Origin of the sequence: Pseudomonas sp. E6002 (assembly GCF_013385565.1) — a bacterium.
Classification (GTDB): domain Bacteria; phylum Pseudomonadota; class Gammaproteobacteria; order Pseudomonadales; family Pseudomonadaceae; genus Aquipseudomonas.
Window position 1 is genome coordinate 694740 of sequence record NZ_JACAPT010000009.1, and the last position, 54802, is coordinate 749541.

The 54802-nt window shown below is 61.2% G+C and carries 59 protein-coding genes (2 of these 59 only partly in view); 35 read left to right on the forward strand and 24 right to left on the reverse strand.

The window, feature by feature from the left end; genetic code table 11:
* Positions 1 to 610: the 3' portion of a DNA-processing protein DprA gene (gene dprA / locus HX815_RS09460; protein ID WP_177028111.1), read on the forward strand. The gene continues 485 nt to the left of window position 1, outside the view; the window shows 610 of its 1095 coding nt (coding positions 486-1095); the start codon falls outside the window, past its left edge; it ends in the stop codon at positions 608 to 610.
* Positions 611 to 664: 54 nt separating this feature from the next.
* Positions 665 to 1222, forward strand: coding sequence for an L-threonylcarbamoyladenylate synthase (locus tag HX815_RS09465; protein ID WP_003213622.1), 558 nt, complete (start codon positions 665 to 667; stop codon positions 1220 to 1222).
* 130 nt (positions 1223 to 1352) lie between these two features.
* On the opposite strand, the gene HX815_RS09470 is transcribed toward HX815_RS09465, so the two are convergent.
* Positions 1353 to 2330, reverse strand: a complete 978-nt coding sequence (locus HX815_RS09470; RefSeq protein ID WP_076013283.1) for an NADPH:quinone reductase — start codon at positions 2328 to 2330, stop codon at positions 1353 to 1355.
* A 158-nt stretch (positions 2331 to 2488) separates the two neighbouring features.
* Here HX815_RS09470 and hemF point away from each other — a divergent pair, with 158 nt between their 5' ends.
* Both hemF and aroE read left to right on the forward strand, forming a co-directional pair.
* Entirely contained in the window at positions 2489 to 3418 is a 930-nt protein-coding gene (gene hemF, locus HX815_RS09475; RefSeq protein WP_003213625.1) for an oxygen-dependent coproporphyrinogen oxidase, read from the forward strand.
* Entirely contained in the window at positions 3418 to 4236 is an 819-nt protein-coding gene (gene aroE / locus HX815_RS09480; RefSeq protein ID WP_003213626.1) for a shikimate dehydrogenase, read from the forward strand. The genes hemF and aroE overlap by 1 nt, the downstream gene beginning before the upstream one ends.
* A 114-nt stretch (positions 4237 to 4350) precedes the next feature.
* Here the strand turns inward: aroE and HX815_RS09485 are convergent, their stop codons facing one another.
* The 3 genes from HX815_RS09485 to betC all read right to left on the reverse strand — a co-directional run bounded on the left by HX815_RS09485 (position 4351) and on the right by betC (position 8536).
* On the reverse strand, positions 4351 to 5919 hold the full coding sequence (locus HX815_RS09485) for a SulP family inorganic anion transporter (protein WP_003213628.1): 1569 nt from the start codon (positions 5917 to 5919) through the stop codon (positions 4351 to 4353).
* A 165-nt stretch (positions 5920 to 6084) separates the two neighbouring features.
* Positions 6085 to 7005 (reverse strand): choline ABC transporter substrate-binding protein, encoded by a 921-nt coding sequence (choX, locus tag HX815_RS09490; protein WP_003213633.1) that lies wholly within the window; start codon positions 7003 to 7005, stop codon positions 6085 to 6087.
* A gap of 16 nt (positions 7006 to 7021) precedes the next feature.
* Positions 7022 to 8536 (reverse strand): choline-sulfatase, encoded by a 1515-nt coding sequence (gene betC / locus HX815_RS09495; RefSeq protein ID WP_008439571.1) that lies wholly within the window; start codon positions 8534 to 8536, stop codon positions 7022 to 7024.
* Between the two features lie 103 nt (positions 8537 to 8639).
* Here betC and HX815_RS09500 point away from each other — a divergent pair, with 103 nt between their 5' ends.
* The 6 genes from HX815_RS09500 (at position 8640) to HX815_RS09525 (ending at position 14320) form a co-directional block, all read left to right on the forward strand.
* Positions 8640 to 9590: a LysR family transcriptional regulator gene (locus HX815_RS09500; protein WP_177020344.1), complete on the forward strand. Its 951-nt coding sequence runs from the start codon at positions 8640 to 8642 to the stop codon at positions 9588 to 9590.
* Positions 9591 to 9621: 31 nt separating this feature from the next.
* The gene (locus HX815_RS09505) at positions 9622 to 9948 is read left to right on the forward strand and encodes a DOPA 4,5-dioxygenase family protein (RefSeq protein WP_177028112.1); all 327 of its coding nucleotides are present in this window, start codon (positions 9622 to 9624) and stop codon (positions 9946 to 9948) included.
* Between the two features lie 102 nt (positions 9949 to 10050).
* Positions 10051 to 11019 carry a 2-dehydro-3-deoxygalactonokinase gene (locus tag HX815_RS09510; RefSeq protein ID WP_177028113.1) on the forward strand — a complete coding sequence of 323 codons (969 nt, stop codon included), beginning with the start codon at positions 10051 to 10053 and terminating at the stop codon, positions 11017 to 11019.
* 13 nt (positions 11020 to 11032) lie between these two features.
* Positions 11033 to 11653, forward strand: coding sequence for a 2-dehydro-3-deoxy-6-phosphogalactonate aldolase (locus HX815_RS09515; RefSeq protein WP_177028114.1), 621 nt, complete (start codon positions 11033 to 11035; stop codon positions 11651 to 11653).
* A gap of 33 nt (positions 11654 to 11686) precedes the next feature.
* Positions 11687 to 12835, forward strand: coding sequence for a galactonate dehydratase (gene dgoD / locus HX815_RS09520; RefSeq protein WP_003213645.1), 1149 nt, complete (start codon positions 11687 to 11689; stop codon positions 12833 to 12835).
* A 180-nt stretch (positions 12836 to 13015) separates the two neighbouring features.
* Positions 13016 to 14320 carry an MFS transporter gene (locus tag HX815_RS09525; RefSeq protein WP_003213647.1) on the forward strand — a complete coding sequence of 435 codons (1305 nt, stop codon included), beginning with the start codon at positions 13016 to 13018 and terminating at the stop codon, positions 14318 to 14320.
* A gap of 134 nt (positions 14321 to 14454) precedes the next feature.
* Here the strand turns inward: HX815_RS09525 and HX815_RS09530 are convergent, their stop codons facing one another.
* The 3 genes from HX815_RS09530 to trpB all read right to left on the reverse strand — a co-directional run bounded on the left by HX815_RS09530 (position 14455) and on the right by trpB (position 17075).
* The gene (locus HX815_RS09530) at positions 14455 to 14898 is read right to left on the reverse strand and encodes an anti-virulence regulator CigR family protein (RefSeq protein WP_003214903.1); all 444 of its coding nucleotides are present in this window, start codon (positions 14896 to 14898) and stop codon (positions 14455 to 14457) included.
* Between the two features lie 140 nt (positions 14899 to 15038).
* Entirely contained in the window at positions 15039 to 15848 is an 810-nt protein-coding gene (gene trpA / locus HX815_RS09535; protein ID WP_003214901.1) for a tryptophan synthase subunit alpha, read from the reverse strand.
* Positions 15849 to 17075: a tryptophan synthase subunit beta gene (gene trpB, locus HX815_RS09540; RefSeq protein ID WP_003214899.1), complete on the reverse strand. Its 1227-nt coding sequence runs from the start codon at positions 17073 to 17075 to the stop codon at positions 15849 to 15851. It abuts the gene before it with no gap.
* Positions 17076 to 17184: 109 nt separating this feature from the next.
* Between trpB and HX815_RS09545 the strand changes: the two genes are divergently transcribed.
* A complete protein-coding gene (locus HX815_RS09545; RefSeq protein ID WP_102367816.1) occupies positions 17185 to 18081 on the forward strand; it encodes a LysR family transcriptional regulator in 897 nt (298 codons plus the stop codon).
* On the opposite strand, the gene HX815_RS09550 is transcribed toward HX815_RS09545, so the two are convergent.
* Entirely contained in the window at positions 18078 to 18404 is a 327-nt protein-coding gene (locus HX815_RS09550) for a YqjD family protein (protein ID WP_003170746.1), read from the reverse strand. The two genes, HX815_RS09545 and HX815_RS09550, sit on opposite strands and share 4 nt — an antisense overlap.
* Positions 18405 to 18560: 156 nt before the next feature.
* On the opposite strand from HX815_RS09550, the gene HX815_RS09555 reads away from it, so the two are divergent.
* A complete protein-coding gene (locus tag HX815_RS09555) occupies positions 18561 to 18776 on the forward strand; it encodes a dodecin (protein WP_008439585.1) in 216 nt (71 codons plus the stop codon).
* A 117-nt stretch (positions 18777 to 18893) separates the two neighbouring features.
* A complete protein-coding gene (locus HX815_RS09560; protein WP_003214893.1) occupies positions 18894 to 19121 on the forward strand; it encodes a DUF1161 domain-containing protein in 228 nt (75 codons plus the stop codon).
* A gap of 118 nt (positions 19122 to 19239) precedes the next feature.
* On the opposite strand, the gene HX815_RS09565 is transcribed toward HX815_RS09560, so the two are convergent.
* Positions 19240 to 20241 (reverse strand): LLM class flavin-dependent oxidoreductase, encoded by a 1002-nt coding sequence (locus HX815_RS09565; protein WP_008439586.1) that lies wholly within the window; start codon positions 20239 to 20241, stop codon positions 19240 to 19242.
* Between the two features lie 217 nt (positions 20242 to 20458).
* Here HX815_RS09565 and HX815_RS09570 point away from each other — a divergent pair, with 217 nt between their 5' ends.
* Entirely contained in the window at positions 20459 to 20890 is a 432-nt protein-coding gene (locus HX815_RS09570) for an OsmC family protein (protein WP_008439587.1), read from the forward strand.
* Between the two features lie 113 nt (positions 20891 to 21003).
* Entirely contained in the window at positions 21004 to 21243 is a 240-nt protein-coding gene (locus HX815_RS09575) for a DUF1161 domain-containing protein (RefSeq protein WP_003214887.1), read from the forward strand.
* Here HX815_RS09575 and HX815_RS09580 read toward each other — a convergent pair whose 3' ends face one another.
* The gene (locus tag HX815_RS09580) at positions 21244 to 21666 is read right to left on the reverse strand and encodes a hypothetical protein (protein WP_032899915.1); all 423 of its coding nucleotides are present in this window, start codon (positions 21664 to 21666) and stop codon (positions 21244 to 21246) included.
* 142 nt (positions 21667 to 21808) lie between these two features.
* Between HX815_RS09580 and HX815_RS09585 the strand changes: the two genes are divergently transcribed.
* Complete coding sequence (locus HX815_RS09585) at positions 21809 to 22864, forward strand: aminopeptidase (protein ID WP_177028115.1); 1056 nt, start codon at positions 21809 to 21811, stop codon at positions 22862 to 22864.
* A gap of 96 nt (positions 22865 to 22960) precedes the next feature.
* Here the strand turns inward: HX815_RS09585 and HX815_RS09590 are convergent, their stop codons facing one another.
* Both HX815_RS09590 and HX815_RS09595 read right to left on the reverse strand, forming a co-directional pair.
* Entirely contained in the window at positions 22961 to 23614 is a 654-nt protein-coding gene (locus HX815_RS09590) for an HAD family hydrolase (RefSeq protein WP_177028116.1), read from the reverse strand.
* A gap of 11 nt (positions 23615 to 23625) precedes the next feature.
* Positions 23626 to 24168, reverse strand: a complete 543-nt coding sequence (locus HX815_RS09595) for a gamma carbonic anhydrase family protein (protein ID WP_003214876.1) — start codon at positions 24166 to 24168, stop codon at positions 23626 to 23628.
* A 54-nt stretch (positions 24169 to 24222) separates the two neighbouring features.
* Here HX815_RS09595 and prlC point away from each other — a divergent pair, with 54 nt between their 5' ends.
* Positions 24223 to 26322, forward strand: a complete 2100-nt coding sequence (prlC, locus tag HX815_RS09600; RefSeq protein WP_174717768.1) for an oligopeptidase A — start codon at positions 24223 to 24225, stop codon at positions 26320 to 26322.
* On the forward strand, positions 26319 to 26591 hold the full coding sequence (locus HX815_RS09605) for a YheV family putative zinc ribbon protein (RefSeq protein WP_003214872.1): 273 nt from the start codon (positions 26319 to 26321) through the stop codon (positions 26589 to 26591). Before prlC ends, HX815_RS09605 begins: the two co-directional genes overlap by 4 nt.
* 27 nt (positions 26592 to 26618) lie before the next feature.
* Here the strand turns inward: HX815_RS09605 and HX815_RS09610 are convergent, their stop codons facing one another.
* Complete coding sequence (locus HX815_RS09610; RefSeq protein WP_177028117.1) at positions 26619 to 27305, reverse strand: tyrosine-protein phosphatase; 687 nt, start codon at positions 27303 to 27305, stop codon at positions 26619 to 26621.
* A 284-nt stretch (positions 27306 to 27589) separates the two neighbouring features.
* Here HX815_RS09610 and HX815_RS09615 point away from each other — a divergent pair, with 284 nt between their 5' ends.
* From HX815_RS09615 to HX815_RS09625, 3 genes are read left to right on the forward strand one after another with little or no spacing between them, the layout of a single operon-like run.
* Positions 27590 to 28330 (forward strand): gluconate 2-dehydrogenase subunit 3 family protein, encoded by a 741-nt coding sequence (locus HX815_RS09615; RefSeq protein WP_177028118.1) that lies wholly within the window; start codon positions 27590 to 27592, stop codon positions 28328 to 28330.
* Between the two features lie 2 nt (positions 28331 to 28332).
* A complete protein-coding gene (locus tag HX815_RS09620; protein ID WP_003214867.1) occupies positions 28333 to 30117 on the forward strand; it encodes a GMC family oxidoreductase in 1785 nt (594 codons plus the stop codon).
* Positions 30118 to 30129: 12 nt separating this feature from the next.
* Positions 30130 to 31413 carry a cytochrome c gene (locus HX815_RS09625; protein WP_177028119.1) on the forward strand — a complete coding sequence of 428 codons (1284 nt, stop codon included), beginning with the start codon at positions 30130 to 30132 and terminating at the stop codon, positions 31411 to 31413.
* Positions 31414 to 31467: 54 nt separating this feature from the next.
* Here HX815_RS09625 and HX815_RS09630 read toward each other — a convergent pair whose 3' ends face one another.
* Positions 31468 to 31653, reverse strand: a complete 186-nt coding sequence (locus HX815_RS09630) for a hypothetical protein (protein ID WP_173406106.1) — start codon at positions 31651 to 31653, stop codon at positions 31468 to 31470.
* Positions 31654 to 31940: 287 nt separating this feature from the next.
* Between HX815_RS09630 and HX815_RS09635 the strand changes: the two genes are divergently transcribed.
* From HX815_RS09635 to HX815_RS09645, 3 genes are all read left to right on the forward strand, one after another.
* Positions 31941 to 32999 (forward strand): PA0069 family radical SAM protein, encoded by a 1059-nt coding sequence (locus HX815_RS09635; protein WP_003214861.1) that lies wholly within the window; start codon positions 31941 to 31943, stop codon positions 32997 to 32999.
* 196 nt (positions 33000 to 33195) lie between these two features.
* The gene (locus HX815_RS09640) at positions 33196 to 33927 is read left to right on the forward strand and encodes a carbonic anhydrase (RefSeq protein WP_003214859.1); all 732 of its coding nucleotides are present in this window, start codon (positions 33196 to 33198) and stop codon (positions 33925 to 33927) included.
* Between the two features lie 85 nt (positions 33928 to 34012).
* Positions 34013 to 35560 (forward strand): SulP family inorganic anion transporter, encoded by a 1548-nt coding sequence (locus tag HX815_RS09645; RefSeq protein ID WP_008439613.1) that lies wholly within the window; start codon positions 34013 to 34015, stop codon positions 35558 to 35560.
* 129 nt (positions 35561 to 35689) lie between these two features.
* Here the strand turns inward: HX815_RS09645 and HX815_RS09650 are convergent, their stop codons facing one another.
* The gene (locus HX815_RS09650) at positions 35690 to 36337 is read right to left on the reverse strand and encodes a hypothetical protein (protein WP_003214855.1); all 648 of its coding nucleotides are present in this window, start codon (positions 36335 to 36337) and stop codon (positions 35690 to 35692) included.
* Between the two features lie 368 nt (positions 36338 to 36705).
* On the opposite strand from HX815_RS09650, the gene coxB reads away from it, so the two are divergent.
* The 4 genes from coxB (at position 36706) to HX815_RS09670 (ending at position 41097) form a co-directional block, all read left to right on the forward strand.
* Positions 36706 to 37833 carry a cytochrome c oxidase subunit II gene (coxB, locus tag HX815_RS09655; protein ID WP_003214854.1) on the forward strand — a complete coding sequence of 376 codons (1128 nt, stop codon included), beginning with the start codon at positions 36706 to 36708 and terminating at the stop codon, positions 37831 to 37833.
* A 58-nt stretch (positions 37834 to 37891) separates the two neighbouring features.
* A complete protein-coding gene (ctaD, locus tag HX815_RS09660) occupies positions 37892 to 39481 on the forward strand; it encodes a cytochrome c oxidase subunit I (RefSeq protein WP_003214853.1) in 1590 nt (529 codons plus the stop codon).
* 141 nt (positions 39482 to 39622) lie between these two features.
* Positions 39623 to 40174 carry a cytochrome c oxidase assembly protein gene (locus tag HX815_RS09665; RefSeq protein ID WP_008439615.1) on the forward strand — a complete coding sequence of 184 codons (552 nt, stop codon included), beginning with the start codon at positions 39623 to 39625 and terminating at the stop codon, positions 40172 to 40174.
* Between the two features lie 35 nt (positions 40175 to 40209).
* Complete coding sequence (locus tag HX815_RS09670) at positions 40210 to 41097, forward strand: cytochrome c oxidase subunit 3 (protein ID WP_003214849.1); 888 nt, start codon at positions 40210 to 40212, stop codon at positions 41095 to 41097.
* Positions 41098 to 41103: 6 nt separating this feature from the next.
* Here the strand turns inward: HX815_RS09670 and HX815_RS09675 are convergent, their stop codons facing one another.
* Entirely contained in the window at positions 41104 to 41307 is a 204-nt protein-coding gene (locus HX815_RS09675) for a twin transmembrane helix small protein (RefSeq protein WP_010168612.1), read from the reverse strand.
* A gap of 84 nt (positions 41308 to 41391) precedes the next feature.
* Here HX815_RS09675 and HX815_RS09680 point away from each other — a divergent pair, with 84 nt between their 5' ends.
* From HX815_RS09680 to HX815_RS09700, 5 genes are read left to right on the forward strand one after another with little or no spacing between them, the layout of a single operon-like run.
* Complete coding sequence (locus HX815_RS09680) at positions 41392 to 42135, forward strand: SURF1 family protein (RefSeq protein ID WP_023659275.1); 744 nt, start codon at positions 41392 to 41394, stop codon at positions 42133 to 42135.
* Positions 42101 to 42700: a hypothetical protein gene (locus HX815_RS09685; protein ID WP_023659276.1), complete on the forward strand. Its 600-nt coding sequence runs from the start codon at positions 42101 to 42103 to the stop codon at positions 42698 to 42700. Before HX815_RS09680 ends, HX815_RS09685 begins: the two co-directional genes overlap by 35 nt.
* A 10-nt stretch (positions 42701 to 42710) precedes the next feature.
* A complete protein-coding gene (locus HX815_RS09690) occupies positions 42711 to 43790 on the forward strand; it encodes a heme A synthase (RefSeq protein ID WP_177028120.1) in 1080 nt (359 codons plus the stop codon).
* Positions 43778 to 44677, forward strand: a complete 900-nt coding sequence (cyoE, locus tag HX815_RS09695; RefSeq protein ID WP_003214839.1) for a heme o synthase — start codon at positions 43778 to 43780, stop codon at positions 44675 to 44677. Before HX815_RS09690 ends, cyoE begins: the two co-directional genes overlap by 13 nt.
* Positions 44674 to 45309: an SCO family protein gene (locus tag HX815_RS09700; RefSeq protein ID WP_003214837.1), complete on the forward strand. Its 636-nt coding sequence runs from the start codon at positions 44674 to 44676 to the stop codon at positions 45307 to 45309. Before cyoE ends, HX815_RS09700 begins: the two co-directional genes overlap by 4 nt.
* Before the next feature lie 212 nt (positions 45310 to 45521).
* On the opposite strand, the gene HX815_RS09705 is transcribed toward HX815_RS09700, so the two are convergent.
* From HX815_RS09705 to HX815_RS09715, 3 genes are read right to left on the reverse strand one after another with little or no spacing between them, the layout of a single operon-like run.
* Positions 45522 to 46295 (reverse strand): MetQ/NlpA family ABC transporter substrate-binding protein, encoded by a 774-nt coding sequence (locus HX815_RS09705; protein WP_003214835.1) that lies wholly within the window; start codon positions 46293 to 46295, stop codon positions 45522 to 45524.
* 51 nt (positions 46296 to 46346) lie between these two features.
* The gene (locus tag HX815_RS09710) at positions 46347 to 47021 is read right to left on the reverse strand and encodes a methionine ABC transporter permease (protein WP_003214831.1); all 675 of its coding nucleotides are present in this window, start codon (positions 47019 to 47021) and stop codon (positions 46347 to 46349) included.
* The gene (locus tag HX815_RS09715) at positions 47021 to 48028 is read right to left on the reverse strand and encodes a methionine ABC transporter ATP-binding protein (RefSeq protein WP_003214829.1); all 1008 of its coding nucleotides are present in this window, start codon (positions 48026 to 48028) and stop codon (positions 47021 to 47023) included. Before HX815_RS09715 ends, HX815_RS09710 begins: the two co-directional genes overlap by 1 nt.
* Positions 48029 to 48296: 268 nt before the next feature.
* On the opposite strand from HX815_RS09715, the gene katE reads away from it, so the two are divergent.
* Positions 48297 to 50438, forward strand: a complete 2142-nt coding sequence (gene katE, locus HX815_RS09720) for a catalase HPII (protein WP_177028121.1) — start codon at positions 48297 to 48299, stop codon at positions 50436 to 50438.
* A gap of 112 nt (positions 50439 to 50550) precedes the next feature.
* Here katE and HX815_RS09725 read toward each other — a convergent pair whose 3' ends face one another.
* The 4 genes from HX815_RS09725 to HX815_RS09740 are packed head-to-tail and all read right to left on the reverse strand — an operon-like array spanning position 50551 to position 53356.
* Complete coding sequence (locus HX815_RS09725) at positions 50551 to 51270, reverse strand: PA5502 family lipoprotein (RefSeq protein WP_003214825.1); 720 nt, start codon at positions 51268 to 51270, stop codon at positions 50551 to 50553.
* A 37-nt stretch (positions 51271 to 51307) separates the two neighbouring features.
* On the reverse strand, positions 51308 to 52096 hold the full coding sequence (gene znuB / locus HX815_RS09730) for a zinc ABC transporter permease subunit ZnuB (protein WP_003214823.1): 789 nt from the start codon (positions 52094 to 52096) through the stop codon (positions 51308 to 51310).
* Positions 52089 to 52874 (reverse strand): zinc ABC transporter ATP-binding protein ZnuC, encoded by a 786-nt coding sequence (znuC, locus tag HX815_RS09735; protein ID WP_008439630.1) that lies wholly within the window; start codon positions 52872 to 52874, stop codon positions 52089 to 52091. Before znuC ends, znuB begins: the two co-directional genes overlap by 8 nt.
* The gene (locus tag HX815_RS09740; protein ID WP_003214819.1) at positions 52874 to 53356 is read right to left on the reverse strand and encodes a Fur family transcriptional regulator; all 483 of its coding nucleotides are present in this window, start codon (positions 53354 to 53356) and stop codon (positions 52874 to 52876) included. The genes znuC and HX815_RS09740 overlap by 1 nt, the downstream gene beginning before the upstream one ends.
* Before the next feature lie 58 nt (positions 53357 to 53414).
* On the opposite strand from HX815_RS09740, the gene HX815_RS09745 reads away from it, so the two are divergent.
* On the forward strand, positions 53415 to 54344 hold the full coding sequence (locus HX815_RS09745) for a zinc ABC transporter substrate-binding protein (RefSeq protein ID WP_008439631.1): 930 nt from the start codon (positions 53415 to 53417) through the stop codon (positions 54342 to 54344).
* A 127-nt stretch (positions 54345 to 54471) separates the two neighbouring features.
* Here HX815_RS09745 and HX815_RS09750 read toward each other — a convergent pair whose 3' ends face one another.
* On the reverse strand, positions 54472 to 54802 hold the 3' end of the coding sequence (locus tag HX815_RS09750; RefSeq protein WP_177028122.1) for a homoserine kinase. The gene runs 623 nt beyond the window's last position; only the last 331 of its 954 coding nucleotides appear in the window; its start codon lies off the right edge, out of view; the stop codon is at positions 54472 to 54474.

Sequence of the window (54802 nt, forward strand, 5' to 3'; positions counted from 1 at the left end):
CGACGGTGCTGCTCACCAGGCGGCTTTGGATGTTGGTGGACATACAATCGGCGTGCTGGGCACCGGGCTCGAAAATTTTTATCCACAGCGCCATCGACGCTTGGCCGAGGCGATGATTGCCCAAGGCAGCGCCGTGGTTTCCGAGTTTCCGTTGGACGCCGCGCCCCAGGCCGGCAACTTCCCGCGCCGCAACCGTATTATCAGTGGCCTGTCGCTTGGGGTACTGGTGGTGGAGGCCAGCATGGCCAGCGGTTCGCTGATCACCGCTCGGCTGGCGGCGGAGCAAGGGCGCGAGGTATACGCCATCCCCGGCTCCATCCATCACCCCGGGGCCAAAGGCTGCCATCAACTGATCCGCGATGGCGCGGTGCTGGTGGAAACCATCGAGCACATTCTCGAAAACCTGCGTGGCTGGCAGGCCCTCTCCCGCCCGGCGCCGATTGCGGTCAATCATCCGCTGGTGGCGCTGTTGCACGCGGCGCCCCACACCGGTGAAGCCCTGGCGATTGCCAGTGGCAGGGCCTTGTCCGAGGTGCTGGCCAGCCTGACGGAGCTGGAACTGGAAGGCCGGGTGATCTGCGAAAGCGGGCGCTGGCTTGCGCGCGGCTAGGTTTTGTAACGAAGATCGGTAAACTGCGCAGAGCTTTAGTCCGGAGAGTGAGTAATGGTCAACAGGTGGCGTGTGCGAGAAGCCGCACGAGAAATTCGCGCAGGCGCAGTGATTGCCTATCCAACCGAGGCGGTCTGGGGCCTGGGCTGTGACCCTTGGAACGAAGAAGCGGTGGATCGGTTGCTGGCGATCAAGGGCCGGTCTGTGGATAAGGGGCTGATCCTGATTGCCGACAATATCCGTCAGTTCGATTTTCTCTTCGAAGACTTTCCCGATGAGTGGATGGACCGCATGGCCAGTACCTGGCCTGGCCCGAATACGTGGCTGGTGCCCCATCAGGACTTGCTGCCCGAGTGGATTACCGGGGTGCATGACACGGTGGCGTTGCGGGTGACTGATCATCCGCAAGTGCGGGATCTGTGCTCGCTGGTCGGGCCACTGATTTCCACCTCGGCCAACCCGCAGGGCCGCCCGGCGGCGCGCACGCGGATTCGTGTGGAGCAGTACTTCCGCGGGCAGGTGGATCTGGTATTGGGGGGGAATCTGGGGGGGCGCAAGAACCCGAGTCTGATTCGGGATCTGGCGACGGGTGAGGTTGTGCGGCCTTCCTGAGACCGAGTCGCCTGCATTCGCGAGCAAGCCCGCTCCCACATTTGACCGAGTCCAACTTTTGGAACGCGGTCAAATGTGGGAGCGGGCTTGCTCGCGAAGAGGCCTTCAAATCCGCTGAAAATCCAACGCCTTATGGCAACAGAATGGTCGACCCAGTCGTCCGCCGCGCCGACAACTCAATTTGCGCCTTCGCCGCATCCCCCAACGAAAACCGTTGGTTAATATCAATCTGCAGCTTCCCGCTGATGATCATCGAAAACAGATCATCCGCCATCGCCTGCAGGTTTTCCGGGTTGTTGGCATAGGTCGCCAATGTCGGCCGGGTCACATACAGCGAGCCCTTGGCCGCCAGAATCCCCAGGTTGACCCCATCCACCGCCCCCGAAGCATTACCGAAACTCACCACCAGCCCGCGTGGCGCGACGCTGTCCAAGGATGTGAGCCAGGTGTCCTTGCCTACGCCGTCGTACACCACTGGGCACTTCTTGCCGTCAGTCAGTTCCAGCACGCGTTGTGCGACATTTTCCTTGCTGTAGTCGATGGTTTCCCAGGCGCCGAGGGATTTGGCCAGCGCCGCTTTTTCCGGCGAACTCACGGTACCGATCAGCTTCACGCCCAAGGCCTTGGCCCATTGGCAAGCCAGGGAGCCGACGCCACCGGCAGCGGCGTGGAACAGAATGGTTTCGCCGCCCTTCAACTCATAGGTCTGGCGCAACAGGTACTGCACCGTCAGGCCCTTGAGCATCGCGCCGGCGGCCTGTTCGAAGCTGATGTCGTCCGGCAGGTGCACCAGGTTGGCAGCCGGCAACACATGCAATTCGCTGTAGGCGCCCAGCGGGCCGCTGCCGTAGGCCACGCGATCGCCGACCTTGAATTGAGTGACTTCGCTGCCCACCGCATCAACCACGCCAGCACCTTCTGCGCCCAGGCCCGACGGCAAGGCCGGTGGTGCATACAGACCGCTGCGGAAATAGGTGTCGATGAAGTTCAGGCCAATGGCCTTGTTCTGCACGCGAACCTGCTGCGGGCCGGGTTCTGCCGGGGTGTAGTCCACATACTCAAGCACTTCGGGGCCGCCATGGGCACGGAACTGGATACGTTTGGCCATCTGCACTCTCCTTAAGTCATTTCGCGTAGCCCCCTATCGGACTCCTAAGCTTGATCTTCGTCAACTGTGGCAGCAGTGGGTGCAGTGGTATCCTGTGCGCCCATTTGCCGCCGATGCCCAATGGCCTCGTGTAGCGTTGCCCGATTCAAGGTGATGTCATGACTACCCGCACCGAGGCTGTCAAAGCCTACCTGCTTGACCTGCAAGACCGCATTTGCAGCGCCCTGGAAACCTTCGAGACGGACACTCGCTTCATCGAAGACGCCTGGACCCGGCCTGCCGGCGGCGGCGGTCGCACCCGTGTGATCGAAAACGGTTCGGTAATCGAGAAAGGCGGCGTTAACTTTTCCCACGTGTTTGGCAGCGGCCTCCCACCGTCCGCCAGTGCCCATCGCCCGGAATTGGCCGGTCGCGGTTTTGAGGCCCTCGGCGTGTCGCTGGTGATCCACCCGCACAACCCGCATGTGCCGACTTCCCACGCCAATGTGCGTTTTTTCATCGCTGAAAAAGAAGGCGAAGAGCCGGTGTGGTGGTTTGGCGGCGGCTTCGACCTGACGCCCTACTACGGCAACGAAGAAGACTGCATCCACTGGCACCGCGTCGCCGAACAGGCCTGCGCGCCGTTTGGCCCGGACGTTTATTCACGCTACAAGGCCTGGTGCGACACCTACTTCCACATCAAGCACCGCAACGAACCGCGTGGCATCGGCGGTTTGTTCTTCGATGATTTGAACGAGTGGGACTTCGACACCAGCTTCGCCTTCATGCGCGCCATCGGCGACGCCTACATCGACGCCTACCTGCCGATCGTCCAGCGCCGCAAGGCCATGGCCTATACCGAGCAGCAGCGCGAATTCCAGGAATTCCGCCGTGGCCGCTACGTCGAGTTCAACCTGGTCTACGACCGTGGCACTTTGTTTGGCCTGCAATCGGGCGGGCGTACCGAGTCGATCCTGATGTCGCTGCCACCGCAAGTGCGCTGGAGCTATGACTGGAAAGCCGCCCCCGACAGCGAAGAAGCGCGCCTAACCGACTACTTCCTGCAAGACCGCGACTGGCTGGGTGTGCTGCCCAAGGCGGCGGTCTGATGGATCGTTATGTCGTCTTCGGCAACCCCATCGGCCACAGCAAGTCGCCGCTGATTCACCGTCTGTTCGCCGAACAGACCGGCGAGCAACTGGACTACAGCACCTTGCTCGCGCCGTTGGAGGATTTCACCGGCTGTGCAAAAGCATTTTTCGCACAAGGCCGTGGCGCCAACGTCACCGTACCGTTCAAGGAAGAGGCCTATCGCCTGGCCAATACCCTGACCGAACGCGCCCAACGGGCCGGCGCGGTGAATACCCTGAGCAAGCTCGGCGATGGCAGCCTGTTGGGAGACAACACCGACGGCGCCGGCCTGGTGCGGGATTTGACGGTGAATGCCGGGTTCAGCCTGCAAGGCAAACGCATCCTGCTGCTGGGCGCCGGTGGTGCGGTGCGCGGCGCGTTGGAGCCATTGCTGGCTGAGCAGCCGGCTTCGCTGATCATTGCCAATCGCACCGTGGAAAAAGCCGAATTGCTCGCCGAGCTGTTCGACGATCTCGGCCCGGTGTCCGCCAGCGGTTTCGACTGGCTGCGTGAACCGGTGGATCTGATCATCAATGCCACGTCCGCCAGCCTGTCAGGCGATGTACCGCCGATTGCCGGCAGCCTGATCGAACCCGGAAAGACTTTTTGCTACGACATGATGTACGGCAAAGAGCCTACGGCTTTCTGCCGCTGGGCCGGTGAGCAGGGCGCGGCGGTGGCAATGGATGGCCTGGGGATGCTGGTGGAACAGGCCGCGGAAGCGTTCTTCCTGTGGCGCGGCGTTCGACCGGACTCCGCGCCGGTGCTGGCTGAATTGCGTAGCCAACTGGCCTGACGCAATCCAAATGTGGGAGCGGGCTTGCTCGCGAATGCGGTGGATCAGTCGATACATACGGCGACTGTCACACCGCATTCGCGAGCAAGCCCGCTCCCACAGTTTTAACCGCATTCAGTCTTCGAAATGGATGGGGCATTGGTCGGCCCCTTCCAGTTTCTTCAGCTCTTCCACCACCTGCGGCCGGGCCTTGCGCAACGCCAGGCTGCGCCCCACTCCATTCAATCGGCGCGCTTCCTGGTGCAGCATCTCCACCCCGGAATAGTCGATGAAGTTGATCTGCTGCGCCTCGATCACCACCCGCTGGCCGTGCAGGCTTTGCAGCCGCACCTGCAGGTAATGGCTGGCGCCGAAAAAGATCGACCCGCCGACCCGCAGCACATCGTCCTCTCCGTCACGCCATTGCTGGACCCGCGGCTGTGAGGTGCGCTTGAGGTAGAAAAACAGCGACGCCAGCACCCCGGCGTAAATGGCCGTTTGCAACTCCAGCAACAGCGTGGCGATGCAAGTCAGGCTCATCACCACGAACTCTGCGCGGCTGACCCGGAACAGCGCCCGAATACCGCGATGGTCGACCAACCCCCAGCAAATCAGCAGGATGCTGGCGGCCATGCTCGGGATCGGGATATGCGCGATCAATGCCGCACCGAACAGCGCGAACAACGCCACCCACAATGCGGAAAACACCCCCGCCAGCGGCGAACAGGCGCCTGCCTCATAACTCAGGCCCGACCGTGTGAAGGAACCTGCCGACAAGTACCCCGAGAAAAATCCGCCGACAATGTTGGATAAACCCTGGGCGCGCACTTCCTGATTTGCATCGAGCAATTGTTGGGAGCGCGCCGACAGTGAGCGCGCAATCGACAGGCTGGTCACCAGCCCCAGCATGCCCACCGCCACGGCACTCGGCAGCAGGCGCAGGACCATGTCCAGGTCCATCGGCAGCGGGCTGAACGGTGGCAGCTTGCCGACAAATGAACTGACCCGCGCCACCTCCCCGAACATCGTCGGCCACAGCCACGGGATGAGGCTGCCCAGGGCCAGCGCGATCAACAGGGTTGGCCAGCGCGGTACCCAGAGTTTCAGCAGCACCCCCACCAGCAAGGTGCCGAGCCCGAGCACCAGTGAAGGACGATTCCACTCCCCGGCATGGTTGATCAGCGCCAGCAGACTGTTGATCGCCGTGGCCTGGCTGGGCAGGTCCAGCCCCAGCAGGTTGGGCAGTTGGCCCAGGGCGATCACCACCGCAGCGCCGAGGGTGAAGCCGAGCACCACTGAATGCGAGACGAAATTCACCAGGGCGCCGAAGCGCAGCATGCCCAACAGCCATTGGAAGACGCCGGCCAGGAATGTCAGCAACAGGATGAGTGTGATGTAGTCCTGGGAGCCGGGCACGGCCAACGGGCTGACGCTGGCGTAGAGCACGATAGAGATGGCTGCCGTGGGGCCGCAGATCAGGTGCCAGGAAGAGCCCCACAAGCAGGCGATCAATACCGGGATGATCGCGGCGTACAGGCCATACTCCGGTGGGAGACCGGCGATCAGCGCGTAGGCAATGGACTGGGGTAATGCCAGGACTGCACCGCTCAGGCCGACGACCGCGTCCCTTCCGACGCTGGCGCGGGTTTGGCGCGGGAGCCAGCTGAGGAAGGGAAAGAGTGTATGGCGGTTGGGCCAGGGCATTGGAAACTCGGTTGAAGAGGTTTGAATCAGAGTATCAGGCTCATGATGATCGTTCCCACGCTCTGCGTGGGAATGCCGTCTTGGACGCTCTGCGTCCGCTCTTGAGTCTTGACGCGCAGCGTCACCGGATGCGTTCCCACGCAGAGCGTGGGAACGATCAGTGCATCAGAGTTTGGCTTTTACAGCGGCCAGTGCATCCTGGCCGTCCACGGTTTTAACCCCGTCCAGCCACTTGTCCAGCACCGCCGGGTTCGCCTTGATCCACGCCTTCGCCGCGTCCGCATTACTGAGCTTCTTGTTCACCACCTCAGCCATGATGGCGTTCTCCATCTCCTGGGTGAAACTCAGGTTGGTCAGCAATTTCCCCACATTCGGGCACGCCTGTGCATAGCCCTTGCGGGTCAACGTATACACGCTGCCGGTGTCACCAAAGTACTTCTCCCCACCCTTGAGGTAATGCATCTTCAACTGCACGTTCATCGGGTGCGGCGTCCAGCCGAGGAAGGTCACGAACTTCTGCTTTTTCACCGCCCGGGACACTTCGGCCAGCATCGCCTGTTCACTGGACTCGATCAGCTTCCACTGGCCCAGGTCAAAGTCGTTCTTCTTGATGATTTCCTGCAACGAGAGATTCGCCGGCGCACCCGAACCGATGCCGTAGATCTTCTTGTCGAACTTGTCGGCAAACTTGTTCAGGTCGGCAAAGTCATGCACCCCGGCGTCCCAGACATAGTCCGGCACGGCCAGGGTGAACTCGGTGCCGTCGAGGTTCTTCGCCAGTTGCACCACATCGCCATTGGCCACGAACTTGTCGTAGAAGCCTTGCTGCGCCGGCATCCAGTTACCCAGGAACACGTCCACCTGGCCGTCCTTGAGCCCGCCAAAGGTGATCGGCACCGCAAGGGTGTCGACCTTGGCCTTGTAGCCCATGCCGTTCAACAGGAAACCGGTAATGGCATTGGTGGCGGCGATATCGCTCCAGCCCGGATCGGCCATCTTCACGGTGTCGCAGCTGGTGTCCGCGTAGGCGCCGGCACTGCTCAATGCCAGCAGCGCAACGCTCAACACGGTGGATAACTTTTGCATGGCCTTCCCCTCAGTTTTATTGGTTTTGGCAGGGTTGTGGAAAACGTGCCTTGCGCTCCAGATCGTCGAGGTCGATGTGGTTGCGCATGTATTGCTGACTGGCGTCTACCAGTGGCTGGTGGTCCCAGCTCTTCAGCTTGCCCTGGGTCAGCGCCTCGAACACCAGGCGGCGACGGCGTTGGCTGGCGAGCACCTGCTGGTGGATCGCAGGGATGTCCCATTTGGCCCGCGCTTCATGCAAAAACGCCTCGAACAGTGGCCGGTGTTCCGGTGACTGGCTGAGGTCCTCCCGCTCGTGCGGGTCGTTGTGCACATCGAACAATAGGCAAGGATCGTCCTCGCTGTAGATGAACTTGTAGGCGCCACGGCGAATCATCATCAGCGGGCTGATGGTGCCCTCGGCCATGTACTCACCGAACACTTCGTCGTGCCCGCCCTGCCCTTGCAGGTGAGACACCAGCGAGCGGCCGTCCAGCGCCAGCCTCGGGTCCAGCTCGCCGCCGGCCAGTTCCACCAGGGTAGGCAGCAGGTCGGCGGTGGACACGGCGGCGGTCACCCGGCCGGCGGCAAACTGCCCCGGCGCGCTGATCAGCAGCGGCACCCGGGCGGCCATTTCAAACCAGTGCATTTTGTACCAGAGCCCGCGTTCGCCGAGCATGTCGCCGTGGTCGCCGGAGAAGATGATGATGGTGTCATCGGCCAGGCCCGTGTCTTCCAGGGTTTGCAGGAGCTTGCCGACGTTGCTGTCAATGTAGCTGCACGCGCCGAAGTAGGCGCGGCGTGCATCGCGGATCTTGTTCAGCGGCAGTGGCTTGTCCCACAGGTCATAGACCTTGAGCAGGCGCTGGGAGTGAGGGTCGAGGTCAGCCTGTGGCGGTGTTGCAGGCAGCGGGATGTCGTTGTCGTCGTACAGGTCCCAGAACGGTTTGGGAATGGTGTAAGGGTCGTGTGGGTGAGTCATCGACACGGTCAGGCAGAACGGCTGGTCGCCATCCTCGCGGATATGGTCGAACAGGTACTGCTGGGCCTTGAACACCACCTCTTCGTCGAAATCCAGCTGGTTGGTGCGCACGCACGGCCCGGCCTGCAGCACCGACGCCATGTTGTGGTACCAGGAGGGGCGCACGTCCGGCTCATCCCAGTTCACGGCCCAGCCATAGTCGGCCGGGTAGATGTCACTGGTCAGGCGTTCTTCATAGCCGTGGAGCTGGTCGGGGCCGCAAAAATGCATCTTGCCCGACAGCGCGGTGCGGTAGCCGAGGCGGCGCAGGTAGTGGGCATAGGTCGGCACGTCGGCGGGGAAATCGGCCGCGTTGTCGTAGGCGCCGATCTTGCTCGGCAACTGCCCACTCACCAGGGTAAAGCGCGATGGCGCACACAGCGGACTGTTGCAGTAAGCGGCGTCGAACACCACGCCCTCAGCGGCGAGGCGACTCAAGTTTGGCAGTTTGATAGGCGAAGGACCGTAGAACGGAAGCATCGGCGCGGCCATTTGATCGGCCATGATAAAAAGAATGTTCTTGCGCTTCATGGTTTCGCGGCATTCCATAGTCGATGTTTATGCGAATGAGCATGCAGGCCATGGAAATCGTGGTAAAGCCCATGAGAAGCAATGTCTAGGATAAGCCCAGCTTATGTATGAATCCCTCGGTCACCTGTCACTCGACCTGCTGCGTGCCTTTGAATCCGCAGCGCGCCAACGCAGCTTTACGGCAGCGGCGATGGAGTTGGGCACCACCCAGCCGGCCATCAGCCAGCAGATCAAGCGCCTGGAAGAACAGCTGAAGGTGCGCCTGTTTGATCGCATCTACCGTGGCATCGAGCTGACCGACGCGGGCGCCTTGTTATTTGAGCAGGTACAGGCCGGTTTGCAGAGCATCAACCAGGGCCTGAGCGCGATTGCCGAGCAGGACCAGCATGAAGTCCTGCAGGTGGCGACCGACTTTGCCTTCGCCGCGTATTGGCTGATGCCACGCCTGCATCGTTTCCATGAAGCCAACCCGCAGGTGGACGTGAGCCTGGTCACCAGCGAGCGTAACCACGCCACGTTGCGCAGCGATATCGATGTAGCGGTGCTGTTCGGTGACGGCCGCTTCAAACAGGGCGACAGCCTGTGGCTGTTCAACGAGGAAGTGTTCCCGGTGTGCAGCCCGCAGCTACTCCAGGACCGAGTCGCGCCACTGTCGGTGCAGAGCCTGCTGGAGTTCCCCTTGCTGCACCTGCGCCAGCAAAACAACAACCAGTGGTTCGACTGGAGCGGGGTGTTTCGCGAACTGGGCCTCACCACCGCGCCCACCCCGGGCCAACTGCGTTTCGACAATTACACGCTGTTGATCCAGGCCGCGATCGCGGGCCAGGGCGTGGCCATCGGCTGGCGTCACCTTGTGGATAACCTGCTGGAGCAAAAATGGCTGTGCCGGCCGATTGGCGACACGGTGATCTCGCGCTTCGGCTATTACGTGGTGCTGCCCCAGCGCAAACGCCGCAGCCAGTTGATCGAGCGTTTCGTCGACTGGCTGATGACCGAGCAGGCCAGCAGCGCACAATCGCTGACCGGTCTGGCCCTGCCGTCCATTGCGGTCTAGGATTTGCCGATCAATGAGCCCGGAGCCTGTCATGCAACGTATCAAGGGCTACCACGCCCACATCTATTTCGACGCCAACACCATCGACCAGGCGCGCAAACTCTGCGAAGACGGCGCGCAATTGTTTCCGCTGCGCATGGGCCGCGTGCATGAACGCCCGGTGGGCCCGCACCCGGACTGGAGCTGCCAGTTGGCGTTCGAGCCTGAATACATCGGCGTCGTATTGCCGTGGCTGGCCCTCAACCGCAACGGCCTGGTGGTGTTCCTGCACCCGACCACCGGTGATGACCTCAAGGACCACACCGAACACGCGATCTGGATGGGGGCGATGCGCACGCTGGATCTGTCAATATTTTAAGGCTTTAATTTCCCTATATATGGGACTGATATTTATATATTGAGACTTTGCCGGTCTTGGGTTTATATTCGCCTCATCCGCTCAGAACACTCAGGTGAAGCGATGCAGGCGCAATTGATCGCGCTCGATTGGGGAACCAGTTCCCTTCGTGCTTACAAGCTCGGCCCGGCAGGCGTCGTGATCGAACGGCGCACCTTGGCGTCGGGGATCATGCACCTGCCCACTGAAGCCCGGGAAATAGCCGGTGTTCGCTGCCGCAACGGGTTCGAGCTGGCATTCGACGCAGCCTGCGGTGACTGGCTCGACACCCAGCCCGACCTTCCCGTTATCGCTTGCGGCATGGTCGGCAGCGCCCAGGGCTGGAGCGAAGCGGCTTACCGCGACACCCCGGCCGACGTTTCTACCCTCGGCCAGGCGCTGCATGTGGTGCGCAGCCTGCGGGGCGCAGCGGTGCACATCGTGCCCGGCGTGATTCAACGCGGCGCGTTGCCCAATGTGATGCGCGGTGAAGAAACCCAGGTGCTCGGCGTGCTGCAAAGCCTGGCTGCCCATACCGGGCGCGACGTATTGATCGGCCTGCCGGGCAGCCATTCCAAGTGGGTGGAGGTGGTGGAAGGCTGCATCACTCACTTCGATACTTTCATGACCGGCGAGTTGTTCGCCGTGCTCAGTCAACACAGCATTCTGGGGCGCACCCAGCGCCCTTCCGAACAGTTCCAGGTGGCCGCTTTTGATCGCGGTGTTCAGGTTGCGCTGTCGGCAGACGGCCAAACGGGGCTGTTGTCGAACTTGTTCAGCGCACGCTCCCTGGGATTGACCGGCGAGCTGGCGCCTGACGAGCAACCGGACTATCTGTCCGGGCTGTTGATCGGCCACGAACTGACCGGCCTGCGCACTCGCAAGCCCAGCCAGCAGCGCGACATCGTCCTGGTCGGCACACCCCAACTCTGCACCCGCTACCAGCGTGCACTCCAACTCTGTGGCTTCCCCCACGTGACCCTGGCGCAGGAGGCTACCGAGCGTGGCCTTTGGCAGCTGGCCATGGCGGCGGGGCTGCTGCCTGCAACCTGACGAGAGGCCCGACATGCTCAAGCAAGCACTGACACACAACGGTTTGATCGCGATCCTGCGCGGCCTGCGACCGGAGGAGGCGCTGGCGATCGGCGAGGTGTTGTACACGGCGGGCTTCAGGGTGATCGAAGTGCCGCTGAACTCGCCGGATCCTTATTCCAGCATCCGCATCCTGCGGGACAGCCTGCCCGCCGATTGTTTGATCGGCGCCGGCACCGTGCTGACCCCGGAACAGGTCGATCAAGTCAAAGCCGCCGGCGGCCAGGTGATCGTCATGCCCCATAGCGATGCCAAGGTGCTGCGGTCCGCCAAGGCCGCGGGCCTGTATCTGTCGCCGGGTGTGGCCACGCCCACCGAAGCGTTTGCCGCGCTGGCCGAAGGTGCCGACGTGCTGAAGCTGTTCCCGGCCGAGCAAATGGGCCCGGCGGTGGTCAAGGCCTGGCTCGCGGTACTGCCCGCGGGCACGGTGTTACTGCCGGTGGGCGGCATCACTCCGGACAACATGCAGGTATTTTTCGACGCGGGCGTCAAGGGCTTCGGCCTGGGCTCCGGGTTATTCAAGCCGGGCATGAGCGTCGCCCAAGTGGCGAGCAACGCCCAGGCCTACGTCGCCGCCTGGCATGCCTTGGGCTGATCAGCGTTCTCCATCTACAAGAGAGATAAGAAGATGAAAATCACCAAACTGACCACCTTCATCGTCCCGCCGCGCTGGTGCTTCCTCAAGGTTGAAACCGACCAGGGCGTGACTGGTTGGGGCGAGCCCGTTGTCGAGGGCCGCGCCCATACCGTGGCTGCCGCCGTCGAGGAATTGTCCGACTACTTGATCGGCAAGGACCCACGCAATATCGAAGACATCTGGACCGTGCTCTATCGCGGCGGTTTCTACCGTGGCGGCGCGATCCATATGAGCGCCCTCGCCGGTATCGACCAGGCGCTGTGGGACATCAAGGGCAAGGCCCTCGGCGTGTCGGTCAGCGACCTGCTGGGTGGCCAGGTGCGCGACAAGATCCGCGTGTATTCGTGGATCGGTGGCGACCGCCCGGCCGACACTGCCCGCGCCGCCAAGGAAGCCGTGGCCCGTGGTTTTACCGCGGTGAAAATGAACGGCACCGAAGAGCTGCAATTTCTCGACAGCTTCGAAAAAGTCGACCAGGCCCTGGCCAACGTCGCCGCCGTGCGGGATGCGGTCGGTCCGAACGTCGGCATCGGCGTCGACTTCCATGGCCGGGTGCACAAACCCATGGCCAAGGTGCTGATGAAGGAACTCGACCCCTACAAACTGATGTTTATCGAAGAGCCGGTGCTCAGCGAAAACTACGAAGCGCTGAAAGAGCTGGCGCCGCTCACCAGCACCCCGATTGCCCTCGGCGAGCGCCTGTTCTCGCGCTGGGACTTCAAGCGCGTGCTCAGCGAAGGCTACGTCGACATCATCCAGCCGGATGCTTCCCACGCCGGCGGTATCACCGAAACCCGCAAGATTGCCAACATGGCCGAAGCCTACGACGTGGCCCTCGCCCTGCACTGCCCGCTCGGCCCGATTGCCCTGGCAGCGTGCCTGCAGCTGGATGCGGTTTGCTACAACGCGTTCATCCAGGAACAGAGCCTGGGCATTCACTACAACGAGAGCAATGACCTGCTGGATTACGTGCGCGATCCGGGTGTTTTCGACTACGACCAGGGCTTTGTGAAAATCCCCAACGGGCCAGGCCTGGGCATCGAGATCAACGAGGAATACGTGATCGAACGCGCGGCCATCGGGCATCGCTGGCGCAATCCGATCTGGCGGCATGCCGATGGCAGCTTCGCGGAGTGGTAAACACCGCGAATTTGAGGTGAAAACCCGGTCAATGTGGGAGCGGGCTTGCTCGCGAAGGCGGAGTGTCAGTCAACACCTCCGCTGCTGGTAGACCGCTTTCGCGAGCAAGCCCGCTCCCACATTTGATTCGGTTTCTTCAGTAAGACCTGTCCTCAATAACCATAAGAAGAGGCAACCCCCATGCAATCCGAGTCCTTCACCGGGCAGGCTTCTTTAGTCACGCCCAGCCGAAAGCGTTTCTTCATCATGGTGCTGCTGTTCATCACCGTGGTGATCAACTACCTGGACCGCAGCAACCTGTCGATTGCCGCTCCGGCCCTGACCAGCGAGCTGGGGATCGACCCGGTGCATGTCGGGCTGATCTTCTCCGCGTTCGGCTGGACCTACGCGGCCATGCAGATTCCCGGCGGCTGGCTGGTGGACCGGGTGCCGCCGCGCATTCTCTACAGCGTCGCCCTGCTGCTGTGGTCGGTGGCCACGGTGATGCTCGGTTTCGCCGCCAGCTTCATCGCGCTGTTCGTGTTGCGCATGGCGGTCGGTGCCCTGGAAGCCCCGGCTTACCCGATCAACAGCCGCGTGGTGACCACCTGGTTCCCTGAGCGTGAGCGGGCCACGGCGATTGGTGTTTATACCTCCGGGCAGTTTGTCGGGCTGGCGTTTCTCACGCCGGTGTTGGCCTGGCTGCAACACACCTTTGGCTGGCACATGGTGTTTGTCGCCACCGGCGGCGTGGGCATTGTGTGGGCGTTGATCTGGTACGCGGTGTACCGCGAGCCACGGGATTTCAAAGGCGCGAATGCGGCGGAAATCGAGCTGATCCGCGAAGGCGGCGGGTTGGTGGACATCCAGGCGCAGGCGGCCAAGGCGCCGTTCAGCTGGGTCGACCTCGGCATCGTGTTGAGCAAGCGCAAACTGTGGGGGATCTACCTGGGGCAGTTCTGCCTGAATTCCACGTTGTGGTTTTTCCTGACGTGGTTTCCGACCTACCTGGTGAAATATCGCGGCATGGACTTCATCAAGTCCGGCCTGCTGGCGTCGCTGCCGTTTCTGGCGGCGTTTGTCGGGGTGCTGTGTTCGGGGCTGTTTTCCGATTGGCTGATTCGCCGGGGAGCGTCCGTGGGGTTTGCGCGCAAGTTGCCGATCATTGGCGGGCTGTTGATTTCCACGGCGATCATCGGCGCCAACTTTGTTGATTCCACGGCGTGGGTGATTGCGTTTCTGGCGGTGGCGTTTTTCGGCAATGGCCTGGCGTCGATCACCTGGTCGCTGGTGTCGACCCTGGCGCCGGCAAGGCTGCTGGGGCTGACCGGAGGGGTGTTCAACTTCATCGGCAATCTGTCGGCGATTACCACGCCGATCGTGATTGGCTTTCTGGCGACAGGAGATTCGTTTGCACCGGCGATTACGTACATTGCGGTGCTGGCGTTGTTGGGGGCGTTGTCCTACATCTTGCTGGTCGGCAAGGTCGAGCGTATCGAGATTTAGGCGACTACTGCGGCGAGGGAGCTTGCTGTGGCGAGGGAGCTTGCTCCCGCTGGAGTGCGCAGCGCTCCCAGGATTTTGGGGCCGCTGCGCAGCCCAGCGGGAGCAAGCTCCCTCACCAAAAAAGCAGTGCGGCTCTAGTACAGCGCGCCATCCAGAATCTGATACACGATGCTGGTGCCAACGGCGATCAAGACGATGTCCCCACCCGAACGGCGCCATTCATAACCAGGGTATTGCGGCAGATGGCCCAGCGCCCGTGGGTCCAGACGCTCACCATAGTAGTTTGGCGGCAGGCGCTGGCCGCGCACCAGGTGGATGCCGGGAGGCGGCGGCGCGCCACGGCGGAAGTCGCCATGGTTGTCGCGGATGACCTGTCTCACAGGACCAAAGTCCTGAGGCGGCCCACCACGGTGGTTGTCCTGCGGCCCGCGATGGTCATCGCCACGTTGATCGTGCTGGCCCTGTGGGCCACCACGGTCAGGTCCGCCACCCTGATCATAGGGCGCAGCTTGGACCAGGGCGCTGGCGCCAAGCACCAGCACGCCTACACCTGCAATCAAACGTTTGGGGATTTTCATGGGGCTGTTTCCTCAGTACTGCACGAACAAAAAAGGGATTTCGAACCGAGTTCGAAATCCCTTGGTCTTGTTAGCTTAGGTGCTGATTTGCCAGCATGATTCCTCTGTATCAGGAACTTTACCTACCGCTTACGAGCCGCTTACTTACGGGCGTTGCGTACACCTTCCGACAGCGCCGAGCACAGGGTCAATACACCGTCGATGGCCTGTTGATCATTGCTGGCGTTGGCGATGTGGTCGATCAGTGCCGACCCCACCACCACACCGTCTGCCAGGCGGGCGATTGCAGCGGCCTGCTCCGGGGTGCGGATGCCGAAACCGATGCTGATCGGCAGGTCGGTATGCCGACGCAGACGGGTCACGGCCTCTTCGACGTGTTCCAGGGTCGCGGCACCGGCACCGGTCACACCGGCCACCGACACGTAGTACACAAACCCTGAGCTGCCGTTGAGCACGGTCGGCAGGCGCGCGTCGTCGGTGGTCGGCGTGGTCAGGCGGATAAAGTCGATACCGGCAGCCTGGGCCGGGTCGCACAGCTCGCCGTTATGTTCCGGCGGCATGTCGACCACGATCAGGCCGTCGACGCCGGCTTCTTTCGCATCGCTGATGAAGCGTGGCACGCCGTACATGTGGATCGGGTTGAAGTAGCCCATCAGCACCAGCGGCGTGTCGCTGTTGCCCTCGCGGAACTCGCGAACCATTTGCAGGGTTTTCGTGAGGTTCTGCTTGGCGGTCAGCGCGCGGATGTTGGCCAGTTGAATGGCCGGGCCGTCAGCCATCGGGTCAGTGAACGGCATGCCCAGTTCGATCACATCGGCGCCGGCCGCCGGCAAGCCCTTGAGGATCGCCAGCGAGGTGTCATAGCCCGGGTCGCCAGCGGTGACGAAGGTCACCAGGGCGGCGCGGTTTTGTTCTTTCAGTTGCGCAAAACGTGTTTGCAGGCGGCTCATTTAGTGTTTCTCCTGCTTGGACTGTTCCATGTGGTGCATCACGGTTTGCATGTCTTTGTCGCCACGGCCGGACAGGTTGACCACCATCAGGTGATCTTTCGGCAAGGTCGGCGCGCGCTTGAACACTTCGGCCAAGGCGTGGGCGCTTTCCAGTGCAGGAATAATCCCTTCCAGGCGGCAGCATTTGTGAAAGGCGTCGAGGGCTTCGTCGTCGGTCACCGAGGTGTACTGGACGCGGCCGATGTCGTGCAACCAGGCGTGTTCAGGGCCGATGCCCGGGTAGTCGAGGCCCGCGGAGATCGAGTGGGCGTCGATGATCTGGCCATCGTCGTCCTGCAACAGGAAGGTACGGTTGCCGTGGAGCACACCCGGTACGCCGCCGTTGAGGCTGGCCGCGTGTTTGCCGGTCTCGATGCCGTAGCCGGCCGCTTCAACGCCGATGATTTCGACGCTGGTGTCATCCAGGAACGGATGGAACAGGCCCATGGCATTGGAACCGCCGCCGATGCACGCCACCAGGCTGTCGGGCAGACGGCCTTCCTGGGCCTGCAGCTGGGTACGGGTTTCCTTGCCGATCACGGCCTGGAAGTCGCGAACCATCGCCGGGTACGGGTGCGGGCCGGCCACGGTGCCGATCAGGTAGAAGGTGCTGTCGACGTTGGTGACCCAGTCACGCAGCGCTTCGTTCATCGCGTCTTTCAGGGTGCCGGTACCGGCGACTACCGGGATCACTTCAGCGCCCAGCAGCTTCATGCGAAATACGTTGGCCTGCTGGCGCTCGATGTCGGTGGTGCCCATGTAGATCACGCATTGCAGGCCGAAACGCGCGGCGACGGTGGCCGTGGCCACACCGTGCATGCCGGCGCCGGTCTCGGCGATGATGCGTTTTTTACCCATGCGCCGCGCCAGCAGGATCTGGCCGATGCAGTTATTGATCTTGTGGGCGCCGGTGTGGTTCAGCTCTTCGCGCTTGAGGTAGATCTTGGCGCCACCGCAGAACTCGGTCAGGCGCTCGGCGAAGTACAGCGGGCTTGGGCGTCCGACGTAGTCGCGCTGGAAGTAGGCCAGTTCTTCGTTGAAGGCCGGATCGATCTTGGCCGCTTCGTATTCGCGGGCCAGGTCAAGGATCAACGGCATCAGGGTTTCCGCCACGTAGCGGCCGCCGAACGAACCAAACAGGCCATTGGCATCCGGGCCGTTGCGTAAATCGGTCTGGGTCTGAGTCATGGGACGCTCCAGGTAGAAAATGTGTAAGAGGCAATGACGGTCACTCTACCCCTGACGCTTCCCCGTGAAAACCGATAAGATCGCCACAACCTGTCAGGAAAACTCACAGATGAGCCGAGACCTCCCACCGCTGAATGCCTTGCGCGCTTTTGAGGCGACTGCGCGCCTGAACAGCGTTAGCCAGGCCGCTGAGCAACTGCACGTGACCCATGGTGCGGTCAGCCGGCAGCTCAAGGTGTTGGAAGAACACCTCGGCGTCAGCCTGTTCGCCAAGGACGGGCGCGGCCTCAAACTCACAGATGCCGGCATTCGTCTGCGGGATGCGAGTTTCGAGGCCTTCGAGCGACTGAGGGACACCTGCGCCGAGCTCACGCAAAGCAGTGCCGATGCGCCGTTTGTGCTCGGCTGCTCCGGCAGCCTGCTGGCGCGCTGGTTTATTCCGCGTCTGGGGCGCCTGAACGCCGAGTTGCCGGATTTGCGCCTGCATCTGTCGGCGGGTGAAGGCGATCTTGACCCACGCCGCCCCGGCCTGGACGCGCTGCTGGTGTTCGCCGAACCTCCATGGCCGGCGGATATGCAGGTGTACGAATTGGCCAGCGAACGCATCGGCCCGGTCATGAGCCCGCGTTTTGCCCATTACGAGCGATTGCGCCAGGCGCCTCCCGAGGCGCTGCTGAATGAGGCCCTGTTGCACACTACCTCACGCCCGCAAGCCTGGCCCAGCTGGGCGCAGCACCATGGGATCGACGCTGGCGCGTTGAAGTACGGTCAGGGGTTTGAGCATTTGTATTATTTGCTGGAGGCGGCGGTGGCCGGGCTGGGGGTAGCAATTGCGCCTGAGCCGCTGGTGGCAGAGGACCTGCGAGCGGGTCGCCTGGTTGCGCCGTGGGGTTTCAGTGAAACCCCGGCGCAACTGGCGTTGTGGCTACCCAAGCGCGCCGCAGATGGGCGCGCCGGGCAACTGGCGCAGTGGCTCAAGGCTGAGCTTGCGCGCCAGGACGTTTAATCGCCGCGTTTGCACAGCAAGTAGGCCGCCAGCAGACCCAGCGCGCCGACGGCAACACCGGCGGTAGTCCATGGATGCTCTTGCGCGTAGTCCCGTGTTGCAACACCGGTTTCGCGGATTTTGACTTTGCTTTCTTCATAGGCATCGCTGATCAGGTGGCGAGAATGCTTGAGGGCGTTCTCGGCATTGCTTTTCAGGGCCTTCAGGGTTTTGCGCGACTCGTCAGACGCATCGTCCTTGAGGCTTTCCAAAGATTTGAGCAGGCTCGAAATCTCGGCTTCCATGCTTTCCAATGACGCTTTGCGTAAAGAGGTGTTGGCCATGTGGGCTCTCCTGGAGTGATTGAGTGGCGTGTGTTGTTTCCGACTGCGGCGGTTTCAGAAAGTGCAGTAAATCTGAACTTTCACATCGCAATAGCCGCCAGAAGCAGTACGAGAATTCACTGCTAGTCTTGATTAACGACCCCAGGAGAAAAACTTATGAGTGATCATCACACCTACAAGAAAGTCGAACTGGTGGGCTCTTCCGCGACCAGCATCGAGGAGGCCATCAACAATGCCCTGGCTGAAGCCAGCAAGAGCATCAAGCACTTGGAGTGGTTTGAAGTGACCGAAACCCGTGGCCACATCAAGGACGGCAAGGCAGCGCATTTCCAGGTCACCCTCAAGGTGGGGTTCCGAATTGCCAGTAGTTGATTGAGCCGGTTGAACTTGCGCGCTGGCCGATTGCCATAAACTCCGCTACAACCTTTAGGCACGTCGACGTGACGAGCGTCGGCGTGCTTCCTTTCGATCAACCCAAGGAAGTGACGGATGAAGAACTTTTTGTTGGCGGTAGGTTTGTTGAGCATTGCGGGCACGGCCCTGGCGGCGGGCAAGCCTTGTGAAGAGCTGAAAAGCGAGATTGCGGCGAAAATCGACGCGAAAGGCGCTTCGGGCTACTCCCTGGAAATCGTGGACAAAGGTGCTGCACCTAGTGACCACACGGTTGTCGGCAGCTGTGAAGCCGGTACCAAGGAAATCGCCTACAAGCGCGGGTGATCCCGTGTTGCAGACGTAAAAAACCGACGCAAGTGCGTCGGTTTTTTTATGCCTGCGATCCCTCGCTCCGCGTGGGAATGAAGCCTGGGATGCTCTGCGTCCCGCCTCACTCCTGGATTCAGCCTTTCATGATCTGGGCCAGCAGCTCGTAGGAATGAATCCGGTCGGCATGCTCGTACAGGTCACAGGTGAAGATCAGCTCATCCGCGCCGGTCTGCTCCACCAGCACTTCCAGCTTGGCGCGGATCTTCTGTGGGCTGCCCACCATGGCCAGGCCAAGGAAACTGCCTACAGCGTCTTTCTCATGGGGCAGCCACAGGCCGTCCATGGTCTTGACCGGCGGGCGCTGCACCAGGCTTTGCCCACGCATCAGCGCGAGAATTCGCTGGTACACCGAGGTGGCCAGGTAATCGGCTTGCTCATCGGTGTCGGCGGCCACCAGCGGGATACCGAGCATCACGTAGGGCTTGTCCAGCACGGCCGAAGGCTTGAAGTGGTTGCGATAGACGCGAATCGCTTCATGCATCAGGCGCGGTGCGAAATGCGAGGCAAAGGCGTAAGGCAAACCGCGCTCGCCCGCCAGTTGTGCACTGAACAGGCTTGAGCCCAGCAGCCACACAGGCACATTGGTGCCCGTGCCGGGTACAGCGATCACGCGCTGGTCCGGGGTGCGCGGGCCAAGGTAGGCCATCAGTTCTGCCACGTCTTCCGGGAAATCATCGGCACTGCCGGAGCGTTCACGGCGCAGCGCGCGGGCGGTCATCTGGTCGGAGCCTGGTGCGCGGCCAAGGCCCAGGTCGATGCGGCCCGGGTACAGGCTTTCCAGGGTGCCGAACTGCTCGGCGATCACCAACGGTGCGTGGTTGGGCAGCATCACGCCACCGGAACCGACACGGATCGTCGAGGTGCCGCCGGCCAGGTAACCCAGCAATACCGAGGTCGCCGAGCTGGCGATGCCGTCCATATTGTGGTGTTCGGCGACCCAGAAACGGTTGTAGCCGAATTTTTCCACGTGCTGGGCCAGGTCCAGGGAATTGCGCAGCGACTGCGCCGGGCTGCCGTTGGCGCGCACGGGCACGAGGTCGAGGGTCGAGAACTTTACGTCGGACAGCGATTTCATAAGCCTGCTTCTCCAATGGGGGCGCAGGCTTCTTAGACGAACCAAAACCTGCCGCTTCATGTGCATGTCCTATGCAATGAGGGCATATACCCGAGATTCAATAGCGATGGTGAAATTTCCTACTTAATCGCTAGGTTTCTCCGACAAGATGAACTTTGCCGTGGCGTCTATCCTCAGAACCCTTACTGACGCAAAACCACCGTTCGAGGAGACCGCTATGAGTATTGTTAAAAAAGCATCCGCGCATTGGGAAGGCGACCTGAAGACTGGCCTGGGTTCCATTTCCACCGAAACCGGCGTTCTGCGTGAAGCGCCTTACGGCTTCAAGGCCCGTTTCGAAGGTGGCAAGGGCACCAACCCTGAAGAACTGATCGGCGCAGCCCATGCCGGTTGTTTCTCCATGGCGTTTTCCATGATTCTCGGCGATGCCGGGCTCAAGGCCGACAGCATCGACACCCAGGCCGAAGTGACCCTGGACCAAGTGGACGGTGGCTTTGCGATTACTGCCGTGCACCTGACCCTCAAGGCGAAGATCCCGGGCGCCAGCCAGGCGCAGTTCGATGAGCTGAGCAAAAAGGCCAAGGAAGGATGCCCCGTGTCCAAGGTACTGAATGCAACCATTACCCTGGATGGCACGCTGGTTAGTTGATGCAACCCCCTTGCAGGGGTGAGCTTGCTCGCCCCTGCAGGTGCAAATGTGGTCGAATAGCCGATTGCAGACTCAGCGCACACCCGTGCGCGTGCATTCAGGGAGCTTCACACATGAAACGTATTGCCTTGGCGGTTATCTGCTGTGCACTGGCCACGTCGGCGCTGGCGGCGCCAAAAGATTGTGAAGAGCTCAGGAAGGAGATCGAGGTCAAAATCCAGGCGAATGCCGTTCCGTCCTACACCCTCGAAATCGTCACCAAGGAAGAAGCTGACAAGCACGACAGCGCCATGGTTGTCGGCAGCTGTGAGAATGGCACCAAAGCCATCGTCTACCAGAAGAACAACGACTGATCAGATGCAGTTGACGCTACGTTCTTCGGCCAGCAATTGACCCGCTTTGTTGTACAGCCGGATATTCGGGTTGTAGCCCAGTGAGCGCCCTTCCAGGCGATAGCGCTGGCCCGCCTCGAAACGGTCGTATTGCAGGGTCATGAAGCAGGTACGGTCAGTGGTTTGGCCAAACCCGCCGAAACTGCCGCCGGTAGGCACCTCGAAATCAAAACGTACCATCAGCTCATGGCTGCCAGGCGGCACCTGGAAGAAGCGCCCGTCGTTCAGGTTTTTCCCGTCCAGGCGTTGCGCCATTACCAGCTTGGCGCCGGGTGTCGGGGTAGCGAAGTCGACCCAGGCCTGGTGTGGATCAACCGGCGGTAGTGGCGTCGACGCACAGGCACTGAGAAAAATCGCGGCGACGGGAAGCAGTAGCTGACGCATGTTAAGCACTCAACTGTAGGAATGGTTTTTTGAACGGCTGCGTTCGGCAGCACGCTCCCTATGAGTATAAACACGCCACGCCATGGAAAAATTCCCCACAGGCGAGATAGTCTGGCGGGATGGTTACCGGCGAGAGGTTTTAATGGTCAGGCGTTTGCTTCCCGGCTTGATGCTGCTGTTGCTCAGTGGCTGTTCCAGCGTCAGTTATTACAGCCAACTGGCAGACGGCCAATGGCAATTGCTGCGTGCCCGGGAGCCAGTCTCCGCGGTCGTCGCCGACCCGTCCCGGCCACAGGTGCTGCGCGAGCACTTGGCGCAATCGCAGAAAGCCCGCACCTTCGCCAGCGAACACCTGCACCTGCCGGATAACCAGAGTTACCGGCTGTATGCCGATATCGGCCGTCCTTACGTGGTCTGGAACGTGTTCGCCACGCCTGAATTTTCCCTGTCCCCGCAAACCCACTGCTTCCCGATTGCCGGTTGCGTGGCCTATCGCGGCTACTACAACCAGGGCGCCGCACGCGGCCAGGCGGCTTTGTTGAAGCAGCAAGGGATGGATGTGTCGATTGGCGGCGTGGAGGCCTATTCCACCCTCGGCTGGTTCAACGATCCGATCATGAGTTCGATGATGAGCTGGGGGGACGAGCGCCTGGCCACGCTGATTTTTCATGAGCTGGCGCACCAGCGGTTTTATGTGAAGGACGACACCGAGTTCAACGAGTCGTACGCCACCTTCGTCGAGCAGGAAGGTACCCGGCAATGGCGCGCCGCCCAAGGCTTGCCGCCTGCCAGCGAGTCGGCGCTGAAACAGCGCGACCAGTTCACCCGGCTGGTGCTCGATACCCGCAAACGCCTGGAGCAGTTGTATGCGCAGCCGCTGGCGGCAGATGCCATGCGCCAGGCCAAGGCCGCTGAATTCGAGCGCCTGCGCAGTGACTACCGGCACATGCGCGATAGCCAGTGGGGTGGCGACAAGCGTTATGACGCCTGGGTCAACCTGCCGATGAACAACGCAAGGTTGCTGCCGTTTGGGCTGTATGACCAGTGGGTGCCGGCGTTCGTCGCGTTGTTCCGGCAGGAAGGCGGGGATTGGCCGAAGTTCTTTGCGGCGGTGGAGAAGCTGGGCGGGTTGCCGGTGGATCAGCGCAAGGCGGCCCTGAGGGCGTTGGAGGGATCCGGGCAAGTGGTTGGCCGGTAGGGCCTCATCGCGGGCAAGCCCGGCTCCCACATTTGACTGAGTTGTCTTGGCCGACCGTGATCAAATGTGGGAGCTGGCTTGCCTGCGATAGCGCATTCAAGGCCGTTGCAAAAACGCCTGATGCAGCTCGGCCAATGTTTCAAAATGCCAGGTCGGCGCCTCGGCACTCAGCTCTTCATGGCTGCCAAACCCATAACCCACCGCCGCCGAATCCAGCCCATTGCTGCGGGCCCCGATCAGGTCGTGCTTGCGGTCGCCAATCATCAAGGTGCTGGCCGAGTCCAGGCTTTCTTGCGCCATCAGGTGGGCGATCAGCTCGACCTTGTTGGTGCGGGTGCCGTCCAGCTCGCTGCCGTAGATCACCTTGAAGTGCTTGGCGAAATCAAAATGCCGGGCGATTTCCCGGGCAAATACCCAAGGCTTGGACGTGGCTACATACAGCTGGCGGCCCTGGCCATTCAATTCCTCAAGCAGCGGCATCACGCCGTCGAACACGCGGTTTTCGTACAGGCCGGTGACCTTGAAGCGCTCGCGGTAGAAATTCACCGCTTCCCAGGCCTTGGCTTCGTCGAAACCATAAAACTGCATGAACGCTTGCAGCAGCGGCGGGCCGATGAAGTGCTCGAGTTTGGTCAGGTCCGGCTCATCGATCCCCAGTTTGGCGAGGGCGTACTGGATCGAGCGGGTGATGCCTTCGCGGGGGTCGGTGAGGGTGCCATCGAGGTCGAACAAAACGGTCTGGTAATGCATGGGTGTCCTTGTCATTGGTCGAAGCCTTCGGCCAGGTGCAGGTCTTTGAGCTTTACGTAGTTCGCGGCGCTGTAGGTGAAAAATGCCCGTTCCTTGTCAGTCAGCGGGCGGATTTGTTTAACCGGGCTGCCAACATACAAAAAACCGCTCTCAAGTTTCTTGCCCGGCGGCACCAGGCTGCCGGCGCCGATGATCACCTCGTCTTCCACCACGGCGCCGTCCATCACAATGCTGCCCATGCCGATCAGGATCCGGCTGCCTACCGTGCAGCCATGCAGCATGACCTTGTGGGCAATGGTCACATCGTCGCCGATCAGCAGCGGGAAACCATCAGGATTGAAGGGGCCTGCGTGGGTAATGTGCAGCACGCAGCCGTCCTGCACGCTGGTGCGCGCACCGATGCGGATGCGGTGCATGTCGCCGCGGATCACCGTCAGCGGCCATACCGAGCTGTCGGTGCCGATTTCGACGTCGCCGATCACCACCGCCGATGCATCGACGAAAGCCCCGGCGGCCAGGGCCGGCGTGTGATTCTGGTAGGTGCGAAGGGTCACGATAGGCTCTCTCTCTTCTGCTGATAGCTGCGGTGGGCGTTGATTGTAATTAAGATGGCCCCATCTTTGTTCTTACATGTTTCTTCAGCCAAGGTGCCAACCGTGAGCGCGAACAACCCTCTTCTGCAGTCCTACGACCTGCCGCCGTTCTCGGCGATCCGTGCCGAGCACGTGCAGCCGGCCATTGAACAGATCCTCGCCGACAACCGCGTCGCCATCGAAGGGATCCTGCAAAGCCAGGGTAAAAATCCGACCTGGGCCGGGCTGGTCCTGGCCATGGACGAACTCAATGACCGCCTGGGCGCCGCCTGGAGCCCGGTCAGCCACCTGAATGCCGTGTGCAACAGCGCCGAACTGCGGGAAGCCTACGAGGCGTGCCTGCCGGCACTGAGCGCCTACTCCACAGAGATGGGCCAGAACCGCGAGTTGTTCCAGGCCTTCGACGCCCTGGCCAACAGCCCGGAAGCCGCCGGCTTCGACGTGGCGCAAAAAACGATTCTGGAACACTCCCTGCGGGACTTCCGTCTGTCGGGTATCGATTTGCCGCCTGAGCAGCAAAAGCGTTATGCCGAAGTGCAGAGCAAGCTCTCCGAACTGGGCAGCAAGTTCTCCAACCAATTGCTCGATGCCACCCAGGCCTGGACCAAGCACGTCACTGACGAAGCAACCCTCGCCGGCCTGACCGATTCCTCCAAGGCGCAAATGGCTGCGGCTGCCCAGGCCAAGGGCCTCGACGGCTGGCTGATCACCCTGGAATTCCCAAGCTACTACGCGGTGATGACCTACGCCCACGACCGCGCCCTGCGTGAAAAAATCTACGCAGCCTACTGCACCCGCGCGTCGGACCAAGGCCCGAATGCCGGTCAGAATGATAATGGCCCGGTCATGGAACAGATCCTCGACCTGCGTCAGGAGCTGGCGCAACTGCTGGGCTTCGCCTCGTTCTCCGAGCTGAGCCTGGCCACCAAAATGGCCGAGTCCAGCGACCAGGTGCTGAGCTTCCTGCGTGACCTGGCCAAGCGCAGCAAGCCGTTTGCCACCCAGGACCTGCAACAGCTCAAGGCCTATGCCGCCGAACAAGGCTGCGCGGACCTGCAAAGCTGGGACAGCGGTTTCTACGGCGAAAAACTGCGGGAGCAGCGTTACAGCGTTTCCCAGGAAGCCCTGCGCGCCTACTTCCCGATCGACAAGGTACTCAGCGGCCTGTTCGCCATCGTGCAACGCCTGTATGGCATCGAGATCGCCGAGCAGAAAGGCTTCGACACCTGGCACCCGGATGTTCGCCTGTTCGAAATCAAGGAAAACGGCCAGCACGTCGGCCGCTTCTTTTTCGACCTGTACGCCCGCGCCAACAAGCGTGGGGGTGCCTGGATGGACGGCGCCCGTGACCGTCGCCGCACGGTTGATGGCGTGCTGCAAAGCCCGGTGGCCAACCTGGTGTGCAACTTCACCCCGGCCGACAGCGGCAAGCCTGCCCTGCTGACCCACAATGAAGTGACCACGCTGTTCCACGAATTCGGCCACGGCCTGCACCACCTGCTGACCCGTGTAGAGCACGCCGGCGTGTCCGGCATCAACGGCGTGGCCTGGGATGCGGTGGAGTTGCCGAGCCAGTTCATGGAGAACTGGTGCTGGGAGCCGGAAGGCCTGGCGCTGATTTCCGGTCACTATGAAACCGGTGAGCCGCTGCCTCAGGACCTGCTGGAAAAAATGCTCGCGGCGAAGAACTTCCAGTCCGGCCTGATGATGGTTCGCCAGTTGGAGTTCTCGCTGTTCGACTTCGAGCTGCACGCTACCCACGGCGATGGCCGCAGTGTGCTGCAGGTGCTGGAAGGCGTGCGTGATGAGGTGTCGGTGATGCGTCCGCCCGCCTACAACCGCTTCCCCAACAGCTTCGCGCATATCTTCGCTGGCGGTTACGCCGCGGGTTACTACAGCTACAAGTGGGCGGAAGTGCTGTCGGCCGATGCCTTTTCCAAGTTCGAAGAAGATGGCGTACTCAATGCCGAGACTGGCCGAGCGTTCCGCGAGGCGATCCTGGCCCGTGGCGGTTCCCAGGCACCGATGGTGCTGTTCGTCGATTTCCGCGGACGGGCGCCGTCGATTGACGCACTCTTGCGCCACAGCGGCCTGAGTGAGGACGCGGCAGCATGAGTGAAGCACCTGTGAAAACCAAAAAACGCTTTATCGCCGGGGCAGTCTGCCCGGCGTGCAGCGAGCCGGACAAGTTGATGATGTGGAGCGAGGACGATGTTCCGCACCGCGAATGCGTGGCTTGCGGCTATTCCGACACGCTGAATGAACAAGGTCTGTCAGTGCCCAAGGAATTGGGTACGCGGGTCAATACGTCGGCGTTGAAAGCACCGGACCCCAAGGTGCAAGCGGTGCAGTTCTTCCCTAATCCGAAGTTGAAGAAAGACTGATCGTGAAGCGCTCCCTGGGTTGATGGCTCAGGGAGCGACCACCCAGGCGGTTTTTTCCTCGGCCGGGTCTTTGGCGTTGTCCGCGGTATTCAGCCAGCTTTTCATCGAGCACAGTGCAAAGGCGCTGGTGCTGCATTCGCCGTTGGCCAGTGCGGTGCGTAACTTGTCGACATCGGCCCTCATCATGTAGCGAACGCCGTCCTTGAAGCCGCTACTGGCGCCAAAGCCGCCCAAGGTCATTTCGTTCAGCGCATCTTCCTTGCTCCATCCCTGAATCACCACCCGATACATCGCCGCCATCAGGCCCGTGCGGTCGGAGCCGTGTTTGCAGTGCATCAGCACCGGGCCGTTGGCTTCGGCATCCTGAATCGCGCGCAACGCTGCGAGCACATCGGCGTCATCGACATGGTTGGTGCGATAGGACAATTGCACCTGGTTGATGCCGGGTGATTTCAGCCAGTTGGCATCTGACTCGGGCAGAAAGTTGATCACCGTTCCGATCTTGAGTTTTTCCAATACAGGAACAGCACCGCTATCCGGCAGCGCGCTGCGATAGAGCGTGGGCGTCATCTGATACAGGTTGTATTGATTGCCCACCGGCTGGGCCCATTCCAACGAACGAATGGGCGTGAGCTCTTCGGCCTGGGACGGTGCGGTGGTGAACAGCGCCATGAACACGAGGCTGACGGCAGGCAGCAATTGATTCTTGAACATGCGCGATGTAACCGAATAGGGAAGGGGCTGATGGGGCCCAGATTCGCCTACAGGGGGTCAATGCCGTGTGAGGTACTCGTCAAAGAATCGTGAATAAGCCGGCTCCGGGCAGATTTTTTCGCGCTGAAACGATTTTCCCCAATCCTTAGCCTGCTATCCTTTGTAACTATTGATTGCTGCTGTGTTCTATCCCCTTGGGTCCTTTGGATCCCATTTACTGCCAAAACTATAAGTCGTTCCTCGAAGCGGCTGATAAATCCGTGACCACATGATGAGGTGCCACCATGTCTGATCAAGATCAAGACAACCCCCGGCGTGAGTTTTTACGCAAATCCTTGACCTTGATCCCCGTGGTCACTGTCGCCAGCACGGGCCTGGGCGGTTCGATGCTGATGGCGGTTCCCGAACCGGCTCAAGCCAGCCCGGAGAAGGCGCCCGTCAGCAGCAAGGCCTATGAGCCGAGCTATTTCACTGGCGAGGAATGGGCCTTTATCAACGCGGCCGTTGCGCGCCTGATCCCGGCGGACGACCAGGGCCCAGGCGCCCTGGAAGCCGGTGCGCCGGAATACATCGACCGTCAGATGAACACGCCGTACGCGGCTGGCGCCCTGTGGTTCATGCAAGGCCCGTTCAATGCCGACGCGCCGCCTGAAATGGGCTGGCAGAGCAAATTGGTGCCCAAGGAGATCTATCGCCTGGGCATTGCTGCCACGGATGCCTGGTCGAAAGCGATGAACGGTAAGCTATTTGCCGAGCAAGACAGCGCTACCCAGGAAAAGTTGTTGCAGCGCCTGGAGGCCGGCGACGCGCAATTCGACAGCGTCCCGCCGAAGATTTTCTTCAATCTGTTGCTGCAAAACACCAAGGAAGGGTTCTTTTGCGACCCGGTCCACGGTGGCAACAAAGGCATGGTCGGCTGGACCATGATCGGCTTCCCCGGCGCCCGCGCCGATTTCATGGATTGGGTTGAACGCAACGAGCAATACCCCTTCCCGGCTGTTTCGATCCGTGGCGAGAGGGCGTAAACGTGGCGACCATCATGAAGAAAGTGGATGCAGTGATTGTCGGCTTTGGCTGGACCGGCGCGATCATGGCCAAGGAGCTGACGGAAGCTGGCCTCAACGTGGTAGCGCTGGAGCGCGGCCCGATGCAGGACACCTACCCGGACGGCAACTATCCCCAGGTCATCGACGAACTGACCTACAGCGTGCGTAAAAAGCTCTTCCAGGACATCTCCAAGGAAACCGTGACCATTCGCCATAGCGTGAATGACGTGGCGATGCCCAACCGCCAACTGGGCGCTTTCCTGCCTGGCAACGGTGTCGGCGGTGCAGGCCTGCACTGGTCCGGCGTGCACTTTCGGGTGGACCCGATCGAGTTGCGCATGCGTAGCCATTACGAAGAGCGCTACGGGAAAAACTTCATTCCCAAGGACATGACCATCCAGGATTTCGGCGTCAGCTATGAAGAGCTGGAACCATTCTTCGACTATGCCGAGAAAGTCTTCGGCACCTCCGGGCAAGCCTGGACGGTGAAAGGCCAGTTGGTGGGCGAAGGCAAGGGCGGCAACCCTTACGCACCGGATCGCTCCAATCACTTCCCGCTGGAATCGCAGAAGAACACCGTCTCTGCACAGCTGTTCCAGAAGGCCGCCACGGCCGTGGGGTACAAGCCCTACAACCTGCCTTCCGCGAATACATCGGGGCCGTACACCAACCCTTACGGCGCCCAGATGGGCCCGTGCAACTTCTGCGGCTTCTGCAGCGGTTATGTCTGCTACATGTATTCCAAGGCTTCGCCGAACGTGAACATCCTGCCGGCCTTGCGCCAGGAACCCAAGTTCGAACTGCGGCCCAATTCCCACGTGCTGAAGGTCAATCTCGACAGCACCAGGAGCAAGGCGACCGGCGTGACGTATGTCGACGCCCAGGGGCGAGAATGCGAGCAGCCGGCGGACCTGGTGATCCTCGGTTCCTTCCAGTTCAACAACGTGCGCCTGATGCTGCTGTCGGGCATCGGCAAACCCTACGACCCGATCTCCGGTGAGGGCGTGGTGGGCCGCAACTTCGCCTACCAGAACATGGCCACCATCAAGGCGTTCTTCGACAAGGACGTGCACACCAACAACTTTATCGGTGCCGGCGGCAATGGCGTGGCGGTCGATGACTTCAACGCCGACAACTTCGACCATGGGCCTCACGGCTTTGTGGGCGGCTCGCCGATGTGGGTCAACCAGGCGGGCAGCCGGCCGATTGCCGGTACCTCCAACCCGCCGGGCACGCCGGCCTGGGGCAGCGCGTGGAAGCGCGCCACGGCTGATTACTACACCCATCAGGTGTCGATGGATGCCCATGGCGCCCACCAATCCTACCGTGGCAACTACCTCGACCTGGACCCGGTTTACCGCGATGCCTACGGCCTGCCGCTGCTGCGCATGACCTTCGACTGGCAGGAAAACGACATCAAGATGAACCGCTTCATGGTCGAAAAAATGAGCAAGATCGCCGAAGCGATGAACCCCAAGGCGATTGCCTTGCTGGGCAAAAAGGTGGGCGAGCACTTCAACACCGCGTCTTACCAGACCACCCACCTCAACGGTGGCGCGATCATGGGCACCGACCCGAAAACCAGTGCCTTGAACCGCTACCTGCAGTGCTGGGACGTACACAACGTGTTTGTCCCGGGCGCTTCCGCGTTCCCACAAGGCTTGGGCTACAACCCTACGGGCCTGGTGGCGGCATTGACCTACTGGTCGGCGCGGGCAATTCGCGAGCAGTACCTGAAAAACCCCGGCCCACTGGTTCAGGCATAAGGAGCGATGACCATGAAAGCATTTGTTATCGCGTCCCTCGCTTTGTTCAGCAGCTGCTCGGTGAGTGCGGCTGAAACCGACCTGGTCAAACAGGGTGAATACCTGGCTCGCGCCGGTGACTGCGTGGCCTGCCACACCGCCAAGGGTGGCAAGCCGTTCGCCGGCGGCCTGCCGATGGAAACCCCGATCGGCACCCTCTACTCCACCAACATCACCCCGGACAAAACCGGCCTGGGCGACTACAGCTTCGAAGACTTCGACCAGGCTGTGCGCCATGGCGTCGCCAAGGACGGTAGTACGCTTTACCCGGCGATGCCCTACCCGTCTTACGCGCGGGTCAGCGAAAGCGACATGCAGGCGCTGTACGCGTACTTCATGAAGGGCGTGGAGCCGGTGGCGCAGGTGAACAAGGACAGCGACATTCCCTGGCCGTTGAGCATGCGTTGGCCGTTGGCCGGGTGGCGCTGGATGTTCGCCCCCAAGGTTGAGGACTACCAGGCCCAGGCGGGCGCCGACCCGGTGATCAGCCGTGGCGCTTATCTGGTAGAGGGCCTTGGCCACTGCGGTGCCTGCCATACGCCACGGGCCCTGACCATGCAGGAAAAATCCCTGAGTGCATCCGACGGTACCGCTTTCCTTTCCGGCAGCGCACCGCTGGAAGGCTGGATTGCCAAGAGCCTGCGGGGCGACCACAAGGACGGCCTGGGTAGCTGGAGCGAGGACCAACTGGTGCAATTCCTCAAGACCGGGCGCAGTGATCGCAGCGCGGTGTTTGGCGGCATGAGCGACGTTGTGGTCCACAGCATGCAGTACATGTCGGAAGAGGATCTGACGGCTATCGCCCGTTACCTCAAGAGCTTGCCGGCGGTGGATCCCAAGGATCAGCCGCACCAGTACGACAAGCAGGTCGCCGACGCGCTGTGGAAGGGTGATGACAGCAAGCCGGGTGCCTCGGTGTACATCGACAACTGCGCGGCGTGCCACCGTACCGACGGCCACGGCTACACCCGCGTGTTCCCGGCGCTGGCGGGCAACCCGGTATTGCAGACGGCGGATGCGACGTCGCTGATCAACATCGTGTTGAACGGCGGCACGTTGCCGGCGACGCATACGGCACCTTCGACCTTCACCATGCCGGCGTTTGCCTGGCGGCTGTCGGATCAGGAAGTGGCGGATGTCGTCAGTTTCGTTCGGGACAGTTGGGGTAATAAGGGAGAGCCTGTAAAGGCTTCGCAAGTGAAAGACTTGCGAAAAGATGCAGTAACTACCGAAGCTGATCAAACTTCAGAGAAGTAGTGTCAGTTGCCAGGTTTATAGTTTTATATATAAGCCTGGCAACTAGCCGATCAATTATCGAGGGGCGCAGGTTTTTACAAAGCTATTCGCCATGTTCAGGAAGATGGTCTTGTCCTGTTCATCGAAGTCGCCGTCGTTATCCAGGTCGGTGGTGGTGGAGGTGGTGTCGTAGTGCCCGTCCCTGTTGGAGGAAGAGGCATACATGGCGTAGGACAGTTTACCGTCGGTAAAGCGCTCCATTAATACTTCCGGGCTGTTATCTTTTTCAAAGTCTTCGCATGTAAAGCGTAGTTCATCCTGAGACATAAATATCCTGTAGGTGGTAATGAGTTAAGTTGTGATCATAGCGATGTGTTAATAACTTTATCCATGTCACATATGTCGCGATTTATTTCTTGTTTGGTTACATGTAGGAAGGTGTCATTCCGTTCGTGCGAAGGTCGATGCTAGACCGCGCCGCCCAGTGGTGCTGGTGAAAAGCGATCTTCTCGAATACTGTATATGGATACAGTTTATGAGGTCTGACTATGAATGTCCCTTTGCCGCCTCGCGGGCGCGGCACGGCCACCAACCTGCACAACCGTTTTGCGCCCACCGTCAGCGTGGCGGAAGACGACGGTTGGTATCAGGAAGTGCCACAGACCCAGGGCACCGAAGTCCGTATCGAAACCGCGAAAACCATCATTACCCGCAACAGCTCGCCGGATATCCCGTTTGACCGGGCGATCAACCCGTATCGCGGCTGCGAGCATGGTTGTATCTACTGCTATGCGCGGCCCAGCCACGCGTATTGGGACCTGTCGCCGGGGCTGGACTTCGAAACCAAGCTGATCGCCAAGACCAACGCCGCCGACGTGCTTGAGCAGCAACTGTCGAAACCGGGCTACACCTGCGCGCCGATCAACCTGGGCTCCAACACCGACCCGTACCAGCCCATCGAGCGCGAGTACAAGATCACCCGGCAAACCCTCGAAGTGCTGCTGCGCTACCGTCATCCGGTGACGATCATTACCAAGGGCTCGCTGATCCTGCGGGACCTCGACCTGCTGACCGAGCTGGCGCAGCAGCGGCTGGTGGCGGTGATGATCAGCCTCACCAGCCTGGACGATGAACTCAAGCGCATCCTCGAACCGCGCACGGCTGCACCCAAGGCCCGGCTGCGGGCGATCCGGGTGATGCGTGAGGCGGGGATCCCGGTGGGCGTGCTGTGTTCGCCGATGATCCCGATGATCAACGACAGCGAGCTGGAAAGCCTGCTGGCCGAAGCTCATGCCGCGGGGGCACAGAGCGCGGCGTACATGATGCTGCGTTTGCCTCTGGAGGTGGCGCCGCTGTTTGAGGAATGGCTGGCGGCCCATTACCCGCAGCGCGCGGCCCATGTGATGAGCCTGGTGCGGCAGGTGCGCGGCGGTGAGGTCTACGACAGCCGCTTCGGTGTACGCATGCGTGGCGAAGGGCCGTTTGCCGATTTGCTGGCGCAACGTTTCGCCAAGGCGATCAAACGATTGGGGCTCAACCGGCGGGAAGGGTTTAATCTGGATTGCACGGCGTTTTGTCCGCCGGGCAGACAGATGGCATTATTGTAAACTGCTGGATAAGTGTACTTTTCTGTAGCAATAGTCGCGTTTTGATATCACTGAAAGCCCCGATCTAGAGCGGCTCATTCAGTTTGAGTTAAGTTTCGGCGGGTACCTTGTTCATCGAGTGACTAATGAGTCGGCGTTTCAGTTCGGGCGCCGGCCGCACTGGAAAACTCCCCTGCTCCAACCAAGAGGATGAATTATGAGTGACAAGGATAAACAGCCGTTGGCTGCGTCGGCTTCAGCCCCTCACGAGGCGGAATCCGCCGATGCAGCGCTGCAGCACATCGTTGAAGGCTTTTTGCATTTCCATAACGAGATCTTCCCCCAGCAGGAAGAGCTCTTCAAAAAACTCGCCACGGCCCAGAGCCCGCGGGCGATGTTCATTACCTGCGCCGACTCGCGCATCGTTCCCGAACTGATCACCCATAGCTCCCCTGGGGATTTGTTCGTGACCCGTAACGTCGGTAACGTCGTGCCGCCTTATGGGCAGATGAACGGCGGTGTTTCAACGGCTATCGAGTACGCGGTACTGGCCCTTGGTGTGCAGCACATCATCATTTGCGGCCACTCCGACTGCGGCGCCATGCGCGCGGTGCTCAACCCCCAAAGCCTGGAAAAAATGCCCACGGTAAAGGCCTGGCTGCGCCACGCCGAAGTCGCCAAGACCATGGTCCAGGACAACTGCGATTGCGCCAACGAACACGAAAGCATGCACGTGCTGACCGAAGAAAACGTGATCGCCCAACTGCAGCACCTGCGCACTCATCCCTCCGTGGCCTCGCGCATGGCCAACGGGCATTTGTTTATCCATGGCTGGGTCTACGACATCGAGACCAGCGAAATCAGGGCCTACGATGCGGATCAGGCAGCGTTCCTGCCCTTGAACGGTACCCAGCCGATTCCATCCGCGACGCCTAAAGCGCGCTTCTAAAACAATCCCCTGTCGGGTAACGCGATGGCTGCCATTCGAGCAGCCAGGCCTTGCCACGCCCGGCGAATGCCTCGGGAGAGTCATTATGCGTGCTGCTCAATTGAAAGCTGTGCTGCCACGGGAGCTGCTGGCTTCCGTGGTTGTGTTTCTGGTCGCCCTGCCGCTGTGCATGGGGATCGCCATCGCGTCCGGAATGCCTCCGGCCAAAGGCTTGATCACCGGGATCATCGGTGGCCTGGTGGTCGGTTGGCTGGCGGGGTCGCCGTTGCAAGTCAGCGGTCCGGCGGCAGGTTTGGCGGTGTTGGTGTTTGAACTGGTTCGCCAGCATGGCATGGCCATGCTCGGGCCGATCCTGTTGCTGGCGGGCTTCCTGCAATTGGTGGCCGGGCGTTTGCGCCTGGGCTGCTGGTTCCGCGTGACTGCGCCTGCAGTGGTGTACGGGATGCTGGCAGGGATCGGGGTGCTGATTGTCCTGTCGCAAGTACACGTGATGCTCGACGGTGTGCCAAAGCCCTCGGGGCTGGATAACCTCGCCGGCTTCCCTGCGGCACTGATCCAGGCGATCCCCACATTGGGCGGCGGGCTCGGCTGGCAGGCCGGTTTGCTCGGGCTGTCGACGATTATGGTGATGTGGCTGTGGGACAAGTTCCGCCCGCAAAAGCTGCGCTTCGTCCCCGGCGCCCTGCTCGGCGTGGGTTTGGCGACAGTCACCAGCCTGGTGCTGGCGTTGCAGGTCAAGCGGGTGGAGGTGCCGGAAAACCTCGCGGATGCCATCGATTGGCTGCGCCCCAGCGACCTGTTGAACCTGGCGGATCCCAATCTGTTGATCGCGGCCTTCGCCGTGGCATTTATCGCCAGCGCTGAAACGCTGCTTTCGGCGGCGGCAGTCGACCGTATGCACAGTGGCCAGCGTTCCGACTTCGACAAGGAATTGTCGGCACAAGGCGTGGGCAACATGCTGTGTGGCCTGGTCGGCGCCCTGCCGATGACCGGTGTGATCGTGCGCAGTTCGGCCAACGTCCAGGCCGGCGCTACCACGCGTTTGTCGGCGATGTTCCACGGCTTGTGGCTGCTGGCGTTCGTGCTGTTGCTGTCCAGTGTGCTGCAAAGCATTCCGGTGGCAAGCCTGGCGGGTGTGCTGGTGTACACCGGGATCAAGCTGGTGGACATGAAGGCGTTTCGTGGCCTGGCGCGCTACGGGCGAATGCCGATGTTTACCTACGCGGCGACGGCGCTGGCGATCATCTTTACCGACCTGCTGACGGGTGTGTTGGTGGGCTTCGGGTTGACGCTGGTGAAGCTGGCGTTCAAGGCCTCACGCTTGAAGATAAGCCTGATCGACCTGCCGCAGGAGGGCGAGATGGAGCTGCGATTGACGGGGGCCGGGACCTTTCTCAAGGTGCCTGCATTGACCCAGGTGCTGTCGACGGTACCCGCCGGGACCACCTTGCATGTGCCGCTCAGTAACCTGAGTTATATCGACCACTCCTGCCTTGAGCTATTGGAGGAATGGGGTCGGGCCAATGCGGCCAAGGGCTCGAAGCTGATGATCGAGGCGCGGGGGTTGAAGCGCAGGTTGGAAGGACGGGTAAGAACGACGACCGGAATAGGCTCGGCGCCGTCTGTTGGCTGACGAAACCGGATCAAAATGTGGGAGCGGGCTTGCTCGCGAAGGCGCAGTGTCAGTCACTGAATGTGTTTCTGATACACCGCTTTCGCGAGCAAGCCCGCTCCCACATTGGATCTTTGCAAGCCGGCAAATCTAAGCTGGCTGGTCCAGCTCAAGACCCACGCCCAACTGCCGCGACAGGCACGGCCAGCGCTTCCAAGCCGCTTCCGTGTCCGGGCTCTTGAGCTTGTCGCGGTAGGCTTCGACCGACTCCAGCGCAAAACTCTCCTCGTTAAGCATCTCATCCACCGCGTGGTGCACCGCCTCATCCAGCTGATTGGCAAACGCCTCGCCGATCAATTGGTGGGCAATCACGTTCGCCACAGTGGTATCCAGCGGAATCAACGGCTGGCCGAAGTGCTTGATATACAGATCGTTGACCTCTTCCACCAGGCGATGCGCCAGGTAAGCCTCATCCAGCAAACCGTCCAGGCCTTCATGCCCGGCCAGGATCGCCGGCGGCTGCAGGAAGAAATGCTCGGCGATTTTCAGCACCGGTTTGATCTGGCTTTCAATACCGGCTTCGCGGGCGACATCGTTGGCCGCGTCCAGCAGATCGGGGACCTGGTCGATGTAGGCGCTTACAAAACGCGTCATCACGCCCTTGGCGTCGACGTCAGGCACGGAAATCGCCGGGTGCAGGTGCGGTAACTGGACTTCCAGCTGCTGAGCAAGCTGGCCAGTGCTGGATTCGTGTTGATGGGCACGGGAAATCTGCTCGCGCAATGCGGCGGTGTTCATGAAAGCTCCAGTGATGCAGGCGTAGGAAATAGGGAGAGCATAAGGTAGCTCGTTTATACGAGAGCCTAAGACGCATTTGTCATAATTATTTCATGGTTATGCGCTGGCGTTATATCAAATTGCCATCGTTCGTCGGATAACGCGCGCCACCGGTCCTGTTGTGTGGTCCGTTTCCTCATTTTCGTTCATTTGCCCGTTCACATTGCGGGGTGGCGGTCGCTGTCTATACTCGATTTTGTACGCAATTAGCTGATGACGCCCGACTGCATGAGCAGGCAAGGCCTGGCGGTTGTAAGCAGTATGGAAGCCGCTCCCTTGGCCGCAGGTGCAAACCGGCGGGATAACAAGAATGATAAGGGGAACCCGCAATGACGCGACATCCACATGTTTGGATGGGCCTCCTGTTGTGGTCAGTATTCGGCCAGGCGCAAGCCGCCTGGACAACGAATATGGCGCCAGGGGCCACTGAAGTCAGTCACGCCGTGTTTGACCTGCACATGACCATTTTCTGGATTTGTGTGGCGATTGGCATCGTCGTGTTTGGCGCGATGTTCTGGTCGATGATCGTTCACCGGCGCTCCACGGGACAGGTGGCAGCCAAGTTCCACGAGAGTACGACGGTGGAGATTCTCTGGACCGTGGTGCCCTTGCTGATCCTGGTGGCGATGGCCATTCCGGCCACCAAGACGCTGATCAACATCTACGACAGCACTGAGTCGGATATCGATATCCAGGTCACCGGCTACCAGTGGAAGTGGCATTACAAATACCTGGGCCAGGATGTCGAGTTCTTCAGCAACCTGGCCACGCCCGCCGAGCAGATCCATAACCAGGCCGTCAAAGGCGAGCATTACCTGTTGGAAGTCGACCAGCCGCTGGTGCTGCCGGTGGGTGCCAAGGTGCGTTTCCTGGTGACCGCTGCGGACGTGATTCACTCCTGGTGGGTGCCGGCGTTTGCGGTGAAGCGTGATGCGATTCCCGGCTTCGTCAACGAGGCCTGGACCCGCATCGAAAAGCCCGGCATCTATCGCGGCCAGTGCGCCGAACTGTGCGGCAAGGACCACGGCTTCATGCCGATCGTGGTGGAGGTCAAATCCAAGGCCGACTACGACACCTGGCTCGGCGAGCGTAAGGAAGAGGCCGCCAAGCTCAAGGAGCTGACCTCCAAGGAATGGACCCTGGATGAGCTGGTGGCCCGTGGCGACAAGATCTACCACACCACCTGCGTCGCCTGTCACCAGGCCGAAGGCCAGGGCCTGCCGCCGATGTTCCCGGCGCTCAAGGGCTCACCGATTGCCACCGGGCCCAAGGAAGACCACCTGCACCGCGTGTACTTCGGCAAGCCCGGCACCGCCATGGCGGCGTTCGGCAAGCAACTGTCGGAAGTCGATATCGCGGCGGTCGTGACCTATGAACGTAACGCCTGGGGCAACAACAAAGGCGACATGGTCACGCCTAAAGACGTGCTGGCTCTGAAACAGGCGGAAAGCAAATGACTTCCTTCATTGCATATTCCCTGAACCGTCCCGCCCACCCGTTCGCAGGAGAAAGGCCATGAGCGCTGTGATCGATGACCACGGTCATGCCGGTGACCACGCTCACGGCCCCGCCAAGGGCCTGATGCGTTGGGTACTGACCACCAACCACAAAGACATCGGCACGATGTACCTGTGGTTCAGCTTCTGCATGTTCCTGCTTGGTGGCTCGTTCGCCATGGTGATCCGTGCCGAGCTGTTCCAGCCGGGTTTGCAGATCGTCGAGCCGGCGTTCTTCAATCAGATGACCACCATGCACGGCCTGGTGATGGTGTTCGGTGCGGTGATGCCAGCGTTTGTCGGCCTGGCCAACTGGATGATCCCGTTGATGATCGGCGCGCCCGACATGGCCCTGCCGCGCATGAACAACTTCAGTTTCTGGCTGTTGCCGGCGGCGTTCCTGATGCTGGTTTCCACCCTGTTCATGCCCGGCGGCGGGCCGAACTTCGGCTGGACCTTCTACGCCCCACTCTCCACCACTTACGCGCCGGAAAGCGTGACGTTCTTCATCTTCGCCATCCACTTGATGGGCATCAGTTCGATCATGGGCGCGATCAACGTCATCGCCACCATCCTCAACCTGCGCGCTCCCGGCATGACGTTGATGAAAATGCCGCTGTTCGTCTGGACCTGGCTGATCACAGCCTTCCTGCTGATCGCGGTGATGCCGGTGCTGGCGGGCTGCGTGACCATGATGCTGATGGACATCCACTTCGGCACCAGCTTCTTCAGTGCCGCCGGTGGCGGTGACCCGGTGTTGTTCCAGCATGTGTTCTGGTTCTTCGGCCACCCCGAGGTGTACATCATGATCCTGCCGGCGTTCGGTGCCGTCAGCTCGATCATCCCGACCTTCTCGCGCAAGCCGCTGTTCGGCTACACCTCGATGGTGTACGCCACGGCGAGCATCGCGTTCCTGTCGTTCATCGTGTGGGCGCACCACATGTTCGTGGTGGGCATCCCGCTGGTGGGCGAGCTGTTCTTCATGTACGCCACGCTGCTGATCGCGGTGCCCACGGGCGTGAAAGTGTTCAACTGGGTCAGCACCATGTGGCAAGGCTCGCTGACCTTCGAGACGCCGATGCTGTTCGCGGTGGCCTTCGTGATTCTGTTCACCATCGGCGGTTTCTCCGGGCTGATGCTGGCCATCGCCCCGGCGGATTTCCAGTACCACGACACCTACTTCGTGGTGGCGCACTTCCATTACGTACTGGTGCCTGGGGCGATCTTCGGGATCTTCGCCTCGGCCTACTACTGGCTGCCGAAATGGACCGGCCACATGTACGACGAAACCCTGGGCAAGCTGCACTTCTGGCTGTCGTTCGTGGGGATGAACATGGCGTTCTTCCCGATGCACTTCGTAGGGCTTGCCGGCATGCCGCGTCGGGTGCCGGACTACAACCTGCAGTTCGCCGACTTCAACATGGTCTCTTCCATCGGTGCCTTCACCTTTGGCGCGACGCAGATCTTCTTCCTGTTCATCGTCATCAAGTGCATCCGTGGCGGCCCGCCTGCGCCAGCCAAGCCGTGGGATGGCGCCGAAGGACTGGAGTGGAGCATTCCTTCGCCCGCGCCGTACCACACCTTCACCACGCCACCGGAGGTCAAATGAACACCTCCCTATCCTGTGGGAGCTGGCTTGCCTGCGATGGCATCACTTCGGTGTACCTGAAAGACCGAGTTGCCAGCATCGCAGGCAAGCCAGCGCCCACAGAAAGGCCATTCGCAGAACATTCATTCGCAGGTGGCCGCCATGCTTGAGTCCGTGCCTATCAAGCGCCTGGTCACGCGCCTGCTGATCCTGGTGGTGGCGATGTTCGCCTTCGGGTTTGCCCTGGTGCCGATCTACGACGTGATGTGCAAGGCGTTCGGCATCAATGGCAAGACCGCCGGGCAGTACGAAGGCGAGCAGGTGGTGGACCCGACGCGGCAGGTGCGGGTGCAGTTCCTGTCCACCAATGCCATCGATATGGTCTGGGAATTCCACTCCAAGGCCGACGAGGTGGTGGTCAATCCCGGCGCAGTCACCGAGATGCTGTTCGTGGCCTACAACCCCACCGACAAGCCGATGACCGCCCAGGCGGTGCCGAGCATTTCGCCGGCCGAGGCGGCGATGTACTTCCACAAGACCGAGTGTTTTTGCTTCACCCAGCAAGTGCTACAGCCAGGTCAGCGCATAGAGATGCCGGTGCGCTTCATTGTCGACCGCGACATGCCCAAGGATGTGAAGCATTTGACCCTGGCGTACACGCTGTTCGATATCACCGCGCGCCAACCGCCCGTGGCTGTCCATACCGGCGGCTAGGCGTTGCTTGCGGGCTCGATTAGGAGAACGAATACATGTCGACTCATGATACGTACTACGTACCAGCGCAAAGCAAATGGCCCATAATTGCTACGTTGGGGATGCTGATCACGGTGTTCGGATTGGCGACCTGGTTCAACGATTTGAAGGCCGCACGCCCGGAATCTCACGGCCCGCTGATCTTTTTCGTCGGTGGCTTGCTGCTGGCCTACATGATGTTTGGCTGGTTCGGCGCGGTGATCAAGGAAAGTCGCGCTGGTTTGTACAGTTCGCAGATGGACCGCTCCTTTCGCTGGGGCATGACCTGGTTCATCTTTTCCGAAGTGATGTTCTTCATCGCTTTTTTCGGTGCGCTGTTTTATGTGCGGCACATGTCGGCGCCGTGGTTGGCGGGCGAAGGCCACAAGGGCATCGCGCACATGCTGTGGCCGAACTTCGAATTTGCCTGGCCGCTGCTGAACAATCCCGACCCGAAAATGTTTCCGGCGCCCAAGGGCACCATCAGCCCGTGGGGCTTGCCGCTGATCAACACGATCTTGCTGGTCAGCTCCAGCGTGACCATCACTATCGCCCACCATGCCTTGCGCAAAGGCCATCGCGGCGCACTGAAGATCTGGCTGGCGATCACCGTGTTGCTGGGTTGGGCGTTTCTCGGGTTCCAGGCCGAGGAATACATCCATGCCTATAAGGAGTTGGGCCTGACCCTGGGTTCCGGCGTGTACGGCGCGACCTTCTTCATGCTCACCGGCTTCCACGGTGCCCACGTGACCATCGGCACGATCATTTTGTTTGTGATGCTGATGCGCATCCTGAAGGGGCATTTCAACAACGAACACCAGTTCGGGTTCGAGGCGGCCAGTTGGTATTGGCACTTTGTGGACGTGGTGTGGATCGGGCTGTTTTTCTTCGTTTACGTGCTTTGAGGTGTTTCACCAGGGCGCATGAGATACCAGCTGGCCGCTGAAGAAACCCCAGGTGATCAACCCCAGGGTGATCACGGCCAGCACCACACGCACGGTCAAGGCAGTGACGAGGCGGTTGGAGTTGCCCTCGTCCTTGACCAGGAAGAACAAGCCACTGAACAGGCTCACGACGGTAGCAATCAGCATCAGGGCAATGGCTGCTTTGAGCATGGTGGGCTCCGGGGCTCTTTTTTGGAGGGGGCGAGCAATGAGATTCAGTATAGCCAGCGCAGCACCGACCTCTGCGGCAATGCCATGAAACCCTTTCGCCCCGGTATTGCGCCGACGCTGGTGGTACTCGTGCTGCTGCCGTTACTGGTATTTCTCGGCTTTTGGCAGCTGTCTCGCGGTCACGAAAAACAGGCGCTGCTGGACACTTACGCCGAGCGCCGCGCTGCCGAGCCCATGAGCAGTACGCAACTGCAGGCCACCGAAGATCCGGCGTTCCGTCGTGTGCATTTGCGCGGGCAGTTCGATGCCGAGCACAGCGTGTTGCTGGATAACCGCTTTCGCGACGGCAAGGTCGGTGTGGAGCTACTGCAACCTTTCCATGATCAGGCCAGCGGCGAGTGGCTGTTGCTCAATCGTGGCTGGCTGCCCTGGCCGGACCGCCGTGCACCACCGGTTTTCACCACTCCCGAACAACTGCTGAATCTCGATGCCTGGGTCTATGTGGCGCCTGGCGAGACCTTCCAATTGCATGCCGATCCGGCGGGCGCACAGTGGCCACGATTGTTGACCGCGCTGCATCCCGAGGCGTTGTGGGCCGAGTTGGGTCGCAGCGGATTCGCCTATGAAGTGCGGGCTGAAGCGGGCCCGGCCACCTACGAAACCAGCTGGCCCGTGGTCGCCATGGGCCCGGAAAAACACCTGGGCTATGCCGTGCAGTGGTTCGCCATGGCGGTGGCGCTGTTCGGCCTTTACCTCTACCTCGGATGGCACAACACAAAAAAGGAGAAGCGCCATGGGAGCGGCCATGAATCCACTCAACATGTCTGACACGCCGGCAGCGCCCAATCGGCGCAAGGGCCGCTGGCAACTGATCCTGATCCTGCTGATGGTGGTCGGCCCGATGGTGCTCGCCACCTTTATGTACAAATTGCAGTTCTGGGTGCCGGACAGCCGCAGCTACCACGGCGAGATGATCGGCAATGGCCAGACCCGTGCCGACATTGGCGTGCAGGCTGACGAAGACCGCTGGCAACTGCTGGTCACCGCGCCCACCGCCTGCGCCGCCGACTGCCAGCAACTGGTGTACCTCGCACGCCAACTCCAGATCGGCCTGGGCCGTGATGCCTCCCGCGCCAGCCACGCCCTGGCCAGTGCGCAGCCGGTCAGCACCGCGTATGACGCCAAACTCAAGGCCGAATACCCGCAACTGCAACGCTATTCCCTGGACCTGTCGACCTTCAACAAAGACGCCGCCGCCCAAGGCAGCGGCGATGCCCAGCTGTGGATCGTCGACCCCCACGGCAACCTGGTGCTGCGCTACGACGCCCGGGTCAAGGGCAAGGACCTGCTCAACGACCTGCGCCTGCTGCTGAAACTGTCGAACATCGGATAAGGACACCGTCATGGCCAAACCTGGATTTCGCCTCGCGCTGTTTGCCACCCTGCTGGCCCTGGTCGTGGTGCTGCTGGGCGCCTATACCCGCCTCACCCACGCGGGTCTCGGTTGCCCGGACTGGCCGGGTTGTTATGGCTTTATCAGCGTGCCGAAAAGCGAAGCCCAGTTGGCCCATGCCGAACTGCATTACCCGGACACGCCGGTCGAGGCGGACAAGGGCTGGAACGAGATGACCCACCGTTACTTCGCCGGCACCCTCGGGCTGTTGATCGTGCTGCTGGCGGCGCGCGCGTGGACCCATCGGCATCATCCGGGCCAGCCGTTGAAGCTGCCGTTGTTCCTGTTGGCGGTGGTGTTCGCCCAGGCAGCGTTTGGCATGTGGACGGTGACGCTGAAGCTCTGGCCGCAAGTGGTCACCGGGCATTTATTGGGCGGGTTTGCGACGTTGAGCCTGCTGTTCTTGCTGACGCTGCGATTGTCCGGCGTATTGCCGGCGCTGATCGTGCCCAGGCGTTTGCAGTATTGGGCCACGGCCGGGCTGGTGCTGGTGATCGGCCAGATCGCGCTGGGTGGATGGGTCAGCTCCAACTACGCAGCCGTGGCGTGTATCGACCTGCCGACCTGTCACGGGCAATGGTGGCCGGCGGCGGATTTCGCCAATGGCTTTCACCTGACCCAGCATATCGGCCCCAATTACCTCGGCGGGCAACTGGACAGTGATGCGCGCACGGCGATTCACCTCACCCACCGGATTGGCGCGCTGCTGGTCACTGTCGTGTTGCTGGGCCTGGCCTGGCAGCTCAAGGTGGTCGGCATGACCCGCCTGGCGGGCCTGTTGCTGATCGCCCTGGCGGCGCAACTCTGCCTGGGCCTGAGTAACGTGTACTTCCACCTGCCGCTGCCGGTTGCGGTCGCGCATAACGCCGGCGGCGCGGCGTTGCTGCTGACGCTGGTGCTGGTCAATTACCACGCCCGCACCAGCCTGGTTCGGGTGCGACATCAGTTGCCGTTCGGCTGGCGCTTCAGCCCGCGTAAACACGTGTCGGGCCTCATGACCATTAAAGGAGAGATGCCATGGCGACCTTGATCAGCGAGCGTCACAGCCAGGCGATCTGGCGTGACTATCTGGAGCTGACCAAGCCAAAAGTGGTGGTGCTGATGCTCATCACCTCGCTGGTGGGCATGTTCCTCGCCACCCGCGCGGGGGTACCGTGGCCGGTGCTGATTTTCGGCAACTTGGGGATCGCGCTGTGTGCCGGCGGCGCGGCGGCGGTCAACCATGTGGTGGACCGGCGCATCGATGCGCTGATGGCGCGTACCCATAAGCGCCCGCTGGCGGAAGGGCGCGTATCGCCTGTGGCGGCGCTTGTTTTTGCGATGGTGCTGGCGGTTGCCGGGCTGGCGCTGCTGCTGGCGTTTACCAATCCGCTGGCCGCCTGGCTGACCCTGGCCTCGCTGTTGGGTTATGCGGTGATCTACACCGGCTTTCTCAAGCGTGCGACGCCGCAGAACATCGTTATCGGCGGCCTCGCCGGCGCCGCGCCGCCGTTGCTGGGCTGGGTCGCCGTCACCGGCCACGTCAGCGCCGAGCCTCTGTTGCTGGTGCTGATCATCTTCGCCTGGACCCCGCCGCACTTCTGGGCCCTGGCGATTCACCGCAAGGAGGAATATGCCAAGGCCGACATCCCGATGCTGCCCGTGACCCACGGCGAGCACTACACCAAGGTGCATATCCTGCTCTACACCTTCGCCTTGCTGGCGGTCAGCCTGATGCCCTATGTCATCCACATGAGCGGCATGCTGTACCTGGTGTGCGCACTGGTTCTGGGCGGGCGCTTTCTGCAATGGGCCTGGGTGCTGTACCGTGGCAGTCGGCCGCACGCGGCGATCAACACCTTCAAGTACTCTATCGGGTACCTGTTCATGCTGTTTATCGCCCTGCTCGTAGACCATTACCTATTGTTGAACCTATGACTCGAACTCAAAAAACTGTCTTCATTCTGGTGGCCATTGTCGCGTTGATCATGGGCCTGACCGTCAACAAAGTCCTGAGTGGCAAAGGCCAGGGCGACCCGACGGCCTTGATCGATGCCGGCATCATCCTGCTGCCGCAAAGCCGCCAGTTGCCACCGGTGACCATGACCAACCAGGACGGCCAGCCGGTGGTGGTCAACGAGCTGAAAGGCAAGTGGAGCGTGCTGTTCTTCGGCTACACCTTCTGCCCGGACATCTGTCCAACCACCCTCGCCCAGCTGCGGCAGATCAAGAGCGAGCTGCCCAAGGACGTTGTGGATAAGTTGCAGGTGATTTTGGTCAGCGTTGACCCGAACCGCGATACGCCAGCGCAGCTCAAGCAGTACCTGGGCTACTTCGATCCACAGTTCGAGGGCCTGACCGGTGCGAATGTGGACGATGTGCAGAAGGTTTCGAATGCGGTGAGCATTCCGTTTATTCCGGCAGACACCAGCAAGCCCAACTACACCGTCGACCACAGCGGCAACCTCGCGCTGATCGGGCCGGACGGCACCCAGCGCGGGTTTATCCGGGCGCCGTTGAACAACCAGAAGCTGGTAGCGCAGTTCCCGGGGTTGTTGCAGCGTAAATAAGCTTGCCGACCATTTTCTGAGCGACACAAATCAAATGTGGGAGCGGGCTTGCTCGCGAAGGCGGTGTGTCAGTCAACAGATGTATCGACTGAACCACCGCCTTCGCGAGCAAGCCCGCTCCCACATTGGTTTGGATCGTTCCCACGCTCTGCGTGGGAATGCCGCACTGGACGCTCTGCGTCCGCTTTTTCGATCGGGGTTTCGGCCTTGGATCAGAACGCCGGCAGGATCGCGCCTTTGTACTTCTCAAGAATGAACGCTTTCACTTCCGGGGTGTGCAGGGCTGCTACCAGCTTCTTCACCGCGTCCGAATCCTTGTTGTCTTCGCGGGTCACCAGGATGTTCACGTAAGGCGAGTCGTTGCCTTCAATCACCAGTGCGTCCTTGGACGGGTCCAGCTTGGCTTCCAGGGCGTAGTTGGTGTTGATCAGCGCCAGGTCGACCTGGGTCAGCACGCGCGGCAGGGTGGCGGCTTCCAGTTCGCGGAATTTCAGACCTTTCGGGTTTTCAGTGATGTCCTTGATGGTCGACAGGATGTTGGTCGGGTCCTTCAGGGTGATCAGGTTGTGCTTGGCCAGCAGCAACAGCGCACGGCCGCCGTTGGTGGCGTCGTTCGGGATCACGACGTTGGCGCCGCTTGGCAGGTCTTCCAGCTTCTTGTACTTGCTGGAGTAGGCGCCCAGAGGCTCCAGGTGCACAGCGCCAACGCTCACCAGGTGAGTGCCCTTGGCTTTGTTGAACTCATCCAGGTACGGCTGGTGCTGGAAGAAGTTGGCGTCCAGGCGCTTTTCGGCTACCTGTACGTTTGGCTGAACGTAGTCGGTGAAGACTTTGACCTGCAGGTCCACGCCTTCCTTGGCCAGAGCCGGCTTCACGAATTCGAGGATTTCAGCGTGCGGCACCGGGGACGCGGCCACGGTGAGGGTTTCGGCGGCGTGGGCGGAGAACGCGGCAACGGCGGCGAAAGCAACCAGTAGTTTTTTCATTCAACAAGCTCCTTGTTCGGGAATTGGCCGGCTTAACGCCGGCAATAGCCGTTATTTTCGAGAAAAGTGCACCACCAGCTTGTCGCCGACGGTTTGCAGAATTTGTACCAGGATCAGCAGCAGCACCACGGTGACCACCATCACGTCGGTCTGGAAGCGCTGATAACCGAAGCGGATCGCCAAGTCACCCAGGCCACCGGCACCCACTACACCGGCCATGGCCGTGTAGGAAACCAGTGTAATCGCCGTCACCGTAATCGCCGCGAAGATGCCGGGGCGGGCTTCGGGCAGCAACGCGTTGGTAATGATCTGGCGAGTGGTCGCGCCCATGGCCTGGGTCGCTTCGATAATCCCGCGGTCCACTTCACGCAGCGCGGTTTCCACCAGGCGCGCAAAGAACGGCGTGGCACCCACCACCAGTGGCGGAATTGCACCGGCAACACCCAGCGAGGTGCCGGTGATCAGCACCGTGAACGGGATCATTACGATCAACAGGATAATGAACGGCAGCGAACGCAGGATGTTCACCACCAGCGACAACAGCGCATAAACATTCTTTTGTTCGAACAGCTGACGCGGGCTGCACAGGAACAGCAGCACGCCCAACGGCAAGCCCAGCAATACAGTGAACAGCAGCGAGCCGAACAGCATGGTCATGGTGTCGCCGGTGGCGAGCAGGATTTCCGACCAGTCGATGTTCGAGAAAAAGCTCAAGAGGATTTCCATTAGCGCAGCACCTCCATATGGACGTCTGCCGCGGTGAAGGCGGCGAAGGCGGCCTCCATGTCACCGCCGGTGACGGCGAGGGTCAGTTGCCCGTAGGGAATGTCTTTGATGCGGTCGATACGACCGGCGAGGATGCTGTAGTCCACACCCGTGTCGCGGGCGACGGTACCCAGCAGCGGCGCGTAGGTCGCTTCGCCCTGGAACGTCAGGCGCACGATGCGCCCCGGTACATGGGCGAAGTCATCACGCTGTTCGCCTTCGTCGACTTGCTCGGATTCCTGCACGAAGCGCTTGGTGGTCGGGTGCTTGGGGTGCAGGAATACGTCGGCGACGGTGCCTTGCTCGACGATCACGCCGGCGTCCATCACGGCCACGTGGTCGCACACGCGGCGGATCACGTCCATTTCATGAGTGATCAGCACGATGGTCAGCTTCAGCTCGCGGTTGATCTCGGCCAGCAGTTGCAGCACCGAGGCGGTGGTCTGCGGGTCGAGGGCGCTGGTGGCTTCGTCGCACAGCAGAATCTTTGGCTTGGTGGCCAGGGCGCGGGCGATGCCGACGCGCTGCTTCTGGCCGCCAGACAACTGCGCCGGGTACTTCTTGGCATGGTCGGACAGGCCGACCCGCGCCAGCAATTCGGCCACGCGTAGGTCGATTTCCTTGCGGGAAAGTTCGCCCGCGAGGGTCAGCGGCAGCGCCACGTTGTCGGCAACGGTCTTGGATGCCAGCAGGTTGAAGTGCTGGAAGATCATCCCGACCTGTTGCCGGAAACGGCGCAGGCCGTTGGCGTCGAGGGCGGTGACTTCTTCGTCATCGACCTTGATCTGGCCGCCGCTGGGTTGCTCCAGGCGGTTGATCAGACGCAGCAAAGTACTTTTTCCCGCACCGGAATGGCCGATCAGACCAAACACCTGGCCATTTTCGACGCGCAGGTTGGTGGGATGCAGTGCGGGGATATCCTTACCGGCGACCCGGTAGGTTTTATGGACGTTATGAAACTCGATCACGTAGCGAACCTTGTGGGGCGCATTAAAAAGGGATCAGCGGTTAGCCGGGCGCGCATTTTAGCCTGTCCGTATAGCGTTTCTTAGCATTTATTTCTCATCCGACCAGCGATTTGGCAATAACGCGATCAAAGGTCATAAAAAAGGAACGGTACAAAACCGTGTCAGTCACTACATAAGCAACTCGAAACTCCCAGGTGCCGTGCCTGGGGTTTTGCTCAAGAAGAGCCGGGGATCGCTCTGGCCTACGCAAACGAGGAGTTTTTGTCTGATGAGTACTAAAAAGCCAGTTACCCCGCCCAAGAGCGAACTTGCGGGCACCGACACTCTGGACCGTGGCAACACCAACGCCAAGCTGCAAAGCCTGGAAACATTCCGCTCCGACGCGACGGGCCAGGCGCTGCGCACCAACCAGGGCGTGAAGGTTTCCGATAACCAGAACAGCTTGAAGGTCGGCTCCCGTGGCCCATCGCTGCTGGAAGACTTCATCATGCGTGAAAAAATCACGCACTTTGACCATGAGCGGATCCCGGAACGTATCGTTCATGCTCGGGGTACCGGTGCCCACGGCTATTTCCAGACCTATGAAAATCATTCGGCGCTGACCAAGGCCGGGTTCCTGCGTAACCCGGAACATAAAACCCCGGTATTTGCGCGCTTCTCCACGGTTCAGGGGCCTCGCGGTTCCGGCGATACCGTGCGTGACGTGCGTGGTTTTGCCGTGAAGTTCTTCACCGACGAAGGCAACTTCGACCTGGTGGGCAACAACATGCCGGTGTTTTTCATTCAGGACGCGATCAAGTTTCCTGACTTCGTGCATGCGGTAAAACCTGAGCCCCACAACGAGATTCCTACCGGCGGCTCAGCCCACGATACGTTCTGGGATTTTGTCTCGCTGCAGCCGGAGTCGGCGCACATGGTGATCTGGGCCATGTCTGACCGGGCGATCCCGAAAAGCCTGCGAACCATGCAGGGGTTTGGCGTGCACACCTTCCGCCTGGTGAATGCCGAGGGCAAATCCAACTTCGTCAAATTCCACTGGCGGCCTACCGTCGGCACCTGCTCCCTGGTGTGGGACGAGGCGCAGAAGCTGGCGGGCAAAGACACGGACTTCCACCGTCGTGACCTGTGGGAATCCATTGAAAGTGGCGATTACCCGGAGTGGGAATTGGGCGTGCAGATCATCGCCGAAGAGGACGAGCATAAGTTCGACTTCGATATTCTCGACCCGACCAAGCTGATCCCCGAAGAGCTGGTGCCGATCACGCCGTTGGGCAAGATGGTGCTCAACCGCAACCCGGACAACTACTTTGCCGAGACCGAGCAAGTGGCGTTCTGCCCGGGGCATATCGTGCCGGGCATCGACTTTTCCAATGACCCGCTGCTGCAAGGCCGTCTGTTTTCCTACACCGATACGCAGATCAGCCGACTCGGCGGGCCGAACTTTCACGAGTTGCCGATCAACCGTCCGGTAGCGCCGTTCCATAACGGCCAGCGCGATGCCATGCACCGCACCACCATCGACAAGGGTCGCGCGTCCTACGAGCCGAACTCGATTGATGGCGGCTGGCCGAAAGAAACTCCGCCCGCGGCGCAGGACGGTGGTTTTGAGACGTATCCGGAGCGCATTGATGCCCACAAGATCCGTGAGCGCAGCGAGTCGTTCGGCGATCACTTCTCCCAGGCGCGCCTGTTTTTTCGCAGCATGAGCAAGCACGAGCAGGAGCACATCATCGCCGCCTACAGCTTTGAACTGGGCAAGGTGGAGCGTGAGTTTATTCGCGCTCGCCAGGTGAACGAGATCCTCGCCAACATCGACTTGGAACTGGCCAAGCGTGTGGCGCAGAACCTGGGCTTGCCAGCACCGACTAAAGGTACGGTGCCAGAGCGCAAGACGTCTCCGGAACGCTCGCCAGCGTTGAGCCAGGCCAATTTGCTGTCGGGTGATATCAAGACCCGCAAGGTGGCGATTCTGGCGGCGAACGGTGTTGATGGTGCGGAGATTGATGCCTTGAAGAAGGCGCTTGAGGCCGCAGGTGCGCATGCGAAGTTGCTGGGGCCTACCTCGGCGCCGGTAACGACGGCGGATGGCAAGAGCCTGCCGGTGGATGCTTCCATGGAAGGCTTGCCTTCGGTGGCGTTCGATGCGGTGTTTGTGCCGGGTGGCGCCAAGTCGGTTCAGGCGTTGAGCGCTGATGGTGTGGCGTTGCATTACCTGCTGGAGGCCTACAAGCACTTGAAAGCAATTGCCCTGGCCGGTGAGGCGAAGCAGTTGCTGGATGTGCTGAAGCTTGAGGCGGATGCGGGCTTGATTGTGGGCGGCGACGCGAAGGCGTTTAAGGCGTTCTTTGCGGCGATTGCCCAGCATCGGGTCTGGGATCGGGAGCCGAAGGCTAAAGCTGTTCCGGCTTAAGGTATCGGTTGTTTGTTAGATCGCTTTCGCGAGCAAGCCCGCTCCCACATTTGACCGCATTCCAAAGTTGGAACTCGGTTAAATGTGGGAGCGGGCTTGCTCGCGAATGGCGTTATTCAGTCTTACGCGGAATCAGCACGACCTGCGCCGGAACCTTCTTCAGGATCTGCCGGTGAATCTTCAGGTCATACCCCGAATCGATGCGCTTCACCCGTTTGGTCAGCAACGTGGCCAGCCATGGGTAATCTTCGGTGCGCGGTGCCTGGATGCTCACATCGCACTGGTAATTCACCACATCGGTGGCGATCTCATCCAGTTGATGGCGCAGCGCCTCGATATCGGTGAGGTTCAGCGCAACCGTAGTGCTTGGCGCTGCCGGGTCGATGACCTTGGCCGGCGGCTTGGCTTCGGCGGCTTTCAGGGCGGCCTCGGCTTTGTCCAGCTCGACTTTACGGGCATGGGCGATCGCACTGTTGACGCCACCGGTCAGCGCCGGAGCCTTGGGCATCAATGCCCGTGCGCGGCTCAGGGCCGTCGCGGCAGCGTTGACATCACCCTTTTGCAGGACGATCTGGCTGCGCTGCAAATAGGCTTCGGCCAGTTGGCGCTGATAAGGCTCCAGCGCCGGATCGTTGGGCGACTGGGCCTGCAAGGCGGCCAGCTCGTCTTCGGCGGTGGCCAGTTCACTGCTGGCGAGGTTTTGCTCCAGCTGTGCGATGGCCGCAGCACGTGCGTCCGGCGCCTGGGGGGCGGCGGGCGGGGTGCTTTGGCAGGCGCCCAGCAGCAAGGAAAATGCGGCAAGGAGCAGATAACGGGCGTTGAACAGCTTCATTCCTGCGACTCTCTAATTGCGCAAAAAGCGAGCAAGTCTACACCCCACGACGGGGCAGGACAAAACTCAGCAGAAACAGGGCGGCCGCCGTGACCACAATCGACGGCCCGGCCGGGGTGTCCTTGAACCAGGACAGCGCCAGGCCACCACACACCGCGAGCATCCCCAGAAGGCTGGCGCCGAGCGCCATTTGCTCCGGCGAGCGGGCGTGACGCTGGGCCGCAGCAGCCGGGATGATCAGCAGCGATGTGATCAACAATACGCCGACAATCTTCATCGCGACAGCGATCACCACGGCGATCAGCAGCATCAGGGTCATGCGCAGCGCCGCCACGGGCAAGCCTTCGACGGTGGCCAGTTCTTCGTGAACGGTGATCGCCAGCAGCGGGCGCCACAGCGTCACCAGCAGCACCAGCACTGCCGCGCTGCCGCCTAGAATCCACGCCAGGTCGGTGGGGCTGATCGCCAGCAGGTCGCCGAACAGGTAGGCCATCAGGTCGATGCGCACTTCATGCATGAAGCTCAGCACCACCAGGCCCAGGGACAAGGTGCTTGGGGCCAGGATGCCCAGCAGGGTATCGGAGGCCAGAGGCTGACGCTGTTGCAGGGTCACCAGCAGCACAGCCAGCAGCAGGCAGCCGACGGTGACGGCAATGGTCGGGCTCACATCCAGCAGAAATCCCATGGCCACGCCCAGCAGCGCAGCGTGGGACAGGGTGTCGCCAAAATAGGCCATGCGCCGCCAGACCACGAACGAGCCCAGTGGGCCCGCCACCAGCGCCAGAGCCAAGCCTGCCAGCAGGGCGTAGAGCAGAAAATCAGCCATGCTTGCAGCTATCTCCATGAACGTGGGTGTGGGATGCGGTGGAGTCATCGACTACAGCGCCATGCAGGTCATGGGCATGGTCGTGATGGTGGTGGTAGATCGCCAGGCTCTGGGCGTTCTTGCCGAACAGCTCGACAAAAGCCGGATCGCCGCTGACTTGTTCCGGGTGGCCGGAACAGCACACGTGACGATTGAGGCACACCACCTGGTCGGTGGTGCTCATCACCAGGTGCAGGTCGTGGGAGACCATCAGCACGCCGCAACCATGGCGGTCCCGCAGGCGGGTGATCAGGCTGTACAGCTCGGCCTGGCCGGCGACGTCGACGCCCTGCACGGGTTCATCCAGTACCAGCAATTCCGGCTCGCGCAGCAGGGCGCGGGCCAGCAGCACTCGCTGCATTTCGCCGCCGGAGATGCTTTGCACCGGGCTGTCGATCACCTGTTCGGCGCCCACTTCCTTGAGGGCGGACTGTGCGCGGGCACGGTCGACACCGGGCACCAGGCGCAGGAAGCGCAGCACCGAGAGGGGCAAGGTCGGGTCCACATGCAGCTTCTGCGGCATGTAGCCGACCCGCAGCCTCGGCTTGCGCCACACGCTGCCGCTGTCGGGCTTGAGCAGGCCGAGTACGGCGCGCACCAGGGTGGTCTTGCCGGCACCGTTGGGGCCGATCAGCGTGACGATCTGACCTGGCTCGACGCTCAGGGCGATGTTGTCCAGCACGTTTTGCCCGGCGAACGTGACCCCGACCTGCTCCAGGCGGATTAACGCAGTGCTCATCAAGCCCCCTGGCAGCCCGAGCACACACCGACGACTTCGACGGTTTGCCCTTCGACCTTGAAGCCGACGTCGCCGGCGCTCTTGATGATGCTGTCGCTGATGCTTTTTTGCTCAAGTTCGATGGCGGCGTGGCATTCGCGGCAAATCAGGAACTGGCCCTGGTGCGCGTGTTCCGGGTGGTTGCAGCCGACAAAGGCGTTGAGCGACGAGATGCGGTGCACCAGGCCGTTGTCCAGCAGGAAATCCAGCGCGCGGTACACCGTGGGCGGCGCGGCGCGGCGGCCGTCCTGCTCGCTGAGCACGCCGAGGATGTCGTAGGCACCCAGCGGCTTGTGGCTTTGCCACACCAGCTCCAGCACCCGGCGACGCAGGGCGGTCAGGCGCAGCCCTTGGCGCGCGCACAGTGCGTCGGCCTCTGACAGTGCGCTGTGCACGCAGTGAGAGTGGTCATGGGGACGGCTGGCAAGCGGTGTTTTAGGCATGAGCGGCGACAGATATTTGTGAGAGACGTTATTATGTTACCTGTTCCTGCCTCCTTGAGTGGTCATCGTGTCCAGACTTTTTCCCGTTTTTGTCGTATTTGTCACCAGTTTGCTGCTTGCCGGTGCCGCTCAGGCGGAGGTTCGGGTGCTGACCAGTATCAAACCGTTACAACTGATTGCTGCTGCTGTGCAGGATGGCGTGGCGATTCCCGAGGTATTGCTGCCGCCGGGCGCTTCGCCGCATAACTATGCGTTGCGCCCTTCCGACGTACGGCGCGTGCAGTCAGTGGACCTGCTGTATTGGATCGGCCCGGACATGGAAAGCTTTCTGCCGCGTGTCTTGAAAGGCCGCAGCTTGCCGACGGTTGCGGTGCAGGACCTTCCGGGAATGAAACTGCGTCGGTTCGCCGAAGATAGCCACTCCCATGCTGAAGATGCCGACGAACATGATCATGACCATCGCCCGGGCAGCCTGGATGCGCATTTGTGGCTGTCGACGGTCAACGCCCGGGTGATTGCGAACCGCATGGCGGCGGATCTCAGCGCTGCCGACCCGGCGAACGCCGAGCGTTACCAGAGCAACGTGAAGGCCTTTGATGGCCGTATGGATGCACTGGACGCGCGCTTGAAGGCACGTATGGCGGACGTCGCCGGCAAGCCGTACTTCGTGTTCCATGAAGCCTTCGATTACTTCGAAGATGCCTACGGCCTCAAGCACACCGGGGTGTTCAGTGTGGCCGCAGAAGTGCAGCCGGGTGCCCAGCATGTGGCAGCGATGCGTACGCGTTTGCAGGAAGTGGGCAAGACTTGTGTGTTCAGCGAGCCGCCGTTGCGCCCGCGCCTTGCGGAAACGCTGGTGGCGGGTTTGCCGGTGAAGCTGGCGGAGCTGGATGCGTTGGGCGGCTACACGCCGGCCTCCGCCCAGGGGTATGAGCAGGTGCTGGAGAAGCTGGGGAATGACCTGGCTGGGTGCCTGGAGTCGCTCTGACAGACGCCGCATAACCACTGTGGGAGCGGGCTTGCTCGCGAATGCGGTGGATCAGTCAGCGCATCTGGTGACTGAAACTCCGCATTCGCGAGCAAGCCCGCTCCCACATTTTGATCGCGTACGATCTTTACAGCGCGAACGGCAGCGGGGTCTTGACCTGCTGGCGTTGCGCCAGGCGCACCTGAAACTCGCGCGGGTCGTGAATCAGCACGTCCTGCCCGGCGAACGATTCAGCCGCAATCAGGCGTGACAGCCAGAACCGCACACAGGCCACACGCAGCATGGTCGGCCACAGCTCTGCTTCCTTGGCGGTGAACGGCCGCAAGCCCGCATAAGCCCCCAGCAACGCCCGTGCCCGTTGGCCGTCGATCACGCCGTCGGCGTCCGAGCACCAGTCGTTCAGGGCGATCGCCACGTCGTACAGCATCGGCCCCGAGCAGGCGTTGTAGAAGTCGATC

Excerpts from the sequence above, each read along its gene's own strand:
- HX815_RS09485 (WP_003213628.1), bottom strand. The coding sequence starts at position 5,919 with ATGCCCTGGCCCAACCGCCATACACTCTTTCCCTTCCTCAGCTGGCTC.
- HX815_RS09590 (WP_177028116.1), bottom strand. The coding sequence starts at position 23,614 with ATGCATTACCAGACCGTTTTGTTCGACCTCGATGGCACCCTCACCGAC.
- coxB (WP_003214854.1), top strand. The coding sequence starts at position 36,706 with ATGACGCGACATCCACATGTTTGGATGGGCCTCCTGTTGTGGTCAGTA.
- znuC (WP_008439630.1), bottom strand. The coding sequence starts at position 52,874 with ATGAGCACTGCGTTAATCCGCCTGGAGCAGGTCGGGGTCACGTTCGCC.
- znuB (WP_003214823.1), bottom strand. The coding sequence starts at position 52,096 with ATGGCTGATTTTCTGCTCTACGCCCTGCTGGCAGGCTTGGCTCTGGCG.
- ctaD (WP_003214853.1), top strand. The coding sequence starts at position 37,892 with ATGAGCGCTGTGATCGATGACCACGGTCATGCCGGTGACCACGCTCAC.
- HX815_RS09530 (WP_003214903.1), bottom strand. The coding sequence starts at position 14,898 with ATGAAAATCCCCAAACGTTTGATTGCAGGTGTAGGCGTGCTGGTGCTT.
- HX815_RS09585 (WP_177028115.1), top strand. The coding sequence starts at position 21,809 with ATGGTCAGGCGTTTGCTTCCCGGCTTGATGCTGCTGTTGCTCAGTGGC.
- HX815_RS09605 (WP_003214872.1), top strand. The coding sequence starts at position 26,319 with ATGAGTGAAGCACCTGTGAAAACCAAAAAACGCTTTATCGCCGGGGCA.
- HX815_RS09565 (WP_008439586.1), bottom strand. The coding sequence starts at position 20,241 with ATGAAATCGCTGTCCGACGTAAAGTTCTCGACCCTCGACCTCGTGCCC.
- trpA (WP_003214901.1), bottom strand. The coding sequence starts at position 15,848 with ATGAGCCGCCTGCAAACACGTTTTGCGCAACTGAAAGAACAAAACCGC.
- HX815_RS09580 (WP_032899915.1), bottom strand. The coding sequence starts at position 21,666 with ATGCGTCAGCTACTGCTTCCCGTCGCCGCGATTTTTCTCAGTGCCTGT.
- HX815_RS09610 (WP_177028117.1), bottom strand. The coding sequence starts at position 27,305 with ATGTTCAAGAATCAATTGCTGCCTGCCGTCAGCCTCGTGTTCATGGCG.
- dgoD (WP_003213645.1), top strand. The coding sequence starts at position 11,687 with ATGAAAATCACCAAACTGACCACCTTCATCGTCCCGCCGCGCTGGTGC.
- HX815_RS09705 (WP_003214835.1), bottom strand. The coding sequence starts at position 46,295 with ATGAAAAAACTACTGGTTGCTTTCGCCGCCGTTGCCGCGTTCTCCGCC.
- HX815_RS09545 (WP_102367816.1), top strand. The coding sequence starts at position 17,185 with ATGAGCCGAGACCTCCCACCGCTGAATGCCTTGCGCGCTTTTGAGGCG.
- HX815_RS09550 (WP_003170746.1), bottom strand. The coding sequence starts at position 18,404 with ATGGCCAACACCTCTTTACGCAAAGCGTCATTGGAAAGCATGGAAGCC.
- HX815_RS09500 (WP_177020344.1), top strand. The coding sequence starts at position 8,640 with ATGTATGAATCCCTCGGTCACCTGTCACTCGACCTGCTGCGTGCCTTT.
- HX815_RS09625 (WP_177028119.1), top strand. The coding sequence starts at position 30,130 with ATGAAAGCATTTGTTATCGCGTCCCTCGCTTTGTTCAGCAGCTGCTCG.
- HX815_RS09515 (WP_177028114.1), top strand. The coding sequence starts at position 11,033 with ATGCTCAAGCAAGCACTGACACACAACGGTTTGATCGCGATCCTGCGC.
- HX815_RS09675 (WP_010168612.1), bottom strand. The coding sequence starts at position 41,307 with ATGCTCAAAGCAGCCATTGCCCTGATGCTGATTGCTACCGTCGTGAGC.
- HX815_RS09700 (WP_003214837.1), top strand. The coding sequence starts at position 44,674 with ATGACTCGAACTCAAAAAACTGTCTTCATTCTGGTGGCCATTGTCGCG.
- HX815_RS09650 (WP_003214855.1), bottom strand. The coding sequence starts at position 36,337 with ATGAACACCGCCGCATTGCGCGAGCAGATTTCCCGTGCCCATCAACAC.
- cyoE (WP_003214839.1), top strand. The coding sequence starts at position 43,778 with ATGGCGACCTTGATCAGCGAGCGTCACAGCCAGGCGATCTGGCGTGAC.
- HX815_RS09615 (WP_177028118.1), top strand. The coding sequence starts at position 27,590 with ATGTCTGATCAAGATCAAGACAACCCCCGGCGTGAGTTTTTACGCAAA.
- HX815_RS09710 (WP_003214831.1), bottom strand. The coding sequence starts at position 47,021 with ATGGAAATCCTCTTGAGCTTTTTCTCGAACATCGACTGGTCGGAAATC.
- HX815_RS09725 (WP_003214825.1), bottom strand. The coding sequence starts at position 51,270 with ATGAAGCTGTTCAACGCCCGTTATCTGCTCCTTGCCGCATTTTCCTTG.
- HX815_RS09570 (WP_008439587.1), top strand. The coding sequence starts at position 20,459 with ATGAGTATTGTTAAAAAAGCATCCGCGCATTGGGAAGGCGACCTGAAG.
- HX815_RS09740 (WP_003214819.1), bottom strand. The coding sequence starts at position 53,356 with ATGCCTAAAACACCGCTTGCCAGCCGTCCCCATGACCACTCTCACTGC.
- HX815_RS09665 (WP_008439615.1), top strand. The coding sequence starts at position 39,623 with ATGCTTGAGTCCGTGCCTATCAAGCGCCTGGTCACGCGCCTGCTGATC.
- HX815_RS09465 (WP_003213622.1), top strand. The coding sequence starts at position 665 with ATGGTCAACAGGTGGCGTGTGCGAGAAGCCGCACGAGAAATTCGCGCA.
- aroE (WP_003213626.1), top strand. The coding sequence starts at position 3,418 with ATGGATCGTTATGTCGTCTTCGGCAACCCCATCGGCCACAGCAAGTCG.
- HX815_RS09640 (WP_003214859.1), top strand. The coding sequence starts at position 33,196 with ATGAGTGACAAGGATAAACAGCCGTTGGCTGCGTCGGCTTCAGCCCCT.
- HX815_RS09505 (WP_177028112.1), top strand. The coding sequence starts at position 9,622 with ATGCAACGTATCAAGGGCTACCACGCCCACATCTATTTCGACGCCAAC.
- HX815_RS09630 (WP_173406106.1), bottom strand. The coding sequence starts at position 31,653 with ATGGAGCGCTTTACCGACGGTAAACTGTCCTACGCCATGTATGCCTCT.
- HX815_RS09685 (WP_023659276.1), top strand. The coding sequence starts at position 42,101 with ATGGGAGCGGCCATGAATCCACTCAACATGTCTGACACGCCGGCAGCG.
- betC (WP_008439571.1), bottom strand. The coding sequence starts at position 8,536 with ATGAAGCGCAAGAACATTCTTTTTATCATGGCCGATCAAATGGCCGCG.
- prlC (WP_174717768.1), top strand. The coding sequence starts at position 24,223 with ATGGCCCCATCTTTGTTCTTACATGTTTCTTCAGCCAAGGTGCCAACC.
- HX815_RS09555 (WP_008439585.1), top strand. The coding sequence starts at position 18,561 with ATGAGTGATCATCACACCTACAAGAAAGTCGAACTGGTGGGCTCTTCC.
- HX815_RS09670 (WP_003214849.1), top strand. The coding sequence starts at position 40,210 with ATGTCGACTCATGATACGTACTACGTACCAGCGCAAAGCAAATGGCCC.
- choX (WP_003213633.1), bottom strand. The coding sequence starts at position 7,005 with ATGCAAAAGTTATCCACCGTGTTGAGCGTTGCGCTGCTGGCATTGAGC.
- HX815_RS09635 (WP_003214861.1), top strand. The coding sequence starts at position 31,941 with ATGAATGTCCCTTTGCCGCCTCGCGGGCGCGGCACGGCCACCAACCTG.
- HX815_RS09560 (WP_003214893.1), top strand. The coding sequence starts at position 18,894 with ATGAAGAACTTTTTGTTGGCGGTAGGTTTGTTGAGCATTGCGGGCACG.
- HX815_RS09575 (WP_003214887.1), top strand. The coding sequence starts at position 21,004 with ATGAAACGTATTGCCTTGGCGGTTATCTGCTGTGCACTGGCCACGTCG.
- HX815_RS09690 (WP_177028120.1), top strand. The coding sequence starts at position 42,711 with ATGGCCAAACCTGGATTTCGCCTCGCGCTGTTTGCCACCCTGCTGGCC.
- HX815_RS09680 (WP_023659275.1), top strand. The coding sequence starts at position 41,392 with ATGAAACCCTTTCGCCCCGGTATTGCGCCGACGCTGGTGGTACTCGTG.
- HX815_RS09645 (WP_008439613.1), top strand. The coding sequence starts at position 34,013 with ATGCGTGCTGCTCAATTGAAAGCTGTGCTGCCACGGGAGCTGCTGGCT.
- katE (WP_177028121.1), top strand. The coding sequence starts at position 48,297 with ATGAGTACTAAAAAGCCAGTTACCCCGCCCAAGAGCGAACTTGCGGGC.
- trpB (WP_003214899.1), bottom strand. The coding sequence starts at position 17,075 with ATGACTCAGACCCAGACCGATTTACGCAACGGCCCGGATGCCAATGGC.
- HX815_RS09510 (WP_177028113.1), top strand. The coding sequence starts at position 10,051 with ATGCAGGCGCAATTGATCGCGCTCGATTGGGGAACCAGTTCCCTTCGT.
- HX815_RS09470 (WP_076013283.1), bottom strand. The coding sequence starts at position 2,330 with ATGGCCAAACGTATCCAGTTCCGTGCCCATGGCGGCCCCGAAGTGCTT.
- hemF (WP_003213625.1), top strand. The coding sequence starts at position 2,489 with ATGACTACCCGCACCGAGGCTGTCAAAGCCTACCTGCTTGACCTGCAA.
- HX815_RS09525 (WP_003213647.1), top strand. The coding sequence starts at position 13,016 with ATGCAATCCGAGTCCTTCACCGGGCAGGCTTCTTTAGTCACGCCCAGC.